A 51,880-nucleotide genomic window follows, 5' to 3' on the forward strand; every position below is an offset into this window, starting at 1 on the left:
CACCGGCTGGGTGAATACCGCCAGCGCCCGCCGCGCCCACACCATCCCCACCGCAACCCTGGCACTACACGGCATCCCATAACCAACCGGACATTCAAGGACTACTCCGGGGCCCTGCCGTCGAGTCACGCCGCGACTACGCTGCCACGATGAGCATCGCCTACGTTCTGCTGCACAGCCCGCCGGTGGGGCCGTCGACCTGGCATCCGGTGGCCCGGCGGCTGCCGGGCGCGGTGGGGCCGTCGTTCCTGCATCTCGCCGCCGCGCAGCCGCCGTTCTGGCCGGTTGTCGCCGAGACCGTCGCGACCGCCGTCGGGCACCTGTCACCCCGACGCGGAAGCCATGCGGGCGGTCTGCGACGAGCAGCCACGGCTACCGCTCTCCTACTTTGAACAGCACATTCCCGTCCCCGGCGGCTGGGACGCCGGCATCGGATGCGGCTATCTCATGTTCGCGCCACCGGGCCAGGACCGCGACGACGACAAGGCCCGGGAGCGCGGCTGGCGAGTCGAACGCCTGCCATGCCGGCACCTGCACCAACTCGTCGATCCGGACGCGGTCGCGACAGCCATGGAGAGACTGGCGGGCTCGGCTTGGAGTACGGCGCGTTGAGCCGGGTATCCGCAGCATATGGCGCGGTACACGAAGCCCGAGCTACGGGAGAGGCTCAAGGAAGAGATCAAGGCGTCCGACCGGGGCGGCCGGCCGGGACAGTGGTCGGCCCGCAAGTCACAGCTACTCACCCAGGAGTACCAGAAGCACGGCGGCGGCTTCCAGGGCCCGAAGGACGAACGCCAGAAGTCCCTTCAGCGCTGGGGCGACCAGAAATGGCGGAACAGGCAGGGCACCACCCGGGCACGGCACGACGGCGAGACCGACCGTTACCTCCCCGAGCAGGCATGGAACCAACTTTCCGCCAAGCAGCAACGCGCGACCGACACCAAGAAGCGCAAGGAGTCGAAGTCCGGCAAGCAACACGTGGCCAACACCGGGCCGGCCAGGCGCGCGCGTAGGAGCGCCGCGGCAGTGCCGCTCACGGAGCTGCCGGTAGCCGAGGCGACCCGACACGTCCGTGACCTCGACACCAACCAACTCAGGGCGGCGTTGCGCGCAGAACGCGCCGGGAAAGGCCGCAAGACGCTCATCCGACGACTGCAGTCGGCGCTGGACCGCCGCTGACCGGGCCGGCGGCAGGTGAGGTGCCGTCCCGGCGTACCCGGAAAGGCTCACCCGCCGTTCGTCGGCTGCCTGACGAGGTGGACGGCGGTGGCGTTGATGGCGGCGGTGACGTGGCGTCCCCGCCGTAGGTCGAGGTGCTCGCCGGTGGGTCGGGTGACATAGGCGGTCAGGTTGATACCGGCGTCGAGGCTGACCCGCAGGACGGGACCGTCGGGGTTCACGGCGGTGACGACGGCGGCCAGTTGGTTGTGCGAGCTGGCGGGGCGGGTCGCTTCGGACAGTTCGAGGGCGATGTCGTCGCCTCGGATGCAGACCAGGGTGCGGTCGCCGGGATGCAGGTCACGGTGGGAAGTGGCGTGCAGGGTGTGGCCGGCGACGTCGACGTGGGTGAGGTCGCCGAGTTGGCCGGTGACGTGGCCGGTGAGGATGGTGTCGATGCCGACGACGGCGGCTACGGAGGCGCTGACGGGCCGGTTGAACACCTCTTCGACGGGCCCGTGCTGGTGCAGGCGGCCGTCGATGACGACAGCGATGTGGTCGCCGAGGGTCAATGCTTCGGTGCGGTCGTGGGTGACCACGATGGTGGGGATGCCGGCGGCGAGCAGGAGCCGTCGCAGGTCGCCGCGAAGCCGGGTGCGGGTGGGGGTGTCCAGGGCGGACAGCGGCTCGTCGAGTAGCAGCAGTTGTGGTCGGGTCGCCAGGGCGCGGGCCAGGGCCACGCGTTGGGCTTCGCCGCCGGACAGGCCACGGGTGGGCCGGTCGTGCAGGTGGGCGGCGTCGGCGTCGGCGAGGGCCTGACGGACACGGGCGGAGCGCTGCCGGCGGGGCAGGTGGTGCAGGCCGTAGCCGACGTTGCCGGTGACCGACAGGTGCGGGAACAGGGCGTGGTCCTGGAACAGGTAGCCGATCCGGCGGCGGCGGGTGGGCAGGTGGATCCGTTCGGCGTCCCAGAGTTGGTCGCCGAACTGGATGTGGCTGCCCGACTCGGGGCGGTCGAGGCCGGCCAGGCAGCGCAGCAGGGTGGTCTTGCCGGCGCCGGACGGACCGAACAGCACGGTGACCGGTGCGCGGCCGGCGTCGAGGCTCAGGTACAGGTCGCACACGTGCCGGCGGATGCGGGCGGTCAGGGTCGCGGCCATCGGGCACCTCGTCCGCGGCGCAGGCTGTAGAGGATGGTCAGGACGAGCAGGGCGAAGCCGAGCATCGCTGCGCTGGTCCGCGCCGCAGTCGCGTAGTCGAACGCCTGCACGCTGTCATAGATGGAGATCGACACGGTACGGGTGGCACCGGGAATGTTGCCGCCAACCATGAGTACGACACCGAACTCGCCGACGGTGTGGGCGAAGGTGAGCACGGTGGCGGTGGCCAGCCCGGCCCTGGACAGCGGCAGCGTCACCCGCAGCAAGGTGCCGGCGCGACCGCGGCCGAGCACGGCGGATGCCTCCAGCAGCCGCCGGTCCAGCCCGGCGAACGCGGCGACCAGGGGTTGCACGGCGAATGGCAGGCTGGACAGCACGGAGGCGACCAGCAGGCCGGTGAAGGTGAACGCCAGCGTCGCCCCGGTGGTTTGCTGCCACCAGCGGCCGAACGGTGACGCCGTACCAAGCGCGGTGAGCACGTAGAAACCGAGCACGGTCGGCGGCAGCACCAGCGGCAGCGCGATCACGGCCTCCACCACCACGGCGATCCGGCGGCGTGACGACGCCAGCCAGGCCGCGACCGGCACGGCCAGTGGCAGCAGGATCAGGGTGGTCAGGCCGGCCAACCGTGCGCTGACCCAGATCGCCTGCCAGTCCACGGGGTCAGGACCCGGGCAGGTGGAAGCCGTGCCGCCTCAGGATGGCCGTTCCGTCGTCGCCGGTGAGGAACTCGCGTACCCGGACGGCTGCGGCCCGGTCGACCGCGCCGGCCAGGACCACTCCGCCCTGGTTCAGGCGGGGGAAGGACTCCAGCGGCACCTCGACGTGCTGGCCGCGGTCGGCCAGTTGCGGCGCCAGCGCCAGCGACAGTGCGATCACCGACGCACCGGCGTTGCCGGAGGCAGCGAACTCCGCGGCCTGCGCCACGTTCTCCCCCAGCACCAGCCGCGACTCGATCCGCTCGTTGACGCCGGCGCGGCGCAGCGCGGCGACCGCCGCCTTGCCGTACGGGGCGTGCTCGGGGTTGGCGATCGCGACCTTGCCCACCGCCGGGTCGGCCAACGCCGTCAGCCCTTTCGAGAGGTCGGCCGGGGAGTCGTGCGGAACCCACAACACCAGCCGGCCGACCGCGTAGTCGAACACGTCCTGCTGGGCGGCAAGCCCCGCCTCGGCCAGCCGGACGGGGTAGGACAGGTCGGCTGACAGGTACACGTCAAACGGGGCACCGTTGCTGATCTGCTGGTAGAACGTGCCCGACGAGCCGTAGGTGGTCTGCAACCGCACCGGCGTTTCGGCCTTCGCCAACACCGCCGAGACCTCCTCCAACGCGAACTTGAGATCGGCCGCCGCGGCCACCCGTACCATCTGTTGGCCGGCCGGGACCGCCGGCCTCCCGCCGGCACACCCTGTCACCAACGCCATCACCGCGACCAGGGCGACGGTCGCCCGCAGCCGGCTCATCCGTGGGCCTGCCCGGTCGTGATGACCACCGTGGTGGCCTTGACGACGGCCGTGGCCAGCACCCCGGGCCGTAGGCCCAGTTCCTCGGCGGCTTCGCGGGTCATCAGCGACACCAGCCGGAATCGGCCCGCGGCCATGTCGACCCGCGCCATCAATCCGTCCATGGACACCTCAGTGACAATTCCGGCCAGGCGGTTGCGGGCCGACGTGCGACCCGCGTCTTCCACGGCGGTCTGTCTCCGCGCGAACCCGGCGAGGATCTCGCCGTCGACGACCTGTCGGCCGGCGGTGTCGCGGGTGGCCGGCAACCGGCCGGAGGTCACCCAACGGCGCACCGTGTCGTCGCTGACGCCGAGCAGCTCGGCCACCTCACTGATCCGATATTGCGGCACAAGGACAACGTTACTACCGCATCTGCGGGCCCCGACAGCCATGTCGTCCGCGAATCGCTCGGGTGCCACCAGCGCCCGCTCTGATCGGCACGGCACCGACCTGCTGGCCGCGAAGGCCACCGACGACCGGCGCAGACCGCCGTGATCGGGCCTCTCAAGGCCACCGACCACGTCGACCCGAGCCGGGGTGTCGACTTCACCGGGTACGCGATGCCGACCATCATCGGCGGGATCAAGCGCTACTTACGCCTGGCGATCACCGCGGCGAACAGCAAGATGCACGTCTCCCGTCTCGTCGCCCGCGCCCTGACCACCCTGCGTCCCACCTCTGCGACGTTCCCAGCTGAACCTGAGCCCCGACCATCGGTTCACGCTCAAGGGGACGGCGCGACCGCGAAATCGGCCGGGTCTAGACGCAGGGTGGCGAGCAGACCGGCGTGCTCCCTGGTGTCCACACAATCCGGTAGTTCGCGCGCGACCCAGTCGGCCCTGGCCTGCTGGCCCCGCCCGCGGAGAACATCGACGATCTCCTGTTTGGCGATCCTCATCGGGTACTCCCTGTCGAGTCGTCCGGGGCGGGCGTCGTCGCGGCCGGGGTGGAGACGCCGGAGACCACCAGGTTGTCCGGGTGCGGGGCGCTGCGGCCCACGGTGTGCAGGTGGTGCACCGCCTGTCGGTAGGAGTCGAGGAGGGTGGTTTCGAGGTAGGGCACGCCGCGTTCGGCACAGTAGGCACGGACGATCGGTCGGGCGTGGCGCAGAGCCGCGCGGGGCATGCTGGGGAACAGGTGGTGTTCGATCTGGTGGTTCAGGCCGCCGAGCAGGAAGTCGGTCAGCCGGTTGCCCCGGACGTTGCGGGAGGTGAGGACCTGGCGGCGGAAGAAGTCCGTGTCGTCGTCCGCGGCGAGGATCGGCATGCCCTTGTGGTTGGGCGCGAAGGCAAGGCCCAGGTAGACCCCGAAGAGGCCCTGCTGGACGACGACGAAGACCAACGCCTGCAACGGCGACAGCACTGCGATGACCACGGCGAGGTACCCGACGGTGTGCAGCCCGAGCAGCACCGCCTCGCGGCCACGCTCCCGATAGCCGGATCGGAACAGCGCCCGGACGCTGGCCACGTGCAGGTTGAGACCTTCGAGCAGCAGCATCGGGAAGAACAACAGGCCCTGGTGACGGGCGACGAAGCGGCCGAAACCGCGCCGCAGACGGGCCTGCGCCGGCGTGAACACGATGGCTTCGCCCGATATGTCGGGGTCGAGGCCCTCCTGGTTGGGGTTGGCGTGGTGGCGGTGGTGCTTGTCGACCCACCATCCGAATGCCAACCCGATCGCCAGGTTGCCGTGCAACAGCCCGACCAGGTCGTTGGCCCGCCGGGACCGGAAGATCTGCCGGTGGCCCGCGTCGTGGCCGATGAACCCGGTCTGGGTGAACATCACGGCCAGGAACACCGCGGTGACCAGTTGCCACCAGGAGTCTCCCAGCAGCACGAATATCGTCCAGCCGGCCACGACGAGCGCGGCGTTGATGGCGATCCTGATCCCGTAGTAGGTCGGGCGGCGGTCGAGCAGGCCGGCCTGCCGTACCCGGCTCAACAGCTCGGCGTAGTCGCTACGGCGACGCGGCGACCCGGGTCGCCGCTGTGGGGTGGTCGAGTCGATGGTGCTCACGAGATCCTTCCGGCAAATCGACGTTCAGTGACGGCTGCACAGGTCCCCGCCGATACGCATCACCGGTGCCGGATCGCCGGGCGCATCGGCCTCCGGACCGGTGCCGGGGTGTACCGGGCGGGTGATAGTGGCCGTGCGGGATTGCGACGGCAGCGGGTCAGCGGCCTCAGCTGGACGATTCGGTCGTTGATCTCGGGACCAGACCGCACGTTGCTGGTGCGTGCGGTCTGGTCATTGCGGACCTTCATTCGACGGCGTTGCGCGAAGTACGCGAGTCGAAGCCGTCGGGGTCCGGGACGACACCGCCAGCCTACTCCCCGGCCGGCCCTCAGGCTCTGTCGAGATGTCGGATCCACCCCGATCAGGCGGAGAGGTTCGCGGCCGAACCGGAAGCCAGCTGCTCGGTGCCGTTGACGACCGCTCGGGCCAGGTCGGACAGCCGCCGGTTACGGCTGCGGGCGCCGTTGCGTAGCAGCGTGAACGCCTCGCCCACGTCCACCCGGAGGCGTTCGGCGAGGACACCCTTGGCCTGCTCGATCAGCACCCGGCTGTCCAGCGCGGCCTGCAACTGCTCGGCGAGCATGTCACGCTGGTGGACGGCCCGCTGGTGGAGCAGCCCGATGGTGGCCACGTCCGCCATGGCCTGCCCGACCCGGATCTTGGCCTCGTCGAGCGCACCCGGCCGGGTGTCGCAGAGGTTCAGGGCACCGATGATCTCGGACCGGAGGCGCATGGGCAGGACGTGAACCGCGGCGAAGCCAAGTTCGGTCGCGGCGGGGGCGAATCGGGGCCACCGGTGACCGGCGGCCCGCAGGTCGGTGACCGACACCGGCCGACCGGCGCGAAAGCAGTCGACCGATGGCCCCTCGTCAGTCTGCAGCTGGAACAGCCCCAGCAGCCGGGCGCGTTCGGAGGAGGCTGCCACCACCCGGAGGATGTTCTCCTGGTCGGTTACCAGCAATCCGGCCGCTGAGACACCCAGCAGGTGCACACACCGGTCTGCGAGCACATGCAGGAAGTCGATCATGTCAAATTCGTCGACGAGCGTGTCGGCCAGTTCCACCAACACGTCGAAGAGCTGGATCTCGGTCATATTTCCACCCTCGGCATACGATAGTTCTCACCCGGGGCCCACCGGCGCCGATCGTGTCGACGACCCGGCAGGGGATCCTCCCGGGCGACCCGCCGCCCGCTGGGCAACCGCGGTGCGCCGTGGCACCATCACCGTGGTGACCGGCCGACCCGCTCCAGAGCAACGACTGCGCGACCTGGCGCTGCTGCGGCGCGTCCGGGACCGGATCGACCGGGAGTACGCGAAGCCGCTGGACGTCGAGGCACTCGCCCGGGGGGTGAACATGTCGGCCGGGCACCTCAGCCGTCAGTTCCGGCTCGCCTACGGCGAACCGCCGTACGCATACCTGATGACGCGGCGAATCGAGCGGGCGATGGCGCTGCTGCGCCGTGGCGACCTCGGCGTCACGGAAGTCTGCTTCGCGGTCGGTTGCTCGTCGCTGGGCACCTTCAGCACCCGCTTCACGGAGCTGGTCGGCGTGCCGCCCAGCGCCTACCGCGTCCAGGCCACCCGCGCGATCATCGGGATACCGCCCTGCCTGGCGAAACAGGTGACCAGACCGATCAGGAATCGAGAAGCGCGGGGCGCGGCGCCGCACCTAGCGTGATCGCCATGGACATCACCATTCACTACACCTTCCTCCCGCAGAACGATCCCGAGGCCGCCCTCGCCTTCTACCGCGACACCCTCGGCTTCGAGGTGCGCAACGACGTCGGGTACGAGGGGATGCGCTGGATCACGGTCGGTCCCGAGAAGCAGCCGGGCACCTCGATCGTGCTGCACCCGCCCGCCGCCGACCCCGGCGTCACCGAGGACGAGCGCCGTACCATCGCCGAGATGATGGCCAAGGGCACGTACGGTGCCGTCACCCTGGCCACCCCCGACCTCGACGGCGCCTTCGCGCGGCTGGAGTCCAGCGGCGCCGAGGTCGTCCAGGAGCCGACCGAGCAGCCGTACGGCGTCCGTGACTGCGCGTTCCGTGATCCGGCGGGAAACCTGGTTCGGATCAACGAGGTCGGCTGACCGCGGGCGTCACGTGCAGCTGGGTGTGGCCGCGGTGACGCCAGCCGAAGCCACGTTTTCGTCGCATTGGGCTGGTTGGATCGAGTCAAGCGACGCCGACGGGGGACCGCGAGGGTGGCCCCCCGTGGCAGATTGGGACAGGATGAGCATGCCAACGAGGGGCACATCGCAGTCGGCCATGCCGCACAGCGCCGACAGCCACGACCTGATCCGGGTGCAGGGTGCGCGGGAGAACAACCTCCGCGACATCAGCGTCGAGCTACCGAAGCGTCGGCTGACGGTGTTCACCGGCGTTTCCGGCTCGGGCAAGAGTTCCCTGGTGTTCGGGACGATCGCCGCGGAGTCGCAGCGGCTGATCAACGAGACCTACAGCACCTTCGTGCAGGGCTTCATGCCGACGCTGGCCCGGCCGGAGGTCGATGTCCTCGACGGGCTGACCACCGCGATCATCGTCGACCAGGAGCGGATGGGTGCCAACGCCCGGTCCACCGTCGGCACCGTGACCGACGCCAACGCGATGCTGCGCATCCTCTTCAGCCGGCTCGGCCGGCCGCACATCGGCTCCCCCAAGGCGTTCTCCTTCAATGTCGCCTCGATCAGCGGCGGCGGCGCGGTCACCATCGAGCGCGGGGGCACCACGACGAAGGAGCGGCGCAGTTTCAGCATCACCGGTGGCATGTGTCCACGCTGCGAGGGCATGGGCCGGGTCACCGACTTCGACCTGTCGGCGCTCTACGACGACAGCAAGTCGCTCAACGAGGGCGCGATCACCATCCCCGGCTACAGCATGGACGGCTGGCAGGGCCGCATCTTCCGTGGCTGTGGTTTCCTCGACCCGGACAAGCCGATCCGCAGGTACACCAAGCGGGAGGTCGCCGACCTGCTCCACAAGGAGCCCACCAAGATCAAGGTTGAGGGGATCAACCTGACGTACGTGGGACTGATCCCGCAGATCCAGAAGTCGTTCCTGGCCAAGGACGTCGAGGCGATGCAACCACACATCCGTGCCTTCGTGGAGCGGGCGGTGACGTTCACCGCCTGCCCGGAGTGCGGTGGCAGCCGGCTCAGCGCGGCGGCCCGGTCGTCGAAGATCAAGGGCATCAACATCGCCGACGCCTGCGCGATGCAGATCAGCGACCTCGCCCAGTGGCTACGCACCCTGGCCGAGCCCTCCGTCGCGCCGCTGTTGGCGGCGCTGCGGCACACCCTCGACTCGTTCGTGGAGATCGGGCTGGGCTACCTCTCGCTAGACCGACCGTCGGGCACCCTGTCCGGCGGCGAGGCGCAGCGCACCAAGATGATCCGCCACCTCGGGTCGGCGCTCACCGACGTCACGTACGTCTTCGACGAGCCCACCATCGGTCTGCACCCGCACGACATCCAGCGGATGAACGGCCTGCTGCTGCGGTTGCGGGACAAGGGCAACACGGTTCTCGTCGTGGAGCACAAGCCGGAGACGATCGCGATCGCCGACCACGTGGTCGACCTCGGGCCGGGCGCCGGCACCGCGGGCGGCACCATCTGCTTCGAGGGCACCGTCGAGGGGCTACGGGGCAGCGGCACCGTCACCGGTCGCCATCTCGACGACCGGGCCACCCTGAAGGAGGTTGTCCGCACGGCCACCGGGCGGCTGCCGATCCGAGGCGCGTCGAGACACAACCTGCGCGACGTCGACGTCGACATCCCGCTGGGCGTGCTGGTCGCCGTCACCGGCGTCGCCGGCTCCGGCAAGAGTTCACTCATCCACGGGTCGATCCCCGCCGGTGCGGATGTGGTGTCCGTCGGCCAGGATCCGATCCGCGGTTCGCGTCGGAGCAACCCGGCGACGTACACCGGGCTGCTCGACCCGATTCGCAAGGCGTTCGCGAAGGCCAACGGCGTGAAGCCGGCGCTGTTCAGCGCCAACTCCGAAGGCGCGTGCCCCAACTGCAACGGCGCCGGCGTGATCTACACCGACCTGGCGATGATGGCCGGGGTCGCCACCACCTGCGAGGAGTGCGGGGGTAAGCGGTTCCAGGCATCGGTGCTGGAATACCACCTCGGCGACCGCGACATCAGCGAGGTGCTCGCGATGCCGGTGAACGAGGCCGAAAAGTTCTTCGGTGCGGGTGACGCGCGCACCCCGGCCGCGCACGCCATCCTCGACCGGCTCGCCGACGTCGGGCTCGGCTACCTCAGCCTCGGCCAGCCGCTCACCACACTCTCCGGTGGCGAACGGCAGCGGCTCAAGCTGGCCACCCACATGGCCGACAAGGGCGGCGTCTACGTCCTCGACGAGCCGACCACCGGTCTGCACCTGGCCGACGTCCAGCAGCTGCTCGGCCTGCTCGATCGGCTCGTCGACTCGGGCAAGTCGGTCATCGTCATCGAGCACCACCAGGCGGTCATGGCGCACGCCGACTGGATCATCGACCTGGGTCCCGGTGCCGGCCACGACGGCGGCCGGCTCGTCTTCGAGGGTACGCCGGCAGAGCTGGTCGCCGCCCGGTCCACGCTCACCGGCGAGCACCTCGCCGCCTATGTCGGCGCCTGACGGAGGGCCGGTGAGATCGCGTTCGTTGAGGTCGTGTGCCGAGAAGTAGCCGTCCAGGACGCGTCGGAGTGGCCGAAGACGGGTATCGTCGGTGTCGACGGGCAGTCGCCCGCGACCGGGGTACCGCAATCGGGCCCAGCACGAGCGCCGGACTTCACGGCATCACGCGGCAGGGATCTCCCGCGTACCGATGCGCCCCGCTCCCCCTCAAGAAGGATTTTGCATGACTTCGAACGACGAATACGCCTCAGCGTTGTTTCTCGCCGCGCCCAGCCTCGACGAGCCCGAGGACTCGGGCACCAGCGTCGACGGCAGCGAAGAGGCGATGCGACGGCTGCGCCACCCGTTCGCGGTGTCGCCGGCCGCCCCCGCACGCGGGGGGCCGGCGATGACCGGCGAGCGCCCGGAACGACGTAACTGACCTGGCGACGGCCGCCCGACCAGCTACCGCTGCCGCTGCTCCGCGGGTAGGCAGTTCGCGGCCGGCCGGCCGTGGATCACGATTCCACCCGGTCTGGTGTAGCACTGGTCGAGCTGGTCCTCGGGCTGGAACAGCGGGCGTCGGTCGAACTCCGCGCCCCGGTCGTCGTAGCTGACCAACTCGGGGCCGCTCTCAGTGGTCAGCCGCTGTACCGGTCCAGGTAGCCAGTCGCGGTGCGGCCACCGGCTGGTCGCGCCCCACCGGTCGGTGCCTGGGCGATGTCCTCGGCCGCCGACCACGATCCGGTCAGCCGGAACGCGTGGTTGTAGACCGCGCGGGAGTACCGGTCGAAGAGCGACCCGAAGGCCATCTCCTCACCAGCGGCTATCGAGGACCAGAGGGCCTCGTCCGGCGGCCGGAGCTGATGCGTCACACCACACTATGGCCGACACAGCCGTTCCTGTTGCGGCCCTGCGGTGCACCTCAGCCGCCGAGCGCCACTCGATCATGTACTGCGATGTGCGCGCGCCTGGCGTCGCCGCCTGGCCATCTGCGGCAGCCTTCCGCGCCGTCGACCTGACCAGGAAGCGCATCCAATACCCCCTCCGGGTATAAGGTCGGTGGTGAGGAGGCGATTCGGTGGTAAGGAGGCGATGACGTGTCCCATGCCGACGCCCAGCAGTACGCAGCGCAGCACGGCGGGCACGGTCGGCACGACAAGCACGCCGGGCACGACCCGAAGGTGTTCCGCCGCAAGTTCTGGCTGAGCCTGGCGCTGACCGTGCCGATCGTGCTCACCAGTCACATGGTGATGGACTGGTTCGACTACCAGCTGGACTTCCCCGGGATCGACCTGGTGGGGCCGGTGCTCGGCACCGTGATCCTCGGCTACGGCGGTGCGCCTTTCCTCCAGGGCGCGGTACGCGAGATCCGGGACCGCGCACCGGGGATGATGCTGCTCATCGCCATGGCGATCACGGTGGCCTACGTGGCGTCCCTGGCCACCTCGTTCGGCGCGTTCGACCTCGACTTCTGGTGGGAACTGGCTGCGCTGGTCACCGTCATGCTGCTCGGGCACTGGCAGGAGATGAAGGCGATCGGCCAGGCACGGGGGGCACTGTCGGCGCTGGCCGCGCTGCTGCCGGACGACGCCGAGCGGCTCGACCCGGACGGGCAGCCACAGCGGGTGCCCGCGACCGACCTTCGCGTCGGCGATGTGGTGCTGGTCCGGCCGGGTGCGCGAGTTCCGGCGGACGGGCAGGTCGTCGAAGGCCGGGCCGAGATGGACGAGTCGATGATCACGGGTGAGTCCAGGCCGGTCTCCCGACCGACCGGTGACCAGGTGGTGGCCGGCACGGTGGCCACCGACGCGGCACTGCGCGTCCGGATCAAGGCGGTCGGCGACGACACCGCGCTCGCCGGCATCCAGCGGCTCGTGGCGCAGGCGCAGCAGTCCAGCGGCCGGGCGCAGGTGCTCGCCGACCGCTTCGCCGCCGGGCTGTTCTACATCGCCACCGCGACCGCCGTGGTCACCCTCGCGGTCTGGTCCGTGCTGGGCAACCTGGACGAAGCAGTCGTACGCACCGTGACGGTGCTGGTCATCGCCTGCCCGCACGCACTCGGCCTGGCCATCCCGCTGGTGATCGCACTGTCCACGGCGGTAGCGGCGAAGAGCGGCATCCTGATCAAGGACCGGCTGGCCCTGGAACGGATGCGCGGTGTGGACACCGTGCTCTTCGACAAGACCGGCACGCTGACCCGGGGCCAGCACACCGTCACCGACGTCGCCGTAGCCGGACCAGACGCAGCCGGACCGGGCACGGCCGGCCTCACCGGAAGGGAGGTGCTCGGCATCGCGGCGGCGGTGGAGGCCGACAGCGAACACCCGCTCGCCCGGGCGATCGTCGCGGCGGCCGGGCAGCAGCGGGATCGGCGAACGGCGAACGGATTCCACGCGCTGACCGGCCGCGGGGTACGCGCCGAGGTCGACGGGTCGAGCTACGCCGTCGGCGGCCCGGCGCTGCTGCGGGAGTTCGACGCCACTGTCCCCGAGGACCTCGCCGACCGCGAACGGGAGTGGTCCCGGCGCGGGGCCTCGGTGCTGTACCTGCTGCGGCTCTCCGGTGACCAGGCCAACCTGCTCGGCGCCCTCGCGCTCGAGGACGAGGTGCGCCCGGAGGCCCGGCAGGCCATCGCCGACCTGAGGCAGCAGGGCATCCGGAAAATCGTCATGATCACCGGAGACGCCCGCCCGGTCGCCGAGGCGGTCGCCGCCGACCTGGGGTTCCGCTCCGGCGAGGACGAGGTCCTGGCCGAGGTGCTCCCGGCGGACAAGGACGACGCGGTGACCGAGCTGCAACGGCGTGGGCTGCGGGTGGCGATGGTGGGCGACGGAGTCAACGACGCTCCGGCACTGGCCCGCGCCAACGTGGGCATCGCGATCGGCGCCGGCACCGACGTGGCCATCGAGTCTGCCGGGGTGGTACTCGCCTCGTCCGACCCGCGCGGCGTGACCGGGGTGATCCGGCTGTCCCAGGCCACGTACCGGAAGATGGTCCAGAACCTGGCCTGGGCCGCCGGGTACAACGTGGTCGCGCTGCCGCTCGCCGCCGGTGTCCTGGCCTGGGCCGGTGTGACGTTGAGCCCGGCAGTCGCGGCGGTGCTGATGTCGGCCTCCACCATCGTGGTGGCGCTCAACGCCCAGCTGCTACGCCGGGTCGAGCTACGTCCGCCCGACTGAGCACCGTGCCGTTGGCCCAGGGTGATGGGGGTTACGGGTCGGGGTGGAACTTAGTGGGGGGCGTCGGCGACCAACCTGGTAACGCCGATCTTCGAGGGGAACTTCCATGCCCACCTTCCTGTCCCACCGGCTGGTGCGTCCGGCCGTCCTGTTCACCGGTGTCGTCCTGGCCGTGTCGGTGACCGGCTGCGGATCGTCCGACGACGCGTCGACGGCCGGGCCCAGCCCGTCGGCCTCCGCCTCCGCCGTCCCCAGCGCCGAGGCCGGCGTGCTGGGCATCCAGGACCCGTGGGTGAAGGCGGCCGACGAGGGGATGACGGCGGCCTTCGGCACACTTGTCAACAACACCGACGCCGACGTCACCATCACCGGAGCCAGCACCACCGTGTCCCCGACGGAACTGCACGAGATGGCGATGCAGGACGGCAAGATGGTCATGCAGGCCAAGGAGGCTGGTGTGGTCATCAAGGCCGGCGGCGAGCACAAGTTCGAACCCGGCGGCGACCACCTGATGCTGATGAACCTCAACCAGCCGGTGAAGGCCGGCGACGAGCTGACCTTCACCCTCACCTTCGCCGACGGCCGGACCCAGACGTTCACCGCGGTGGCGAAGCCGTTCACCGGGGCACAGGAGAGTTACGCCCCCGGGCACGGCGAGCCGATGCCGCACACGTCCGCCAGCCACAGCCCGGCGCCGTGACCCCGAGCAGCCGGCCGGTGAGCCGTCGCGGCCTGCTCACCGGCGGGGCCCTGGCGGCCGGCGGCACCCTGGCCGGTGCCGCCGCGGTCGCCGCCGCCCGCGGCGAGGCACCGGCACCCGCGTCCACACCGGAACAGGTGGCGGCGCCCGGCGAGGCGGTCGAACCGTTCCACGGCGACCGACAGGCCGGGGTCGCCACCGAACCACAGGCGCACGCCGCATTCGTCGCGTTCACCTTGCACCCCGGCACCGACCGGGCCGCCCTCGGCCGGCTGCTGCGCCTGCTCTGCGACGACGCCGCCCGGCTCACCCAGGGACGGCCGGCGCTCGCCGACACCGAGCCGGAGCTGGGGTTGCTGCCCGCCCGGCTGACCGTCACCTTCGGCTTCGGCCCGGGACTGTACGCCGCCGCGGGACTCCATGAGCGCCGCCCTTCCTCGGTGGCCGAGCTGCCACCGTTCTCGATCGACCGGCTACGACCGGCCTGGTCCGGCGGGGACCTGCTGGTCCAGATCTGCGCCGACGACCCGATCACCGTCGCGCACGCCCAACGGGTCCTGATCAAGGACAGCCGCCCGTTCGTGACGGTCCGCTGGGTGCAGCAGGGCTTCCGGCGGGCCGCCGGAACCGAGCCCGGTCGCACCCAACGCAACCTCTTCGGGCAGCTCGACGGCACCGCCAACCCGAAGCCGGGCGCGCCGCTGGACACCGCAGTCTGGGTGCCGGACGGGCCGGACTGGCTGCGTCACGGCAGCACCCTGGTGGTGCGGCGGATCAGCATGAACCTGGAGTCCTGGGACCTGCTCGGCCGCAACGACCGGGAGCTGGCCGTCGGCCGGCGAGTGGGCACCGGAGCCCCGCTGACCGGCGTCGCCGAGCACGACGAGCCCGACTTCTCCGCGCTCGGCCCCGACGGACTGACAGTCATTCCGGACTTCTCCCATCTGACCAGGGCACACGTCACCGACGACCGGTTCCGGATCCTGCGCCGCCCCTACAACTACGATGGAGTACCCACCGCCGACGGCACCGCCGACAGCGGCCTGATCTTCGCGTCGTACCAGGCCGACATCGCGACCCAGTTCCTGCCGATCCAGCGGCGGCTCGCCGAACGGGACCTGCTCAACGAGTGGGTCACCCCGATCGGCTCCGCCGTGTTCGCAATACCCCCCGGTTGCCCGGAGGGCGGGTGGATCGGCCAGCAGCTGCTCGACTGACGAGGAGAACGACCGCCATGCTCATCCGTCTCCGCCGGCCGCTCACCGCCGGCTGCCTTGCCGCCACGTTGACCGCCGCAGCCATGCTGATCGGGCCGGTGGCTCCCGCGTACGCGCACAACGTGCTGCGTAAGGCGACGCCCGCCCAGGACGCCGAACTCACCAAGTCACCAACCGAGATCACCCTGGAGTTCATGCAGAAACTGAACCCGTCGTTCACCACCATCACGCTCAGCGACGCGAACAAGCAGACGGTGGCGACCGCTGATCCGGAGGTGACCGGGGTGAAGGGCACGATCGCCATCGACGCACCGCTGGCCAACGGCGTCTACACCGTCGCCTACCGGGTCGTCTCGACCGACGGGCACCCGGTGCAGGGGTCCTACAAGTTCACTGTCGCCGACCCGGCGGCCACCGCCGAACCCGCCCCCAGCGCCAGCCCCGAGCCGAGCGCGTCGGCCACCCCGGCCGCCCCGCCGACCTCCGCCGCCGCTGCCAGCCCCGCCGCGAACGACTCGTCCGGCGGATCGGGCACCACGGCGCTGCTGGCCGGCGCCGGGGTGCTGATCGCCCTGATCGCCGGCGCGGCGGTGTTGCTGCTGCGTCGTCGGCCAGGGCATCGGTGACGGCACTGAGGGAGGCTGCGACCCGCGCATCGAAACAGCAGTCCGGACCGTTACGCCGGCTCAAGCGGTGCCAGGGGAAGGCGGGTGTCCCCGGCGCCGGACCTCAGGCACCGCGGGGGGCGTACATGATGACGGTGACGCCGAGCAGGCAGATCGCCGCGCCGGTGATGTCCCACCGATCCGGGCGGAAGCCGTCGAAGACCATCCCCCAGGCGAGCGAACCCACGACGAAGATCCCGCCGTACGCGGCCAGGACGCGGCCGAAGTTCGGGTCGGGCTGGAAGGTGGCGACGAAGCCGTACGCGCCCAGGGCCAGGACTCCGGCGGCGACGAACCAGAGCCCCCGGTGCTCACGCCAGCCCTGCCACACCAGCCAGGCCCCGCCGATCTCGGCAACCGCGGCCAGGACGAACAGCAGCACGGAACGCAGCACGGTCACCCGCCGCACCCTACCCCCCGCCCGACGCTATCCTCGGCCTCTGGGCCTGCAGGGCACACGTGCTGGTAGGGGGTGACCCGTGCGGCCGGAGCGACCGCCCACCGATCCGGATGTCGACCTCAGCGTCCCGCGTCAGCGTGCGGAACTGCGGAGCGGCACCGGAAGTCTGCTCGCCGCGATCGCCGTCGGCGGCATGGTCGGTGCGGTGGCGCGGCACGGGCTGAGCATCGCGCTTCCGCACCCGCCCCAGGGCTTCCCGTGGGCCACCTTCACCGTCAACGTCTCGGGCTGCCTGCTCATCGGAGTGCTGATCGTGCTGATCACCGAGGCGTGGACGGCGCCACGGCTGGTCCGGCCCTTTCTCGGCGTCGGCGTCCTCGGCGGCTACACCACCTTCTCCACGTACGTCGTCGAGGTGCAGCAGGCGGTGGCAGCCGGCGCGGCGCGGACCGCGCTGCTGTACCTCGCCGGCACCCTCGTCGCCGCTCTCGCGGCGGTGCGGGTCGGCGTGACCCTGACCCGGCTGGCGACCGGCCCGCGCGGGCAGCGGAGCCCCGGATGACGGTGCTCCTCGTCGCGCTGGGTGCCGCCCTCGGCGCGCCGCTGCGCTTTTTGGTGGACCGGGCGGTGCAGACCCGCCACGGCTCTTCCTTCCCCTGGGGCACCTTCACCGTCAACGTGCTGGGCTCGTCCGTCCTCGGCGTCCTGATCGGTGGCGCGGCGGCGGGCGCAGTGCCCGGCTCGCTGGTCGCCCTGCTCGGCGTCGGTCTGTGCGGGGCGCTTACGACCTACTCGACCTTCGGCTACGAAACCGTCCGGCTCTTCGAGGACGGAAACCGCGGCTCCGCACTGATCAACGCCGGGGTCAGCGTCGTGGCCGGCCTCGGTGCCGCATTCGTCGGGGTCACCATCGCCGAGGCGATCTGGACCTGATCCGCCGGCGGCTCGACGGGTCAGCCGAGGTTCCTGCGCAGCCGCTTGTCGACGGCCACCACGAGGGCGGCCACCACTCCGACCCCCAGAATGCGCAGCCACACCGCCACACCGATGGGCGCGGTACCGAAGATGTCGTTCATCGGCGGCAGGTACGTGATGGCGAGCTGGCACAGGGCCTGCGCCGCTACTCCGAGCAGCAGCCAGCGGTTGGTGAAGAACCCGACCCGCCACGCGGAGCGGGTGAGCGACCGGCAGCTGAACAGGTAGAACATTTCGACCACCACGAAAAGGTTGAGCGCGGCGGTACGCGCCTGCGCGACATCCGCGCCGTTCGACCGCTCCCACTGGAAGATCCACCACGCGCCGGCCACCAGCAGCGTGGCCACCAGCACGACGCGGAGCGTCAGTGCGGCGGTGAGCAGCGGCCGGCCCGGGTCGCGGGGCGGCCGTCGCATGATGCCGGCCTCCTTCGGCTCGAAGGCGAGCATCAGACCGAGCAGGACCGCAGTGGTCATGTTGATCCACAGGATCTGGGTGGGCAGCAGCGGGAGGGTGGCACCCAGCACGATGGCGACCAGGACCACCAGCCCTTCGCCCAGGTTCGTCGGCAACGTCCAGACGATGAACTTGGTGATGTTGTCGAAGACGCCCCGGCCCTCCTCGACGGCGGCTTCGATGGTCGCGAAGTCGTCGTCGGTGAGGACCATGTCGGCGGCCTCCTTGGCGACCTCGGTGCCGGAGCGGGCCATCGCGATGCCGATGTTCGCCTGCCGGAGGGCCGGGGCGTCGTTGACCCCGTCACCGGTCACCGCGACGACGTGGCCACGCCGCTGGAGCGTCTCGACCAAGCGGAGTTTCTGCTCCGGGGAGACCCGGGCGAAGACCGCGGCGTCTTCCACCACGTCGGAGAACCCTTCGGCGGGCAACCCGTCGAGATCCGTGCCGGTGACCACCCGCTCCCGGCGGCCCTCGTCGAGCAGGCCGAGTTGACCGGCGATGGCGCCGGCCGTCGCCGCGTGATCGCCGGTGATCATCTTGACGCCGATGCCCGCGGTGTGACAGGCCCTGATCGCCGGGGCAGCGGCGCTCCTGGGCGGATCGAGCATCGCCTGCAACCCGGTGAGGACCAGGGCACCGGGCAGGGACGACTCGTCGAAGCCGTGGTCCGCGTCGTCCGGCGGGCGCACTGCGGTGGCGAGCACCCGGAGCCCTCGGCCAGCCAGTTCCTCGGCCGCGCGGAGGGCGGCTTCGGCGCGTACCGGCCGGAGTGCCCCGTCGGCACCCATCTCGGCCCGGCACATCGGCACGATCCGCTCGACGCTGCCCTTGGCCAACACCACCGCGCGGCCCGTGGCCCGCTCGTCGTGCAGGGTCGCCATGTACTGCCGGGTCGAGTCGAAGGGGATGGTGTCCCGGCGTGGGTAGTCGGCGGCCAGCTCGTCCTGGTCGATCCCGGCCTTGACCGCGACCGCCAGCATCGCGCCCTCGGTCGGGTCGCCGGCCAGCGTCCACCCGCCGTCCTGCTCGCGGATCCGGGCGTCGTTGCACCCCGCGCCGGCCAGCAGGGTCCAGCGCAGCGCCTCGCTGTTGCGGCCATCGTCGTTGATTTCGCCCTCCGGCTGGTAGCCCGAGCCGGTCACCTCGTACCCGCCGTCCGGGGTCCACAGCGCCCGGACCGTCATCTGGTTCTCGGTCAGGGTGCCCGTCTTGTCGGAGCAGACGACCGTGGTGCTGCCCAGCGTCTCGATCGCCGGGAGGCGGCGGATCACCGCCCGCTGCCGGGCCATCCGGGTGACCCCGATGGCCAATGTGATCGTGACCGCCGCCGGCAGCCCTTCGGGTATCGCCCCCACGGCGAGCGCGACGGCGGCGGTGAACGTCTCGACCGCGTCCTGGCCTCGGAGCAGGCCGACCGCGAAGGTCACCGCCGCCAGCACCAGGATGACCACGGTCAGCACCTTGCTGAACCGTGCCAGCTTGCGGGTCAGTGGGGTGGCCAGCACCTCGGCCGCCCCGACGAGGCGGTGGATCTGTCCCAGCTCGGTATCGGCGCCGGTGGCCACCGTGATCCCGGCGCCGCTGCCGGCCGCGACCAGGGTGCCCGACCAGACCATGTTGCGCCGGTCGACCACCGGCGTCCCGACCGGCAGCTCCGCCTCCAGCTTGTCCACCGGCACCGACTCACCCGTCAGCGCCGACTCGTCGATCCGCAGCTCGGCCAGCCGGACCAGCCGCAGGTCCACCGGCACCTTGTCGCCCGCCTCCAGCCGCACCAGATCGCCGGGGACCAGCTCGTCGGAGGAGATCGCCCGCACCTCGCCGTCACGGACCACCCGTGCCTCGGTACGCACCAACGAACGGAGGCTGTCCAACGCCGCCTCGGCCCTGGACTCCTGGGCGTACCCGATCGCGGCGTTGATCAACACCACCGCGAAGATCACCGCGGAGTCGACGTACTCCGCAAGAAGCGCGGTGACCACGCTGGCGGCGATCAGCACGTAGATCAGCGGATTGTGGAACTGCCGCAGAATCCGGCGCAGCACACCGCCGCCCTCCGCGGCGGGCAGCACGTTGCGGCCGTAACGCTCCAGGCGTCGGCTGGCCTCCGCGCTGCCCAGACCGCGCTGCGGGTCCGTGGCCAGCAGCAGCACCACCTCGTGGGCGGACATGCCGTGGTGTTCGTCCGCACGCGACGTCCCAGCCGACTGTTCGAGCGTCACAGTCACCCCGCCGAGGATCAGAGAACGAACCACGTCCCGCCGGCCCGGGCCGCCGTCTCCGTTCGGCGGCCGGCAGGACGCGGCACCTCCAATGTTCCGGGACGAACTGCTCCTGACAGGCCGGAACGCCTGATCGCGTAGCCGCTCACCCGGTCTGGCGCTCGTCCGCGTCGAGGCGCTGCCGTAGCGCGACGATCTCGGACCGCAACGCCGCCACGTCCTCGCTGGTCGCCGCCGAAGGCTTGTCTACGCCAGCCGATACACGCTCGACGATCCAGGTCGCCAGCGACCCGGTGACGAAACCGATCAGGCCGATCCCACCGATCATCAGACCGAGAGCGACGAAACGTCCCGTCATGGTCACCGGATAGAAGTCGCCGTAGCCGACGGTGGTGATGGTGACCGTGGACCACCACAGCGCGTCGTCGAAGGCGACGATGTTGGAATCCGGCGCAGGTCGCTCGGCGTCCAACACAGCCAGCGCCGAGACCAGCACCAGCAACGCCGTGGTGGCGGCGACGTAGACCGCCAGCCGACCGCGCGCCCACACCTCGGTCCGGCGGTTGATGGTCAGCACGATCATGATCAGGCGCACCGCGCGCAGCGGTCGTAGCATCGGCAGCGCCAACACCACGAAATCGAACAGGTGCTCCCGCACGAACCGTCGCCGATCCGTGGCCAGCCACAGCCGTACGACGATGTCGGCCCAGAACAGCAACCAGACGGCGACCGTCGTCGCGGCGCAGGCGGCCCGCCCGGCCGGACTCAGGTCGGGATACAGGATCGGTACGGCGTACACCACCAGAAACACCACCGACAGCACGGTGAGCGGGGCAGCGGACAGCCGCTCCCAGGCACCCAGCCGGTCCGTCCCCTGTGCCGTCACACCGCTCATCAGCCAACTCCCGCTGTCTCGTAGTCCGCGTGGCCCGGGGAGCCATCGTCGCGCGGTGGGTACCGGGTCCTGTCGGCGGGCGGCGGTTCGGCGCCCGCACCGGTGTGAGTGCTCACGCTGCGCGTTCGGTGGCTGCCCGACCGGTAACGTGAAGGGGGGCACACCGTGGCACGGGCTCACCGTCGGCCGACCGGCCGGCCGGTGGTGCCTGCGCGACCCGTGGGGGCGGGTGATCGGCGTTCTCCCGAGATCCGGCGCGACGGTTGAGGGAGCGGAATCATGGGTCGACGATGCGTGGAACGAGTACGGCGATGACCCTGGAGCAGGTCTACCTGCTGATGATCGCCGCCGCGGCGACAGTGTTGGTCAGCGTCGCCGCGGCGCGGGTCGCCAGCCGGGTCGGCGTACCGGTGCTGCTGGCGTACCTCGGAGTCGGGCTGCTGCTCGGCGAGGATGGGCTCGGCCTGCGCTTCGACGACGCCGCCCTGGCCCAGGCCCTAGGCACGGCCGCCCTCGCGATGATCCTGGTCGAAGGCGGCTTGACCACCCGGTTCTCCGACATCCGGCCGGTACTGGCCCCGGCGACGGTGCTCGCCACCGCCGGGGTGCTGATCAGCGTCGGCGTCACCGCACTCGGCGCGTATCTGTTGCTCGACGTCTCCTGGCAGCTGGCCCTGCTGCTGGGCGCGGTGGTGTCGTCCACCGACGCGGCCGCGGTCTTCTCCGTGCTGCGGACCCTGCCGCTACCGCGGCGGCTGGCCGGGCTGGTGGAGGCCGAATCCGGCCTCAACGACGCGCCCACCGTCATCCTGGTGCTCGCGTTCAGCGCCACCAGCCTGACCGCGACCAGCCCGCTGGCTTTGCTCGTGCAGATCATCTACCAGCTCGGCGTCGGTGGCGCCGTCGGCATCGCGATCGGCGCTGCCGGCGTGTGGTTCCTGCGCCGGCTCACCCTGCCCGCCTCCGGCCTGTACCCGATCGCCACCTTCGCCTGCGGCATTCTCGCCTTCGCCGCCGCCGGAACGGCCCAGGCCAGTGGCTTCCTCGCCGCCTACCTCGCCGCGCTGATCCTCGGCAACGCCCAGCTGGCCCACCGCCGGGCCACCGTGTCGGTCGCCGAAGGACTCGGCTGGATCGCCCAGATCGGCTTGTTCGTGATGCTCGGTCTGCTGGTCAACCCCGGCGAGTTGCCCGCCGCGATCCTGCCCGCCCTGACCATCGGCTCCGTGCTGCTGCTACTCGCCCGGCCACTGTCGGTGCTGCTCACTCTGCTGCCCTTCAGGATTCCGCTGCGGGAGCAGTTGCTGCTGTCCTGGGCCGGGCTGCGCGGTGCCGTGCCGATCGTGCTGGCCACCATCCCCGTCGTGGCCGGGGTTCCCGGCAGCGAGCAGTTGTTCAACATCGTCTTCGTGCTGGTGGTGGTCTTCACCCTGGTCCAGGCTCCGACGCTGCCGTGGCTGGCAAAGCGGCTACGGCTCAGCACGGCCGGGCTCGGCCCGGACCTCCAGGTCGAATCCGCACCGCTGGACGCGATCGACGCGGACCTGCTGCATCTCACCGTCGAACCGGATTCCCGGATGCATGGGGTGCACATCCGCGAGCTGCGGCTGCCTCCGCCAGCCGCGACCACCCTCGTGGTACGCGACGGCACCGCCTTCGTGCCCGGCCCGGGTACCCGGCTGCGCCACGGCGACCAACTACTCGTGGTGACCACGCCGCACGTCCGGGATCGCACCGAGCGCCGCCTGCGGGCGGTCGCCCGGGCCGGCCGGCTCGCCCACTGGCGCGGCGAGCCCGGCGACCCCGACGGGCCGGCCGAGCCCCGGGCCCGCCCAGCCACCGTCCCGGTCGACCCGCGCCCGGCAACGCCGGTCGTCGCCGGCGAGGAGCCGTCGGTGGCCCTCGTCCGATCGGCCGGCTGAGCAGCGGCGCGGGCGGGCGGCATGCCGGACCTGCTGACGGCTTCGTGGCCGCTGAGCTGGAGCATCGGTGTCTTCCTGGTCGCCGGGGTGTTCACCGTTCTCGGCAGCATCCGGCTGGTCGCGCTGGGCGACACCCTCGCCGACCGTACGGGCTGGGGTGAGGCGCTGTTCGGGGCGGTCTTCTTCGGCCTGGCCACCTCGCTGTCCGGGATCGTGATGACGGTGGTCACCGCGGCCGGCGACCAGCCGCAGCTCGGCTACGGCAACGCGGTCGGCGGCATCGCCGCGCAGACCACCGCGGTGGCGGTGGCCGACGCCTTCTACCGCCGGGCCAATCTGGAACACGCGGCGGCGTCGCTGTCGAACATCCTCTTCGGTACCCTGCTCATCGCCATGCTGTCGCTGGCCCTGCTGGGCAGCTTCGCGCCCGAGGCCACCGTCGCCGGGCTGCATCCCGCCTCGTACGCGATGGTCGGCTGCTATCTCGGCGGCCTGCACCTGGTCCGGCAGGCCGGTGCCAGGCCGCCCTGGCAGGCCGTCGCCACCGCCGAGACCCTCCCGGACATCCCCCATGAGCACGGCGACCTGGACCGCCGGAGCTCGGCGTGGCTGTGGCGGAGGTTCGTCGCCGTCGGCCTGATCGTCGCCGTCGGCGGGTGGGGCATCGCGCTGGCGGCCGAGAATCTGCTCCAGGCCACCGGCCTCAGCGTGGGCTTCGTCGGCGCGGGCCTGATGGGCGCGATCAACGCTCTGCCCGAGACGGTCACCGCCGTGGCCGCCGTCCGGCGCGGCGCCCCCACCCTGGCCATCGCCGCCGTCCTCGGCGGCAACAGTCTGGACGCGCTCAACCTCGTGATCGGAGATGTCGCCTACCGTGGCGGATCGATCTACCACGCCGCCGGCAGGGAGGAACTCTTCGTCACCGCCACCGCCCTGTTCATGACCGCCATCCTGCTCGGCGGGCTGCTGGTCCGGCAGGCAGGCGGGTGGGGTCGGCTCGGCTTCGAGGGGGTCGTGCTCCTCGGCACGTACGCCGTGATGACCGTCGTGCTCGTGGCCTGAGAGGCCAGCCCGGCCCACGGCCCGGAAACTGTCCACCGAGATCCGCGTGGCGCGGGGTACCCGGTGCGCCGGCCGTCAATCTGAGCGTCGGCCGGGTGGGCCGTCGTGCCGGTGAGCGTCACCGCGCTCCAGCCCGCGGTGGCCCGCCGCCATCCGGTCGTTCACCAACGGACGCGCCACCCGCAGAACCCTGTCCCGGCGAACCGAGGGCCTACCCTCGGGCTGCCTGGGTAGTCGTGCCGGTATGACCCTGTCGACCGACCGGCCGGTGGCGTGATGCGCCGTGTCTGAGTGGTGGTTCGTGGTCCTGGTGGTGGTGCTCTGGCTGGCCGTCGGCCTGGGAACCGCGGCGGTCTTCGTGACCCGGGGCGGGCACCGAAGCCTGCTCTGGTACCTGGTGGGCGGGCTGCTCGGCCCGCTGTTCGTACCGATCGCCGCCGAGCGGGGCCGGGCCCGGCCCCAACTGGTCGACGTCCGCCACCAGCCGTCCGGGCCGACCGGTACCGGACTTCGGGTGCTGGTCGGCGTGGACGGCTCGACGCACGCCGACCGGGCCCTGCGCGCCGTCGCACACACCCTCACCGGGAGCACCAGCGAACTGGTGCTGGTCACCGTTACCAGCCCCGATCTGACCGACGACGAGGCCCGACGGGAGCACGAGCGGGCCCGACGCATGATCGAAGATCGGGTTGCCGCCCTCCCGGACGGGTTGCCCCGGCCCACCACCACGATCGTCAGCGGCCACCCGGTCGACGCGCTGCTGACCGTTGCCGACGACCGGGACGTGGACCTGATGGTGGTCGGCCGGCACGGCCACGGGCTAGGCGACCGGCTGCTGGGTAGCGTCGCGGAGGGCCTGATCCAACGGTCGACGCGCGCCGTCCTGCTTGGCAGCCTGCCCGGCCGCTGACCGCCTGCCGGTTGGTGCCCTCGGCCACTCCGACCGGGCGGTGCCTGATCCGCCGGGAACCAGTCCGGGCCGGGGAGCGACTACCGGTACATGGGGTGTGAGCAGTGGCGGGAGATCCTGTCGGCGCAGTTGGACGGTGAGGCGACCGCGGTCGAGCAACGTACGGCCGGGGTGCACCTGGAGACCTGTGTCGGCTGCCGGGCCTGGCTGGACTCGGCGGCGAGGGTGACCCGGCGGGCGCGTACCCAGGTGGTGACCTCACTGCCGGACCTGACCGGGGCGATCCTTGCCGCCGCACCGCCGCCGCCGAAGCGGCGGCGGCGGTGGCGCGAGCTGGTCGCCGGTACGGGTCGCCGGTCGGCCTCGCGTTTCGGCCGCGCCACGGTGGTCACCGGACTGCGGGGCGCGCTGGGGCTGCTCGGCGCGGTGCAGCTGGTCCTCGGGCTGGCCCAGATCGGCCAGGCCGAGTTGGGCGAGCACCTGCACGCCACCGGTCAGCACCTGTGGCACGAGTCGGCCGCCTGGAATGTGGCGGTCGGTGCGGGTTTCCTCTTCGTCGCGCTGCGCCGGACCTCGCCGTCAGGGCTGTTGCCGATGCTCAGCGCCTTCGTGATCACCCTCGTACTGCTGTCGATCAACGACCTCGTCGCGGCGCAGGTCGCCGTGGAACGGCTGGTCAGCCACGGGTTCCTGGTGGTCGGGTACCTGATCACCGTGCTGCTGTCGCGAAGCTCGCGGCAGCCCGCCGACCCGAGCGACCGGCAGCGGCCGGAGCAGTCCCGTTGGCGGTTGCGGCTCGACGAGGCCGAAGAGCTGGCTCCGCTACGCCTGCTGCCGCCCTACCCGGCGCAGGTGCGGCACGGCAACGACCAGCGCCGCGCCGCCTGATCGCACCGTTGGCAGGGCGCCACCGGTCGGCGGCGGGCGGGGATCCGCGACGGCGTCAGCCGGCGGCGCCGGAGCGCCCGCACCGACGGTCGACGACGGACGGCCTGATCATCGCGATCAGGTCCTCGCGGGCGCGGGCCACGCGGGACCGGATTGTGCCGACCGGTACGTCACAGACGTGCGCCGCCTCGGCGTACGACAGGCCGAGTAGCTGCGTGGCCACGAAGGCCTCCCGTCGCTCGGCGGCGAGACCGTCGAGCAGCCCGTGGAGCACCACCTGCTCGTCCACCCCGGTGCGCACCCCTGCCGGCATCGCTTCCGCGGCGGCCTGCCAGTCGGCGAGGTTGGCGGTGCGGGGCCGGCAGGTAGCGGCTCGGACCTGGTCGACGGCGACCCGCCGGGCGATGGCGAGCAGCCAGGTCCGTGCCGTGGACCGACCGGCGAAGGACGGCAGCGATCGCCAGGCCCGCAGGTACGTCTCCTGGACCAGGTCGTCGACCTCCCGGACCCCGGGCAGATTGGCCAGGAATCGACGTACGTCGTGCTGCGTCGCCCGCACGAACGCCGCCGCCGCGACCTGGTCTCCCCGGCCCGCGGCGAACGCGTACCCGCTGATGTCGTCGTTCACGGCTGTCATCGCCGTATTGGTCGGACGGCGTCACCGATTGGTTCCCGGCGGGCGGACAATCGAGGACCTGCCTGTCCAGCCGACCGAGGGTGACGCCAGCCGGCCGCCGGTCAACCCGGCCGGGTTCGGGAGACCGGACGGAACCGGCGCAACCGGAGGCTGTTGGCCACCACGAAGACCGAGGAGAAGGCCATCGCCGCGCCGGCGATCATCGGATTGAGCAGACCACCCGCGGCCAGCGGCAGCGCCGCGACGTTGTAGGCGAAGGCCCAGAACAGGTTCCCCTTGATGGTGCCCAGGGTGCTGCGGGCGAGCCGGATGGCGTCAACGGCGGCCGTCAGGTCGTCCCGCACCAGGGTCAGATCGGACGCCTCGATCGCCACATCGGTGCCGGTACCCATGGCCAGGCCGAGGTCGGCCCGGGTGAGCGCGGCGGCGTCGTTGACCCCGTCGCCGACCATCGCCACCGCCCGTCCCTCCGCCTGCAACCGGTCGATCACCTCGACCTTCTCCGCGGGTAGCACCTCCGCGATCACCTCGTCGATGCCGACCTCGGCGGCCACCGCCCGGGCGACGGTGACGTTGTCCCCGGTGAGCAGCACCGGGGACAGGCCGAGTGCCCGCAGTTGGCGTACCGCCTCCCGGCTGGTGGGCTTGACCTGGTCGGCCACCGCGAGCAGGCCGCGGGCCCGGCCGTCCCAGCCGACCAGCACGGCCGTGCGGCCCGCCGCCTGCGCGTCGGTCGCCGCCCGCACGATGTCGTCGGGTACGACCAGGCCCCGCTCACGCAGCAGCCGCAGCCGGCCGAGCAACACCTGCCGGTCCTCGACGGTGCCGGTGACGCCCAGCCCCTCGACGTTGGCAAAACCGGTCACCGGCGGCAGGGCGTCCCATTCGGCGGCACCGGCCACCACCGCCCGGGCCACCGGGTGCTCCGAGCCGGTTTCCACCGCAGCGGCGAGCCGCAGCACCTCGTCGCGTTGCTCGCCCTTGCCGGGTATCACGTCGAGCAGGGTCATCCGTCCGGTGGTCACGGTGCCGGTCTTGTCCAGCACGACGACGTCCAGCCGTCTGGTGGACTCCAGCGCCTCCGGTCCCCTGATCAGGATGCCGAGTTGGGCACCACGGCCCGTGCCGACCAGCAGTGCGGTCGGCGTTGCCAGGCCGAGGGCGCACGGGCAGGCGATGATCAACACCGCCACGGCGGCGGTGAAGGCGGCGGCCGGCCCGGCACCGGAGCCGAGCCACCAGCCGAGCGTGCCGACGGCCAGGGCGATCACGATCGGCACGAAGACCCCGGAGATGCGGTCGGCGAGTCGCTGCGCGGCGGACTTGCCGGTCTGCGCCTGCTCGACCAGTCGGGCCATCTGCGCCAGCTGGGTGTCGGCGCCGACCCGGTTGGCGGTGACCACGAGCCGGCCACCGGCGTTGACGCAGCCGCCCACGACGCTGTCACCCACCCCCACCTCGACCGGCACCGACTCGCCGGTCACCAGGCTGGCGTCGACCGCCGACGAACCCTCGTCCACCGTCCCGTCGGTGGCGATCTTTTCGCCGGGCCGCACCACGAAGCGGTCTCCCACCGCGAGCCGGTCGACCGGTATTCGGGTCTCCGCTCCGTCGCGCAGCACCGAGACGTCCCTGGCACCCAACTCCAGCAACGCCCGCAGCGCCGCCCCCGCGGTCCGCTTCGAGCGCGCCTCGAAGTAGCGGCCGGCCAGGATGAACGTGGTCACCCCGGCCGCCGCCTCCAGGTAGATGTTGCCGGTGCCGTCGGTGCGGCCGATGTCGAAGCTGAACGGGTGGGTCATGCCCGGCGTGCCGGCGGTCCCGAGGAAGAGCGCCCAGACCGACCAGCCCAGAGCGGCCAGCGTGCCCAGTGACACCAGGGTGTCCATGGTCGCGGCGCCGTGCCGCAGGTTGACCAGCGCGGCCCGGTGGAACGGCAGTCCGCCGTAGACCACGACCGGGGCGGCCAGGGTCAGCGACAGCCACTGCCAGTAGGTGAACTGCCAGGCGGGCACCATGGCCAGGACGACCACCGGCAGGCTCAGCGCCACCGAGATCCACAGCCGGGTACGCAGGACAGACAGCCCGTCCGCCGGTCCGGCGGCTGCTGGTGCGTCGGGGGTGGGTGGTGGTGGCAGCGTGGCGCGGTAGCCGGTCTGCTTGACCGTGGCGACCAGGTCGTCGGGGGTCACCGGTGCGTCGTAGGTGACGCTCGCCTTCTCGGTGGCGTAGTTGACGCTGGCCCGCACGCCGTCCATCCGGTTCAGCTTCTTCTCGATCCGGGCGGCGCAAGCGGCGCAGGTCATGCCGCCGATGACCAGCTCGATCAGGTGCGGTGTGGCCGTCTCAGGTCGGCTCGTGGTCATGGCTGGTCCCGTCAGTCGTGCTCGTGGCCGGGTGTGCCGTGCTCAGGTCCCGGCGCGCCGGGACCGGGCGCGGGCACGCTGCCCGGCTCGCCGACGTGCACCGTGAACTCGGCGGTACGCACCACCCCGCCGTGGCGGAAGTCGAGGTAGAGCCGGTACGCGCCGGCCGAGGGGAATTCGGTGGCGAAGCTCACCTGCGGGCCGGAGGCGATCCGCCCGTCAGCCGGGCTGCCCTCGGGGTGCACGTGCAGGTACGCGAGGTCACCGCGACGCAGCGCCACCAAATGCCCGTACGCGCCGAGATACGGCTCCAGGTCGGTGACCGGCGTGCCGTCGCGGCTGACCGTGAGGGTCAGCGTCGCGCGGCGGCCGGACTGTGGCTCACCAGCGAGGCTCACGGTGTAGCCGTCGACCGTCGTCTGCCTCGCCGGGGCGGGCAGGGGCTGCTCGGTCAGCTCGCCCGGGACGGTCACGTCGACGCCGAGCGTGATGGGCGCACCGCCGGTCGGGGTGAAGTCGGCGAACGCCCGCCAGACCCCGGGGAAGCCCAGTGGTGAGGCGATCCGCCAGGTGCCGTCCGGGGCCATCTCGGGGTGTACGTGCCGGAAGCCGGAGAGGTCGCGCCGGGCGACGATCAGGTGCATCCGCTCGTCGTGGCTGACGTCGTACCCGGTCACCGGGTGCCCGTCGGGCCCGGTGATGCGGAACGCGAACTCGCCGTCCGGCGCCGCGACCGGCATCAGCGTGTAGCCCCGGTCGGCGACGAGCAGCCCACCGGGCAGGTGCCCGGCCGCACCGTCGGCGTGCCCCTCGTCGCCCGCGTCGTGGCCGGTGCCGCCCGGGTCGCCGGTGGCGTCCGCGTCGTGGCCGGTGACGACCGGGGCGATCGGCCCGGTCGCCTGGCCCGCGCCGTACGCCGCGCCGAACACCGCCGCGAGGCCGAACGCGAAGCCACTCAGCTTGATCGCCGTGTTCATCGTGACACCTCGATTTCGCCCGTCGGCCGCCTCAGGCGCCGGCCAGCTCGTATCCGGCCTCGTCGACGGCCGCGCGCACCGCGTCGTCGCTCAGCGGCTCGTCGCTGGCGACGGTGACCCGGCCGGCGGTCAGCTCGACTTCGACGTCCCGCACGCCGGGGATCGCGCCGATCTCCGCGCTGACCGCGCTGACGCAGTGCCCGCAGGTCATGCCCTGCACCTGGTACGTGGCGGTGACCATCCGAATCTCCTTCCGCACCCGCCGACGACGGGTGGCGCAATGTGGTCGCGGATACCCGGCAGGGGTATCCGCGAGAGCACCGTACCATACCCCCCAGGGGTAGGTTATCCTTGTCGCCATGACCACACCCGCGCCGATCCGTGGCTACACCGCCAGCAAGGACCAGTTGCTCGCCCGGCTGCGGCGCGTCGAGGGCCAGGTGCGTGGCGTCGAGAAGATGGTCGACGAGAATCGCTACTGCATTGACGTGCTCACCCAGATCTCCGCTGTCCAGGCCGCCCTGGACAAGGTCGCCCTCGGCCTGCTCGACGGACACGCCCGACACTGCCTGCACGAAGGTGCCGCGGAGGGTCGAGCCGACGAGATGGCCACCGAGATGATGGCCGCCGTGGGCCGGCTGTTGAAGCGAGGCTGACCGAGCTCTCGCCGCGGGAGCCGCGAACCGCCGACGAACCCACGCGAGCCGACGTTCCGATCTCGGGCTTGGCTACCATTCGCATACGATGGCCAGCCGAAATCCGCGCGCCTTCGCGGCCCGTGTCCGCCGCCGAGCGCACGCCCACCGATCCGGGGTGGCCAGCCGGAGCCGGCCCACCGCTCACGGTACGCAGCGTCCGCGCCACGCTCAGGACGATCGCGCCGCGCGGCGCCCCCGCTGGCCGTCCGCACTGAACCCTCGCGCCCTACGGCACGTACTCAGCTCTGGAATTGTTGGGAGACATTGAATGGGCGCCGATCACACCCGTTCCGCTCCGCCCACCCCGCCGAGGGTGCGGCGGATCCTCGTCGTGACGGTGGTCCCCCTCTTCCTCGCCACCCTGGTCGCCGCCATCGTGCTCTGGCCCCGGGACGCGCCACGCCCCGACTCGGCCGACGACACGCCCCGGTACCACGGCACGGTCACCCGGGTGGTGACCGAACCCTGCCCGCCCACCCCCGCCCCCGAAGGAAGCCCGACGGCGTCGGCAGGGCCGTGCGGCACGGTCACTGTCCGGGTGGACAGCGGCCCGGACGCCGGCCAGGAGGTACAGACGCCCATTCCGGCCGGCCCCGGGGCGCCCCGGGTAGGGGTCGACGACGAGATCATCCTGGTTTCGCTGATCGACCCGGAGGATCCGTCGATCAGCGCCTACAACATCGCCGAGCACCAACGCGGCAAGCCGTTGATCTGGCTGGCGGTGCTCTTCGCCGCGGCCATCGTCGCCTTCGGGCGGTGGCGAGGTCTGGCAGCCCTGGGCGGTCTGGCGGCAAGCTTCGCCATCCTGCTGACCTTCGTGCTGCCGGGCATCAGCGCCGGCCAGCCGCCGCTGGTCGTCGCCATCGTCGGCGCGTCACTGATCATGTTCGTGGTGCTCTACCTGACGCACGGCGTGTCCGCGCAGACCTCGGTGGCCGTACTCGGCACGCTCGGCAGTCTGGTCATCACCGGATTGCTCGGGTTGGCAGCCACCGGAGCCACCCAGCTGACCGGATTCGGCAGCGAGGACGCCACCACGCTGTCCATGTTCCGCGCCGACGTCGATCTGCACGGCCTGCTGCTGGCCGGCATCATCATCGGGTCGCTGGGGGTGCTCGACGACGTCACGGTCACCCAGGCCGCCACGGTCACCGAGCTGCACCAGGCCAACCCCGACGCCTCCCGCCGTGAGCTGTACCGCTCAGCGACCCGGGTCGGACGAGCGCACATCGCCTCGGTGGTCAACACCATCGTGCTGGCGTACGCCGGCGCCTCGCTGCCGCTGCTGCTCCTGCTCACCGCGGACTCCCGCGCACTGGGCCAGATCCTGACCACCGAGTTCCTCACCACCGAGATCGTCCGCAGCGTGGTCGCCACTCTTGGGCTGATCGCCGCGGTACCGCTGACCACCGCGCTGGCCACGGTGGTGACCACCGCCGGTCGCCCCGGCGCCGCCGACCTCAGTCGGGCCGGCGCGGCCACCGGCGGCCCCTCCCCCACAGTCCTCCGGCCGGCGACGGACCGGGCTGAGGCGCTCCAGGCGCTCAGCACCCCACCCACCCGCAACACGTCCCCCGCCACCCGCTCGGGGTGGCCCGACCCGGACAGGAGCACGGACACCACATGGTGACACTCCTCTACGTGACTGCTCCCGCCGATACGGCTCAGTTCCGTGTCGCTGGTCACCCAAAGCGATTACGAAATAACGCATCTAGCCGGGTTCGAGGCGTAGAAGCCCAGATGGACTCTCGGGTAACCTCACTGCCGGTCACCGCCGAAGGCGCGCAGCGGCGCCTGCGGTGCCACCGCCCAATCGCCGCGAGGCGAGCCGGGGACCCAGGCACGTGGGGTGAATCCGCGAGAGCGGTAGGGGCCACTTCCGTCCCGAACCCGTCAGCTAACCCGGTCGGCGGTCGATGGAAGGGAAAACAGTGACGGCACCCCTACGCCGCTGGTTGACACCCGTGGTGGCCGTGTTCGCCGTGTTCGCCGTGTTCGCCGGCCCGGTGCCGGCGGTGGCCGCGCCGGACGACCCCAAGCCGGCGGAGCACGACGACGACCCGCCGATGCTCAACGATCTGATTGAGGCGACCAACCGGGACTACTCCAAGGCCAAGTCCAAGTTGGAGAAGTCCAAGAAGCGGCAGCTGCAGTTCGCGGTCGAGGTTCGCCGCGCCCAGGCGGACCTGGACACCCTCTCCCCGCAGGTCGCCCAGATCGCCACCCAGTCGTACCGCACGGGCCGGGTCGGCGCGATCGCCATGCTGCTACAGAGCACCGCCCCCGACTCGTTCATCGGCCGCGCCTCCGCACTCGACGAGCTGAACCTGGTCAACGACAAGAAGCTCAGCGAGGTCAACGCGATCAAGGTCCGCGCCGAGCAGGCCAAGATCGCGCTCGACACCGAGGTTCGCGAGCAGCAGAAGCTGACCAACGACATGGCCCGCAAGAAGACCGAGGCGGAGAAGTCGCTCCGCCTGGTCGGCGGCGTGGGCCTCACCGGCGGCCTGGTCGACGCCACCTCCCCGGTGGCGCGGGTGGGGCCGAACCGGGCGTCGGACGGCGGCTGGAAGTCCGAGTCGTGCAGCCAGAACGACCCGACCACGTCGGGTTGCGTCACGCCCCGGACGCTGCACATGTACAAGGAGGTCAAGCGGGCCGGTTTCAACCGGTTCGTTGGCTGCTTCCGGCCGGGCGACAAGTTCGAGCACCCCAAGGGCCGGGCCTGTGACTGGTCGCTGCAGAACAGCGGCTTCAGGCCGTGGTACAACAACGACACCCGGATCTACGGCAACAACCTGGCGGCCTTCCTGGTCCGTAATGCCGACCGGTTGGGTGTCTACTACGTGATCTGGAACCGGCAGATCTGGTTCCCGGCGACGGGGTGGAGTTCCTACAGCGGCCCGTCGAACCACACCGACCACGTACACGTGTCGCTGCTCTGAGCGCTCCGCGACGAATGGAGGGCCGTCCGGTCATTGGGCGGGACGGCCCTCCATTCGTCGGCTCAGGCGGCGGCCACCACTTCGGCCAGGTCGGCGGGCTCGGCGGCCACCGCGCGGACCTCACCGGCGGCCAGCCTGTACGACATGCCCACCACCGCGCACCGCCCGGAGGCCACCTCGGCGGCGAGTGCCGTGGAGGACTCCAGCATCACCTCGATGGTCTGCGCGATGTGGATCTCGACGATGGCGTCCAGGTCCGTCACCGCCGCCTGCTGCGCCCGGCGCAGGCTGGGCACCACGGCGTCGACGACGGCCCGCAGGTGACCCGGCGGCGAGGTGCCGGTGGCCACCGCCTCGCGCGCCGCCTGCACGGCACCGCACGAGTCGTGCCCGAGCACCACCACGAGCGGCGTACGCAGCACGGTCACCGCGTACTCGACGCTGCCGAGCACCTCCGGACCGGCGGTGTGGCCGGCGGTACGGACCACGAAGAGGTCACCAAGCCCGCGATCAAAGATGATCTCCGCAGCGAGCCGGGAGTCGGAGCAGCCGACGATCACCGCGAAGGGGTGCTGTTCGCCCGCGACGGCGGCGCGACGCCCAGCGTTCTGGTTGGGGTGCCGGAGCGCGTCGGTGACGAACCGCTGGTTGCCGGCGATCAGTTCGGCGAGCGCCCGTTGCGGAGCGCCGGGAACATCCGTGGTCAGGAGTTCACGATCGGGCCCTGGTTGCGGACCGAGCGATCCGGGTCGACTCATCCGGCTTCACCTCGCCTCTCGGTGGCTGCCTGGTCATCCCGGCCGGCACTGGTCTCGGGCTGCCACCACCGTCACACGCAGCGCAAGGCACGTCAAGCTATGCGTGATATGCATTTCATGTATCCGTCGGTCCCCGTCGGGAGTGGAAGTCATACGATGGCGGACATGGCGAACACCGGCGAGCGGGAGAACACTCGTAACTGGACTTTCCTCACAAATCACGCACACGTGCTACTCGCCATCGCCCGCAACCCCACCGCCCGGTTGCGCGACGTCGCGGACGAGGTCGGCGTCACCGAACGCGCCGCCCAGGCGATCGTCGCCGACCTGGAAGCCGGTGGCTATCTGCATCGCACCCGGGTCGGCCGGCGCAACGAATACACCCTCAATCCGGCCGGACGGTTCCGCCACCCGGCGGAGGCCGACCGTCACATCGGCGACCTGCTGGCCCTCTTCGCCGAGGAACCGGTGGCAGGCATCGCTGACCGCTGACCCCGCTCGGTCCGGCATGGCTGACACCGCCCTGCTGTCCAACCCGGACAAGGTGTCGTGCTTCACGGCTGGCAGGCGTCAGCGGCAGTGCACTATCCCGGACAGCGGGATAGGTTGGACGGGTGCCGTCTCTCGCGTTCGCCCGTCCGATGTGGCCGGCGACGCTGCGCGCGATGCGGGAACTGACCCGGCTGGCGCTGGCCGCGCTGGTGCTCGCCGTCGGTGTCGGTGGGATCGCAGCCGAGCTGCCGACCCGGCCCACTGCGGCGGACCTGCCGACCGTGGCCACCCGAGTCGCCGAGCCCGGCTGGATGGGTGACCAGTTTCCGGCCTGGCACGAGCAGGCGACGATCACAGTGGCACCCCCGGCCGGCATCGGGCGCGTCGACGCCGCACCCGCCACGGGCGTCGCCACACCACGCACCGCGATCGCCATCGCTGCCGCCGTCGTCACCGGCCCGGCCCGGCCCGTCGCCGCACCACACTCCACCACCGGAGAGGGCGAGCCGACCCGGCGCGGGCCGCCCGACGCCTGACCGGCGGCTCACCGGACACCCCCGACGCACGATCGAGGCGTACCCGCCGACGCGGTCCGCTGGCCGACCAGCCGTCACACCCGGCTCCACCGACACTCGGCGACCCTCCATCCGACCACGAGGTGTTGATCATGCAAGACGCCCTCTCCGCCGTCCTGCTCGACGTGCCCCGGGCTGCGGCGATCTGGCTGAGCCTGCTCGGCGTGGTGATGCTCGCCGTCACCGGCCTGCTGCTGCGTCCCCGGCTCCTCCGCTTCGATGCCGGCACCCGGATCCGGGATGCCGCGCTGCCGAGCCGCTCGGAGCACACCGACGAACGACGCGATCAGGATCGCTGGGCCGAGGAGGTCGTGGTGGCCGCCGACCGGGCCGACGCGACGGCGCGACGACGCCGCGACGGGTGGCTCGCCGCACAGGCCGATGCCGAGCAGGCTTGGCAGGCGTACGAAGCGGCGGAGGCCGGCGTCCGCCGGCTCTCCACCGCCGCCGCCATGCCGCTGCCCCGAACCCCACGCACCCCCGCCGAGTACGCCGACCGCGAGCGCTGGCTGCACCGGGCCGCCCTGGACGCGTACTGGCGGCGGGAGTTGCCGGTGGAGCAACTCAGTGACGTCTTCGCCCACCGGGGCTGGGATCCCCGGCTGCACCCGGTCGAGCAGGAGTTGCTGCTGCACCGGGCGGTACGCGACCACCTCCTGGCCCGCCAGCGGGCGGCCCGGGAACGGGAACAGGACGCCTGGCGAGCCGCGGAGGTCGCCGCCGCGGCAGCGCGCAGCCTGCGGGAGGAGACGGTTTCGGCGCTCCTGCCGGCGGTGCGGGAACAGGAGTCGGTGCTACCGCTGACCGTGCTCGGCGTCGCCGAGCAGACCCGGGAGATCCCCGCCGTCGTCGCCGGTCGGGCACCGGTCGCCGCGTACTGATCCGCCGTACCGCGTGGACGCAGCCCCTGCTGAGCCGAACCGCCACCGCCCCGCTCAGTGGGAATTAGCGTGGGATCGGTGTCGGAGGGGCGCCGTCCGGGTAACGCCCTCGCCGGACATCGAGGAGGACCGACGTGGTCGCAGGGAATGCCGGGCGTAGGACCGGCCGGCGAGCGGACCAAGGCGCCGGACCACGTCAGACGTGGGCCGCCCTACCCTGGCTGGTCCGCACCGCGGTGGTGTGGAGCGCCTGCCTGGTGGTGATCGCCGCCGGGCTCTACCTGTTGGCCCAGATCACGATGCTGGTCACCCCGCTGGCGATCGCCGTGGCCGCCACCCTCTTCCTCGCCGCGCTGCTCGACCCGGTGCAGTTGGCGTTGCGTCGGCTGCGGCTGCCGGCCGCGCTGGCCGCGCTGCTCACCGTCCTGTTGCTGCTCGGGGTCCTGGGCGGCGTCGGCGTGCTGGCGTGGAACATGACCGCCAGTCAGTTCAGCGAGCTCGGCGAGCAGCTGGGAGATGGACTGGGGCGCACCCGCGACTTCGTCACCTCCAGCCTGCCGGTGACCGACGACGAGCTCGACGGGTTGCTCACCCAGCTTCGCCAGGCGGTCAGCCAGCAGGAGGTGGACCCGGTCGCCAGCGCCCAACTGGTGACCGAGACCCTCGGGTCCGCGCTCCTCGCCTTGGTGCTGCTGTTCTTCCTACTGAAGGACGGCCGGGAGATGTGGCACTGGCTGCTGCGGCGGGTGACCGGGCGCAACCGGGGCATCGCCGCGGAGGCGGGCCGGGTCGGCTGGCGGACTCTCGGCTCGTACACCCGGGGCACCATGCTCATCGCGGGCATCGACGCCGTCGGCATCGGCCTGGCGCTGGTGCTGCTCGGTGTTCCGCTGGCACTGCCGCTGGCGTTGATCACGTTCATCGGTGCGTTCGTGCCGATCGTCGGCGCCACCGTGGCCGGCGCGGTCGCGGTGCTGGTGGCGCTGGCCGCAAACGGTCCCACCACCGCCCTGCTCACCCTGGCCGCCGTGATCGCCGTCCAGCAGATCGAGGGCAACCTGCTGGAACCACTGATCATGAAACGCCAGGTTCGGCTGCATCCGGTGGTGATCCTGCTCGCGGTGACCGCCGGCGCGCTCATCGCCGGCATCGCGGGCGCCTTCGTCGCGGTGCCGATCACCGCCGTCGCCTGGCGGGTGATCGACAGCGTGCAACGCCAACGTGAAACTGCCGCATCACCGCCACCCGAGCCCGAGCCCGAAGCAGAACCCGAGCCCGAGCCGGAGGCCGGATCCGGGCCTGCGTCCACGCCCGCCTGAAGCCGGCGTCGGCCACGCGGCGCGACCCCGGTGTTCACAGCCGAGCCGGCTGGGTGTGCAGGTGACCGCGGAACCAGTCTCCCGTCGCCTCGGCGACCTGTTCCAGGGTGCCGGGTTCGGAGAAGAGGTGGGTCGCGCCGGGGACGACCCGCAGCTCGGCCGGGGCCGCCAACCGGCTCAACGCCTGTTCGTTCAGCGTGATGACCTGCTCGTCGAGATCGCCGACCAGTAGCAGGGTGGCGGCGCGGACCTGGCCGAGGGCGGCGCCGGCCAGGTCCGGGCGGCCGCCCCGGGACACCACGGCCCGCACCGTCTCGGGCCGCCGTGCCGCCGCGACCAGCGCGGCTGCGGCACCGGTACTGGCGCCGAAGATGCCGATCGGGGCTCCGCCGAAGGGTCGCTCGACGGTCAGCCAGTCCACGATGGCGGCCAGCCGGTCGGCCAGCAGCCCGATGTCGAAGCGCAGCTCGGCGGTCTCCGCGTCCACCTCGTCCTCGACGGCGGTGAGCAGGTCGACCAGGACGGTACCGAGCCCGCCACGATCGAGTTGGTGGGCCACGGCCACGTTGCGCGGGCTGTGCCGGGAACTGCCACTGCCGTGCGCGAACAGCACCACCCCGACCGGTTCCGCCGGCACCAGCAGGTCGGCCGGCAGCTCGACCCGGCCCGCCGGGATCGTCACCTCGCTGCCCCGTTCACCCATCTCGTCCTCCCGGTGACCGCCTCCACCGCCCGGAAACCCCGGCCAGCTCCCGCCCGGATACCCCGGTCGGCCGGCGGCACGCCACCAGGTCCGGCCGGCGTTTGTACCCCGAGGCTCCGGGTAGCCGACGAGCGACCGCAGACGGACCGGCGTCACCGGCGCCGCCGACCAGATCGCGAGGACCGTCATGGCGCATCAACGTGAGCCCGCGCAGAAGGCCGCCGAGCGCAAGCAGCGGGAAGAGGACACACAGCGCGGCCGGGACTGGGCGGACGACGCGGCCCAGGCGCGTTCAGCCGACGATCCCCGGGCGAGGGCGCCCCACGACGCCACCGGCCGCCCTTCACAGGGAGAACCGATCTGACGGCTGGTTCGACCCGAGGGTGACGCCGCGTCGGCTCAGGTCGGGTTCTCCGGCAACCGGAGCAGCGGGGCGCGGCCGGGGGCCTGCTCCGGTTCCGGCAGATCCGGGCGCGGCGGTGGGATCGGTACGGTCACCGGCTCACCCCAGGCGACGCGGACCGGCTCGCCGTAGTGGCGTAGCTTCAGCACCGCGCCCGGCTCGGCGTGGTGGAGGGCGTACGTCGTCTCGTGCGGGCGGACGTCGACCCGTAGCCGCATCCCGCACCACTGCAACGAGAACGACAGGCCGCCCAACCGAGGTGACAGTCGGGGCGAGAAGGACGGCACCCCGTCGTGGTCGCGTAGCCCACCGAACCCGCCGACCAGCGCCAGCCACGCTCCCGCGAGGGAGGCCATGTGCACCCCGTCACGGGTGTTCTCGTTGAGGTCGTGCAGGTCCATCAGCGCGGCCTCGCGCAGGTAGCTGTGCGCCAACTCGGGGTAGCCGACCTCCGCCGCCAGCACCGCCTGGGTACACGCCGACAGCGAGGAGTCCCGTACGGTGCGCCGCTCGTAGTAGAGGAAGTTGCGCAGCTTCTCCTCGTTGGTGAACGCGTCCCCGCGCCAGTGCATTGCCAACACCAGGTCGGCCTGCTTGACCACCTGCTTGCGGTACAGGTCGAAGTACGGGTAGTGCAGCAGCAGCGGGTACTTGTCCGGCGGGGTCTGCCCGAAGTCCCACTCCTGCAACCGAGTGAAGCCCTCCACCTGCTGGTGCACGTCCAGGTCGGTGTCGTACGGGATGTGCATGGCCGCGGCGGCGTCCCGCCAGCTGGCCGCCTCCTCGTCGGTGACGCCGAGGTGGAACGCCTGTTCGCGGTAGCGCAGTGCCACGTCGGCGGCGGCCAGCAGGTTCCGTTGCGCCATCAGGTTGGTGTAGATGTTGTCGTTCTTGACTGCCGTGTACTCGTCCGGGCCGGTCACCCCGTCGATGTGGTAGCGACCCTCGCGGTCGTGGTGCCCGAGCGAGCGCCACAGTCGGGCGGTCTCCACCAGCAGGGTCAGCCCGATCTCCTGCTCCAGCTGCCGGTCCCCGCTGACCAGCACGTAGCGACGCAGCGCGTCGGCGATGCCGGCGGCGACGTGGAACGCGGCGGTGCCCGCCGGCCAGTAGCCCGACGACTCCGGCCCCTCGATGGTGCGCCACGGGAACGCCGCTCCCGCGAGGTTCAGGGTGCGGGCCCGCTCGTGCGCCTGCGACAGCGTCGAGTACCGCCAGTACAGCGCGTCCCGTACGGCAGCCGGATGGGTGTAGGTCAGCACCGGCAGGACGAACATCTCGGTGTCCCAGAAGGCGTGTCCGTCGTACCCGGGCCCGGTGAGCCCCTTGGCGGAGATTGGCCGGCGTTCCGCGCGGGCACCGGCCTGTAGGACGTGGAACAGACCGAACCGGACCGCCTGCTGTACCTCCGGGTCGCCCTCGACCTCCACGTCGGCGGCGTCCCAGAACTCGTCAAGGTACTCCCGCTGCTCGCGGGCGAGCCCGTCCCAGCCGTCGAGCTTGGCGGCGGCGAGCGCCGCGCCGACCTGGTCGCGCAGCGCCGGCAGCGAACGGCGACTGGACCAGCCGTACGTCAGGTACTTCACCACGCGCAGCTTCTGGCCCGGTTCGAGCACGCAGCCGATGGTGGTACGCACCCAGTCCTCGTACCCTTCGGACTCGGACGTGATCCGGGTCGGCGACTCCACCTCGTGGTCCATCGCGGCGGCCACCCGCAGCCCGGAGACCTTGGTCCGGTGGATCAGCAACCCGCCGTTGGTGGTGGTCAGCTCCTCTTCCGCCTGTAGGGGCGACTCCAGCACCGCGGCGACGCGCGGGTCTCGGCTCTGCGGCGGCAGTGTCTCGTTGGCCACCAGCTCCGACTGGACGATGAGTCGCAGCGGCCGGCCGTCGGCGACCTCCACCTCGTAGTGGATCGCGGCGACCGAGCGCTGCCGGAAGGACACCAGCCGGGTGCTGCTCATCCGGACCTCGCGGCCCGCCGGTGAGCGCCAGTGCAGCGACCGGTACAGCGTCCCGGCGCGCAGGTCGAGGATACGCTCGTGAGCGAGCACCTCGCCGTACCGCACGTCGAGCGGCTCGTCGTCGACCATCAGCCGGATCAGCTTGCCGTTGGTGACGTTGACGATGGTCTGGCCGGATTCGGGGAAGCCGTACCCGGCCTCGGCGTACGGCAGGGGACGCAGCTCGTAGAAGGAGTTCAGGTAGGTGCCGGGCAGCCCGTGCGGCTCGCCCTCGTCCAGGTTGCCGCGCAGCCCGACGTGCCCGTTGGACAGCGCGAAGACCGATTCGGACTGGGCGAGCACGTCCAGGTCGAGCCGGGTCTCCCGGACGTGCCACGGCTCGACCGGGTACGCCCGCTCCCGGATCACTCGGGTGCTCCGGCGTCAAGCAGGTCGGCGAGGTCGTCGACCACCACGTCGGCGCCGTGTGCGCGCAGCTCGTCGGCCTGACCGGCCCGGTCCACCCCGACCACGTACCCGAACCCCCCGGCCCGACCGGCTTCGACGCCGGCGAGTGCGTCCTCGAAGACGGCCGCCTGCTCGGGTGCCACGCCGAGCAGTTCCGCCCCGGCGCGGAAGGTGTCCGGATGCGGTTTGCCGCGCAGCCCTTCGGCACGGGCGGTCAGGCCGTCGACCCGAGCTTCGAGCAGCGGCTCCAGGTCGGCGGCGGCGATCACCTCCCGGCCGTTGGCGCTGGCCGTGACGACCGCCCGGCGTAGTCCCGCCGCGACCACCGCCTCCAGGTAGGCGACCGAGCCGGGGTAGACCTCCACGCCGCCACTGCGGATCCGCTCCAGCACCAGGGTGTTCTTCTGGTTGCCGAGGCCGTGCACGGTCTGCGCGCCCGGCGGGTCCTCCGCCGAGCCCTCCGGCAGGGTGATGTCGCGGGAGGCGAGGAAGGTACGCACCCCGTCGAGACGGGGGCGGCCGTCGACGTAGCGGTGATAGTCCGGGCCGGGGTCGAACGGCCGGTATGGTCCGCTGTTGGTGGCGGCGTGCCGCCGGAGGAAGTCGTCGAACGTTTCGGTCCAGGCGGCGTTGTGCAGCCGGGCGGTCCGCGTCAGCACACCGTCCAGGTCGAAGAGACATGCGGTCACGTGAGCAGGCAGGCCGAGCATCGCACCAATCTATCCATCACCTCTTGCGGTCAAACGCACTTCGGCGATGCTGGCGCGCCGGCTGGCCGGCCCCGGCCGTCGGTCAGTTGGGGCGCAGGGTCCAGATGACGGTCATTTCCCCGGTGGGCTTGCCGTTCTCGGTGGCGATTTCCACGGGTACCGGGAATTCCGGCCGCTCGCCGGCCTCCAGCTGCGCGACCACCTCGGCCGGCGGGCGGCCCAGCCGTGCCGTGGCCAGCACCGGGCCGATGGCGAGCTTGCGGTACGCGATCTCCGCCCGCACCGCCAGCGGCGTCGCCCGGTCCAGCAGGTGGCCGAACGCGGCGAGCACCACCGCACCGGAGGCGGTCTCGCCGAGGGTGAACATCGCCCCGGCGTGCGGGCCGCCGACATGGTTGTGGGTGGCCGGTTCGGATGGCGAGCGCCGGCCCCTGCCGGTCCTTGCTGTTCTCACCAGACCGCACGCAACGGATACCCCGGTTGCGGTAATCCGCCTGTTCTACGAGGCGACCCGCGACCTCTACCGCCTCAACCCCGACGACGGTCCGACCCCACGCGCCGTGTTCACCCGCTTCGTCGCCCGGTCCCCCTACCGCTACCCGATCACGGCTCCACCCGCCGGGCCGCGTGAACCCGCCGAGCCGGGTTGGTAGGAGGCCCCCGCTCCACCAGAGAGCGTTAACAGGGCGCCCCTCCTACCCCTCAGCGCCAGCCGACGTCGATGCGGTCGCCGCGTTCGTCGAAGAAGTGCAGGGCGTCCATGCGTACGTTGATCGCGAGCGGGTGGCCGGCGGAGACGGCAGGGTAGGGCGCGAGCCGGACCGCCAGTTCGGCGGGGCGACGGTGGTGCCGACCGGGGTCGTGCAGCACGCTGGTCCGGTTGCCGTTGACTGGCGGCGGCGCCGGCTCGTCGGCGGTCCGCCCGGTTATCCGCTGCATCACCTGACCGAACCGGCGCAGGCCGCGCTGACCGGGCTCGGCCTCCGCGTCCACCGGGGCACCGATGTCGTCCACCATGATCGCGGTGGCGCCGATGTCGAGGAAGGCAAGCGACTCGTGGCCGTGGTGCTCCAGGTAACGGATCCGGCCCTGGAGCACGTCGCCCCGGGTGTCGGGGGCGACCGGGGTGAGCGCTTCGGCCCGCATACCGACCACGATCCGCTCGCCGTGGTAGTGCGCCACCGCGCGGCTGCGGATGTCGTCCCAGGGCAGGTAGAGTGCCTGCTCACCGAGGGTGAGGGTGACGTACCGGTCGAGGTGGACGTAGACCGACGCCTCCAGCAGGTTCATCCGGGGACTGCCCAGGAACGCGGCGACGTAGAGGGTGGCCGGGCGGCCGTACACCTGGGTTGGCGTGCCCACGTCCTGCAGGACACCCTTACGCATGATGGCGACCCGGTCGGCCATGGTCAGGGCCTCGGCCTGGTCGTGCGTGACGTAGATCGTGGTGACGCCGAGTTCGCGGGTCAGACCGGAAATCTCCGCCCGCAGCTCCGCCCGCAGCCCGCTGTCCAGGTTCGACAGCGGTTCGTCCATCAGGAACAGCCCGGGGCGGCGGACGATCGCCCGGCCCATCGCCACCCGCTGACGCTGCCCACCGGAGAGCTGACTGGGCCGGCGGGCCAGCACGTCGCCGATACCGAGGGCGCTGGCCACGTCGGTGACCCGCTCGCCGCGCGGTATCGGCTCGACACCGGCCAGCTTGAGTGGAAAGGCGATGTTGTCGTTGACGCTCATGTGCGGGTACAGGGCGAAGTCCTGGAAGACCATGGCGATTTTCCGGTCCCGGGGCGGCAGCTCGTTGGCCAACTCGCCGTTGAGCATCACCGCCCCGGAGGTCGGGTCCTCCAGGCCGGCAACCATCCGCAGCACGGTTGACTTGCCGCAGCCCGACGGGCCGAGCAACACCATGAACTCACCGTCGTTGACGTCGAGATTGATGCGGTCAACCGCGACCGTGCCGTCCCGGAAGACCTTGGTGACATCCTTGAGCGCGACGGTGGTCACCGTCTCCTCCCCCAGCTCGTCGGCGGAACACCCGAATGACTGTGGCCAGCATCATGGCAATGGCACATCGGGTAAACGTGCCATGTTCGAATCGTGACAGACTGATTACGTTCCATCGAGTGGCGGCTATTTCCTGAAATTTGACGCTCAGCTGGCCATTTCGCCGAGAAAAATCCGCCGTGCCACCCGCTCGGCGGCGCGCCCGTCCTCCAGTGCGCAGAACCGCTCCCGGAACCGCTCCCGGGCCTGCTCGGCGGCGGTCGAACGCAGCTCACCGCTGCGGAACACGTCGAGCAGCTCGGCGAAGGTACGCGCCACCGGCCCGGGCGCCTCGGCGGTCACGTCGAAGTAGACACCCCGGGTCAACCGGTAGGCGTCCCAGTCCGGCGCGTAGATCACGATCGGCCGGTCCAGGACGGCGTAGTCGAACATCGCCGACGAGTAGTCCGTGACCAGCACGTCGGCCGCGAGGTACAGATCCTCGACCCGCGGATGCGCGCTCACGTCCAGCAGCCGCCTCCGGGCGGCCGGTGGCGGCACCCTCCTGCCCCGGTCGTGGAAGTAGTGGCTGCGCATCAACAGCAGCCCCGACGGTCCGATCCCGTCCAGGAACCGCTCCGGTTCGAACGGTGGCCGGTACCGGGGCAGGTGCTCCCGATGCGTCGGGGCGTACAGCACGACCAGCTCACCGAGACCGGCGCCGAACTCCCCCCGCAGCCGCAGCACCTCCTCGGCGGTCGCGGTGACCAACCGGTCGTTGCGCGGATAGCCCACCTCCAACGTGGTGTACCCGGCCGGATAGGCCCTTTCCCACATCTGGGTGGAGAAGCTGTTCGAGGTGACGCTGAAATCCCAGCGGTCCACCCGGCGCAGCAGCCCACCGAAGTCCATCCCGGCCGCGCCCAGCGGATAGCTCTGCTGGTCCAGCCCCATCACCTTGACCGGCGTGCCGTGGTGGGTCTGCACGTGCACCGTGCCCGGCCGCTTGCGCACCGAGTCCGGGAAATTGACGTTGTTGACGAACCATCGGGCCCGGGCCAGCACCCGGTGGTACGCGGCCGTGCCGGCGACGACGTACTCGACCCCCTCGGGCAGGGTGTGCACCCGGTCCCGCCGGACGATCCACACCCCCCGGACCTGCGGCGCCAGCCGCCGCGCCGTCTCGTAGACCGCGGCAGGGTTGCAGGCGTAGCCGCGGTACCAGTAGGCGGCGTAGACGGCGAGGTTCTCCTCGACCGGCCGGCGCCGCTGCGTCCGCTGGTACTGGCGCAGCACCACGTCGCGGGTCAGCCGGGCACCACGCCGGGCCGGCGGGATCAGCCGCCGACGGGCCCGACCAGCGACCCGACGGGCGGCCTCGCCGGCCCGTCCGGCGGCCCGCATCGCGCTGAACGTACGCCAACTGCCCGTCGCCACCAGCCGGTGCTTGAGCCCGTCCAGCCCGTCCGGCACCCGGTGCCCGGCGGGTGGCCGGAAGCGGGCGTGCTCGATCGCCACCCGGGCGAAGAAGGTCGGCCGCAACTCCGGGGCGATCCGGTCGCCGTTGCCGAGGACCGTCAGGTAGTGCCACACCATCCGGTCGAAGATCGCCGGCCGCAGCTCCCGCGCACCGAGCCGGTCCAGCTCCCGGAACACCCGGTGCCACTGCTCGAAGACCTCGAAGTGCCGCTCCCCCCGGGTCCTCGTGATCGCCCCCGCCCGCCGCTGCCGGTAGTTCACGCAGACCACGTCCAGCACGCTGACCCGGTCGGCGGCCAGCAGCACCGGGTAGCTGAACGAGACGTCTTCGTACCAGCCGGGAGCGAAGCGCAGCTCGGCGTCGGCCAGGAACTGCCGGCGGACCAGCCGGTTCCAGGCGGTGTGCAGCAACTCCAGCGTCTCCGGCCGCTCGGCCAGCCGGAACGTGACCGGGCCGGGCGGCTCCGGGAAGACCTCGACCATCGCGCTCCGGGTCACCGTGTCGTCCCAGTGCGCGCGTACGTGGTCGACGACCAGCACGTCCGGCCGGGTGGCGCGCAGGCGGGCGGCCACCTCGGCGAGGCAGCCCGGCACAAGCCAGTCGTCGCCGTCGACGAACCAGACGTACTCGCCGACGGCCCGGTCCAGCCCTACGTTACGAGCCGGGCCGAGGCCCACGTTGTGATCCAGCCGCACGGCCGTCACCCGTTCGTCGCGGTCGGCGTACTCGGCGAGGATGTCGCCGCTGCCGTCGGGCGAGCAGTCGTCGACCCCGATCACCTCGATGTCGGCAACCGGCTGCGCCAGGATCGAGTCGAGGCACTCCCGCAGGTAGCCCTGCACGCGGAAGGCCGGGACGACGAAGCTGACCAGCGTCATCGTCCCGGCCCCTCCTCAGCGCGTCGGCTGACCTCCCGTACCCGTCGGCACCGGCGCGGCGCGGGCCGGCCGGACCACCCAGGCCAGCACCACACTCGCTACGAAGAAGGCCAACAGGTATATACCCAGTGTAGCTAGACTAATACTCACAATTCCGGCGATCGCCGCCAGTGCCAGCAACACCGACCGTCCCTCCCAGCCGAGCGTTGCCGCGTGCAACGGCGGGGCCGGCTGCCGCTTCTCCAGCCGGGCGACCAGGTCGTAGTGGTGCAGGGTGAGCACGAAGACGTACCCGAAGATCAGCCAGGCCGGCGCGCCGCCGATCACCCCGACCGCGATGGCGAAGAGAAGCTCGGCGGCCCGTAGCGCGGCCGGCACCAGCCAGTCCAGCGGGCCGTTGTGCGCCGCGCCGGCACCGGCCGCCGCGACCAGCAGCCCCACCAGGCCGAGCGGCACAAACCACCGCGGCAACCCGCCCCCGGACGCCAGAGCCAGCGTGAGCAGGGTGGCCGCCACCACCATGGCCAGCGCCGCCAGCCCGAGCGGCCCCGGTCGGCGGGCCACCGGCAAGTGCGCGGCCAGCGGGCCGTCGTCACGGTGCAGGGTCGCGTCGACCGTGTCCAGCACCGGCACCCACATCCAGCGTGCCCGAAGGGTACGCAGCGCACCGGTGTACGCGAACGCCAGCACCCCCCAGGTCAGCACCGCGATCAGCGCGACCCGCTGGTCGAAGATCGCCACGGTCAGCGCGACCAGCGCCCACCGTTCCCCGATCGGGAAGACCACCGTGCGCTTCAACCAGTACGAGACCGAGCCGGTGTCGGCCTGCACCCGGGTCGAGGCCGCGTTGAGCCGATCGCCGATACCGCCTCCACCGGCGCCGACAGTCCTGGGCCGGCGCGCCGCCTCGTCGTGCAGCACGCCGTACCACGCGTCGGTCATGTGCCGCAAGGTCTGCATGGTGATCGCGGCGACGGCCAGCGCCCAGCCGTACCGGAACCCGGCCGCCGTGGCACCCCACCCGAGGCCGGCGTAGACCAGGTACTCCTTCGCCCGGTCGGCCATCGTGTCCAGCCAGCCGCCCCAGGCGCTGAAGTTGCGGGTGTAACGGGCCAGCTGCCCGTCCACGCAGTCGAGCACGAACCCGAGGTAGAGCAGCACCGCGCCGGCCACCAGCAATGGTCGGCCGCCGCCGGCGAACATCCCCGCCGCGCCCGCCGCGAAGACCACCGACACCATGGTCACCGCCGTCGGGCTCAGCCCCGACCGGGCACAGACCTTGGTGACGTACGGAGACCAGGTGCTGACGAAATAGGTGGTGAAGAAGTCGTCCTTCTCCTTCACCGACAGCCGCAGCTCGGCCCGGTCCTCGTCGACGGCGGCCACCGCCGCCTCCGCCCCGGCGAGCCCGGCGTCATCGTCGACCCGGTGCGCGACCAGCAGCCGTACCCGATGGGCGAGGACCAGCGTGCCCTGGCCGGTGAGTGCGGCGAAGAGCTGGTCCACGACCGGACCTGCCGCCGCGTCCGGGCGGGCGGCCGGCCCGCCAGACTCGACCGGTCCAGCCGATTCGACCAGCTCGACCGCGACGGCTCCGGCGGGTAGCCGACCGGCGGCGACCGACCGGGCGGCGGCAGCCAGCGCCGGCACGTCCTCCCCGCTGACCCGCACCGCGCCGCCGAAGATGCCGGTGGCCGCACCCGCCAACTGTTCTGCGCGGCCGGCCTCGACCACCTGGCCGCGCTCCTCGCGCAGCACCGCCCGCCCGTCGGTCGGTGGACCAGTGAGTACCAGCGCCACAGTCGGCCCGACCGGGCTGGTCAGCAGGTGCCGCAGTACGGCGGTGTGCGCCACCAGATCGGCGCCGCTGACCAGCACCGGGCCGTCGGCCAGGTCGGCCAGGTCGGCCAGCTCGTGCAGGTCGGCGGCGAACCGCACCTGCGCGATCCCGGCCTGGCGCCACTGGGCGGCCAGCCGGTCCGCCAGCGAGTCGCCGGTGACCGTCGGCAGGCCCGCGGCCGGCATACCGGCGGCGAGCACGATCGCAATGGTCACTGGGGGACCGCGTCGTGGTAAGCGGCCAACGCCTCGGCGATGGTGCCGTCGACGCTCAGCCGGCCCGCGTCGAGAAAGAGCCCTCGACGGCAGAACCGCGTGAGATCCATTTCGTTGTGTGACACCAGCACCAGAGTGCGCCCCTCCCCGAGCAGACGGTCGATTGTCGTGTAGCACTTCGCGCGGAACTCGGCGTCCCCCACCGCCGTCACCTCGTCCATCAGCAGAATCGGGTGCGGCAGGTGGGAAATGATCGCGAATCCGAGGCGAACCTTCATGCCCGACGAGTAGTGCCGGACCGAGGTGTCGATGGCCCGTTCCACCTGCTCGCCGGCGAACGAGACGATCTCGTCGAAGTGCCGCTTCAGGTACGTGGACGACAGCCCGTGCAGCCCGCCCACCAGGTACAGGTTCTCCCGGCCGGTCAGGTCGTTGGAGAAGCCGGCGGAGAGTTCCAGCAGCGGGGCGACGTCGCCGCACACCCGGATCCGTCCCTCGTCGGGGATCAGCACCCCAGCGATCAGCCGCAGCAGGGTGCTCTTGCCGGTGCCGTTACGACCGATCACCCCGACGGTCTCACCCGGCGCCACCGAGAAGGAGACGTCACGCAGCGGCCAGAACCGGCCGTCGGTGGCGGCCCGGGTCCCCCGGTGGATGAACAACTCCCGCAGCCGCAACTGCCGGCGGCGGTTGCGGACGAACCGGATGCCGAGGCCCTCCGCCTCGATGATCACCTCAGCCATCACAGTTCCTTCAGCACGGCGGGTTCGAGCCGGCGGAACGCCCACCAGCCGGCGACGAGCAGCAGCAGGCTGATGCCGACAGTGGTGGCGAGCATCCTGGCACCCGGAAACTGGTCCGGGTACCACACCGCGTGGTGCAGTTGGAAGATGCCGACCAACGGGTTGAGTTCGTAGCCCCGCTTGAGCCAACCGGGCAGGTCCGAGTCACGCACCAGACTCAGGGGGTAGATGATCGGCGTCGCGTAGAAGAGCACCCGGATGACCAGGCGCATGAACCGCTCCACGTCCCGCATCAGCACGTTGAACGCCGACAGTAGAAGCGCCAACCCGATCAGCAGGGTCGCCTGCACCAGCACCGCCAGCGGCAGGGCCAGCAGCGACCAGCCCGGTCCGATCCGGCCGTCAGCGGCGTACCAGATCGCGATGGCGGCCAGGATCGGCAGGCCGGCGGCGTACTCGGCGAAACGGCCGGCGACCCGCCCGATCGGAAAAACCTGCCGGGGCACGTTCATCGTGGTGATCAGCCGAGACTGGCCGGTGAGCGCGTGGGTGGCCTCGCTCAGCGCCGAACTGGTCCACATCCAGGCGAAGATCCCGGTGATCAGGAACAGCGGGTACGAGCCGGCGGCCTCACCGAGGTGCCGGTTGGTGTCGCGTGAGTAGAGGACACCGAAGACGAACCAGTAGATGGCCCCCATGCCCAGCGGCTCGATCAGCGACCAGAGGTAGCCGAGCACCGACTGCTGGTACTTGACCGCGAGATCGCGCCTGACCAGGATCCGCAGCGAATTGCGGTGCGACCACAACGCCCTGACGCCAGAGCTCACCGCCGTCTCCCGCCTGCTGAACGGACGACAGGTTAGCAGCCGGTGAACAACCGCCCGACGAGCCGTACGCTCAGCACTCGATCACGTTGACGGCCAGACCGCCGCGCGCCGTCTCCTTGTACTTGACCTTCATGTCGGCGCCGGTCTCCCGCATGGTCTTGATGACCTTGTCGAGCGAGACGGCGTGCACCCCGTCGCCGCGCAACGCGAGCCGGGCGGCGGTGATCGCCTTGATGCTAGCCACAGCGTTGCGTTCGATGCACGGGATCTGCACCAGGCCCCCGACCGGGTCGCAGGTCAGCCCCAGGTTGTGCTCCATCCCGATCTCCGCGGCGTTCTCCACCTGGGCGGCCGTGCCGCCCATCGCCTCGGCCAGCCCGGCGGCGGCCATCGAGCAGGCCGAGCCGACCTCGCCCTGGCAGCCCACCTCCGCGCCGGAGATCGACGCGTTCTCCTTGAACAGCACCCCGATCGCCCCGGCCGTCAGCAGGAACCGCACCACCCCCTCGTCGGAGGCGTCCGGCACGAACCGCGTGTAGTAGTGCAGCACCGCCGGAATGATCCCGGCCGCACCGTTCGTCGGGGCGGTCACCACCCGCCCGCCGGCCGCGTTCTCCTCGTTGACGGCCAGCGCGAAGAGCGTCACCCAGTCCACCACGTGCAGCGGATCCCCACCCGTGCCCGCATGGCCGTCGGCCGCCAGGCCGCGACGCAGTTCGGCGGCGCGGCGGCGTACCTTCAGCCCTCCCGGCAGGGTGCCGTCGCGGGAGCACCCGCGCTCGACGCACTCCCGCATCACCCGCCAGATGTCGAGCAGGCCGGTCCGCACGTCCGCCTCGGCGCGCCGGGACAGCTCGTTCGCGAGCATCACCTCGCTGATGGAGAGCCCGGTCGCGGCGGTGACGTCGAGCAGTTGCGCGCCGGTCAGGAAGGGGTACCGGACCGGCGTGCTGTCGGGCTTGATCCGGTCCGCCCCGGCGGCGGCCTCGTCCAGCACGAACCCGCCACCGACCGAGTAGTAGGAACGCGCCCTGATCTCTGTGCCGGCCACGTCGAACGCCGAGAAGATCATCCCGTTCGGGTGGTACGGCAACGACCGGCGACGATGCAACGTCAGATCCCGGTCCGGATCGAAGTCGATTTCGCGCGTGCCGAGCAGGGCCAACCGGCGCGCCTGACGAATCCGGCCAACCCGCGCCTCGACGCTGTCGGTGTCGACCGTCTCCGGCACCTCCCCGGCCAGGCCGAGCAGCACCGCACGGTCGCTGCCGTGGCCGTGGCCGGTGGCGCCGAGAGACCCGAACAACTCCACCCGTATCCGGGCGACGTCGCTGAGCTGGCCGTCGGCCTTCAGGCCGACGACGAACGTACGCGCCGCCCGCATCGGCCCCACCGTGTGCGAGCTGGACGGCCCGATGCCCACGCTGAACAGGTCGAACACGCTGATCATGGCTTTGCCTTCTCGCCGTCGCCGGTGTTGCCGGTCGGCGGCCGGGTAGTGGTCGACTCCGCTGTCCGAAGCCGGCCCGGTTCCTGGCCGGTCCCCGGTACGGTCCGGCCCTGCTGACGCCCGGGTGAGGGCGTCCGACCGGCGAGCCTACTACCAGAGCCAGCAACCGCAGAGACATCCGCCCACGGCATCGCGGGCACCTCCCTGGCCCGGGGTAGGCGTCGTCCGGCGACCACGCGGGTAAGCACCTACGGGTCAGCGGGGTGGCCTTCCTCCTCCGGGCCGAGGGCACGACGGTCGTCCATCCCTAGCGTTGGTTCCAGCAGCGGCGGATCGCCGCAGAGGGGAAGTACGACGATGAGTCGCAAACTGGTCCGCCCCCGTGAGGGGCGCATGTTCGCCGGCGTCTGCGCCGGCCTGGCGCGGCGGTTCGGGACCTCGGCCGGGCTCATCCGGCTGCTGTTCCTGCTGTCCCTGCTCCTGCCCGGCACTCAGGTGATCATCTACCTGGCGCTCTGGATCATCATGCCCAACGAGGACCGCCACCTGGTCGCCGGTCGCTGAGGCGGACGCCCGCCACCGGACGTCCGGTGGCGGGCGTCCGGTGGCGGGCGTCCGGTGGCGGGCGTCCGGTGGCGGGCGTCC

Annotated in this window: 53 protein-coding genes and 1 riboswitch; of the genes, 26 read left to right on the forward strand and 27 right to left on the reverse strand. The window is 71.5% G+C overall.

The window, feature by feature from the left end:
- Positions 1-149: 149 nt before the first annotated feature.
- From ACFHWY_RS22940 to ACFHWY_RS22950, 3 genes are read left to right on the forward strand one after another with little or no spacing between them, the layout of a single operon-like run.
- Positions 150-392 (forward strand): hypothetical protein, encoded by a 243-nt coding sequence (locus ACFHWY_RS22940; protein ID WP_416582310.1) that lies wholly within the window; start codon positions 150-152, stop codon positions 390-392.
- On the forward strand, positions 343-612 hold the full coding sequence (locus tag ACFHWY_RS22945) for a hypothetical protein (protein WP_416582311.1): 270 nt from the start codon (positions 343-345) through the stop codon (positions 610-612). Before ACFHWY_RS22940 ends, ACFHWY_RS22945 begins: the two co-directional genes overlap by 50 nt.
- Before the next feature lie 18 nt (positions 613-630).
- Positions 631-1,179 carry a hypothetical protein gene (locus ACFHWY_RS22950; RefSeq protein WP_416582312.1) on the forward strand — a complete coding sequence of 183 codons (549 nt, stop codon included), beginning with the start codon at positions 631-633 and terminating at the stop codon, positions 1,177-1,179.
- A gap of 47 nt (positions 1,180-1,226) precedes the next feature.
- Here the strand turns inward: ACFHWY_RS22950 and ACFHWY_RS22955 are convergent, their stop codons facing one another.
- From ACFHWY_RS22955 to ACFHWY_RS22985, 7 genes are all read right to left on the reverse strand, one after another.
- Positions 1,227-2,318 carry an ABC transporter ATP-binding protein gene (locus ACFHWY_RS22955; protein WP_416582313.1) on the reverse strand — a complete coding sequence of 364 codons (1,092 nt, stop codon included), beginning with the start codon at positions 2,316-2,318 and terminating at the stop codon, positions 1,227-1,229.
- Positions 2,303-2,977 (reverse strand): molybdate ABC transporter permease subunit, encoded by a 675-nt coding sequence (modB, locus tag ACFHWY_RS22960; RefSeq protein WP_416582314.1) that lies wholly within the window; start codon positions 2,975-2,977, stop codon positions 2,303-2,305. The genes ACFHWY_RS22955 and modB overlap by 16 nt, the downstream gene beginning before the upstream one ends.
- Positions 2,978-2,981: 4 nt before the next feature.
- The gene (gene modA, locus ACFHWY_RS22965; protein WP_416582315.1) at positions 2,982-3,779 is read right to left on the reverse strand and encodes a molybdate ABC transporter substrate-binding protein; all 798 of its coding nucleotides are present in this window, start codon (positions 3,777-3,779) and stop codon (positions 2,982-2,984) included.
- Positions 3,776-4,171, reverse strand: a complete 396-nt coding sequence (locus ACFHWY_RS22970; RefSeq protein WP_416582316.1) for a TOBE domain-containing protein — start codon at positions 4,169-4,171, stop codon at positions 3,776-3,778. Before ACFHWY_RS22970 ends, modA begins: the two co-directional genes overlap by 4 nt.
- Positions 4,172-4,545: 374 nt before the next feature.
- Entirely contained in the window at positions 4,546-4,719 is a 174-nt protein-coding gene (locus tag ACFHWY_RS22975) for a hypothetical protein (protein WP_416582317.1), read from the reverse strand.
- Positions 4,716-5,837, reverse strand: coding sequence for a fatty acid desaturase family protein (locus ACFHWY_RS22980; protein WP_416582318.1), 1,122 nt, complete (start codon positions 5,835-5,837; stop codon positions 4,716-4,718). The genes ACFHWY_RS22975 and ACFHWY_RS22980 overlap by 4 nt, the downstream gene beginning before the upstream one ends.
- A 361-nt stretch (positions 5,838-6,198) precedes the next feature.
- Complete coding sequence (locus ACFHWY_RS22985; protein WP_416582319.1) at positions 6,199-6,930, reverse strand: GAF and ANTAR domain-containing protein; 732 nt, start codon at positions 6,928-6,930, stop codon at positions 6,199-6,201.
- Positions 6,931-7,066: 136 nt separating this feature from the next.
- Between ACFHWY_RS22985 and ACFHWY_RS22990 the strand changes: the two genes are divergently transcribed.
- The 4 genes from ACFHWY_RS22990 (at position 7,067) to ACFHWY_RS23005 (ending at position 10,886) form a co-directional block, all read left to right on the forward strand.
- Complete coding sequence (locus ACFHWY_RS22990; RefSeq protein ID WP_416582320.1) at positions 7,067-7,516, forward strand: helix-turn-helix transcriptional regulator; 450 nt, start codon at positions 7,067-7,069, stop codon at positions 7,514-7,516.
- Between the two features lie 5 nt (positions 7,517-7,521).
- A complete protein-coding gene (locus ACFHWY_RS22995) occupies positions 7,522-7,932 on the forward strand; it encodes a VOC family protein (protein ID WP_416582321.1) in 411 nt (136 codons plus the stop codon).
- A gap of 178 nt (positions 7,933-8,110) precedes the next feature.
- Positions 8,111-10,465 (forward strand): ATP-binding cassette domain-containing protein, encoded by a 2,355-nt coding sequence (locus ACFHWY_RS23000; protein ID WP_416582322.1) that lies wholly within the window; start codon positions 8,111-8,113, stop codon positions 10,463-10,465.
- A 223-nt stretch (positions 10,466-10,688) separates the two neighbouring features.
- A complete protein-coding gene (locus ACFHWY_RS23005; protein WP_416582323.1) occupies positions 10,689-10,886 on the forward strand; it encodes a hypothetical protein in 198 nt (65 codons plus the stop codon).
- A 23-nt stretch (positions 10,887-10,909) separates the two neighbouring features.
- Here ACFHWY_RS23005 and ACFHWY_RS23010 read toward each other — a convergent pair whose 3' ends face one another.
- Together ACFHWY_RS23010 and ACFHWY_RS23015 are read right to left on the reverse strand one after the other, a co-directional pair.
- Entirely contained in the window at positions 10,910-11,065 is a 156-nt protein-coding gene (locus ACFHWY_RS23010) for a hypothetical protein (RefSeq protein ID WP_416582324.1), read from the reverse strand.
- A 20-nt stretch (positions 11,066-11,085) separates the two neighbouring features.
- On the reverse strand, positions 11,086-11,319 hold the full coding sequence (locus ACFHWY_RS23015; RefSeq protein WP_416582325.1) for an RNA polymerase sigma factor: 234 nt from the start codon (positions 11,317-11,319) through the stop codon (positions 11,086-11,088).
- A gap of 225 nt (positions 11,320-11,544) precedes the next feature.
- Between ACFHWY_RS23015 and ACFHWY_RS23020 the strand changes: the two genes are divergently transcribed.
- The 4 genes from ACFHWY_RS23020 (at position 11,545) to ACFHWY_RS23035 (ending at position 16,169) form a co-directional block, all read left to right on the forward strand.
- On the forward strand, positions 11,545-13,626 hold the full coding sequence (locus ACFHWY_RS23020) for a heavy metal translocating P-type ATPase (RefSeq protein WP_416582326.1): 2,082 nt from the start codon (positions 11,545-11,547) through the stop codon (positions 13,624-13,626).
- A gap of 106 nt (positions 13,627-13,732) precedes the next feature.
- On the forward strand, positions 13,733-14,326 hold the full coding sequence (locus ACFHWY_RS23025) for a copper chaperone PCu(A)C (protein ID WP_416582327.1): 594 nt from the start codon (positions 13,733-13,735) through the stop codon (positions 14,324-14,326).
- 17 nt (positions 14,327-14,343) lie between these two features.
- Complete coding sequence (locus ACFHWY_RS23030; RefSeq protein ID WP_416582328.1) at positions 14,344-15,543, forward strand: Dyp-type peroxidase; 1,200 nt, start codon at positions 14,344-14,346, stop codon at positions 15,541-15,543.
- Positions 15,544-15,560: 17 nt separating this feature from the next.
- Positions 15,561-16,169, forward strand: a complete 609-nt coding sequence (locus ACFHWY_RS23035; RefSeq protein WP_416582329.1) for a copper resistance CopC family protein — start codon at positions 15,561-15,563, stop codon at positions 16,167-16,169.
- Positions 16,170-16,272: 103 nt separating this feature from the next.
- Here ACFHWY_RS23035 and ACFHWY_RS23040 read toward each other — a convergent pair whose 3' ends face one another.
- The gene (locus ACFHWY_RS23040) at positions 16,273-16,608 is read right to left on the reverse strand and encodes a YnfA family protein (protein WP_416582330.1); all 336 of its coding nucleotides are present in this window, start codon (positions 16,606-16,608) and stop codon (positions 16,273-16,275) included.
- Positions 16,609-16,687: 79 nt separating this feature from the next.
- Between ACFHWY_RS23040 and crcB (ACFHWY_RS23045) the strand changes: the two genes are divergently transcribed.
- Together crcB (ACFHWY_RS23045) and crcB (ACFHWY_RS23050) are read left to right on the forward strand one after the other, a co-directional pair.
- On the forward strand, positions 16,688-17,170 hold the full coding sequence (gene crcB, locus ACFHWY_RS23045) for a fluoride efflux transporter CrcB (RefSeq protein WP_416582331.1): 483 nt from the start codon (positions 16,688-16,690) through the stop codon (positions 17,168-17,170).
- Complete coding sequence (gene crcB / locus ACFHWY_RS23050; protein WP_416582332.1) at positions 17,167-17,541, forward strand: fluoride efflux transporter CrcB; 375 nt, start codon at positions 17,167-17,169, stop codon at positions 17,539-17,541. Before crcB (ACFHWY_RS23045) ends, crcB (ACFHWY_RS23050) begins: the two co-directional genes overlap by 4 nt.
- 20 nt (positions 17,542-17,561) lie before the next feature.
- Here crcB (ACFHWY_RS23050) and ACFHWY_RS23055 read toward each other — a convergent pair whose 3' ends face one another.
- Together ACFHWY_RS23055 and ACFHWY_RS23060 are read right to left on the reverse strand one after the other, a co-directional pair.
- Positions 17,562-20,213 carry an HAD-IC family P-type ATPase gene (locus tag ACFHWY_RS23055; protein ID WP_416582361.1) on the reverse strand — a complete coding sequence of 884 codons (2,652 nt, stop codon included), beginning with the start codon at positions 20,211-20,213 and terminating at the stop codon, positions 17,562-17,564.
- 196 nt (positions 20,214-20,409) lie between these two features.
- The gene (locus tag ACFHWY_RS23060) at positions 20,410-21,159 is read right to left on the reverse strand and encodes a potassium channel family protein (RefSeq protein WP_416582333.1); all 750 of its coding nucleotides are present in this window, start codon (positions 21,157-21,159) and stop codon (positions 20,410-20,412) included.
- 311 nt (positions 21,160-21,470) lie between these two features.
- Between ACFHWY_RS23060 and ACFHWY_RS23065 the strand changes: the two genes are divergently transcribed.
- The 4 genes from ACFHWY_RS23065 (at position 21,471) to ACFHWY_RS23080 (ending at position 25,941) form a co-directional block, all read left to right on the forward strand.
- Positions 21,471-23,081: a potassium/proton antiporter gene (locus tag ACFHWY_RS23065; protein ID WP_416582334.1), complete on the forward strand. Its 1,611-nt coding sequence runs from the start codon at positions 21,471-21,473 to the stop codon at positions 23,079-23,081.
- Between the two features lie 21 nt (positions 23,082-23,102).
- A complete protein-coding gene (locus tag ACFHWY_RS23070) occupies positions 23,103-24,143 on the forward strand; it encodes a sodium:calcium antiporter (RefSeq protein ID WP_416582335.1) in 1,041 nt (346 codons plus the stop codon).
- A gap of 283 nt (positions 24,144-24,426) precedes the next feature.
- Positions 24,427-25,053: a universal stress protein gene (locus ACFHWY_RS23075; protein ID WP_416582336.1), complete on the forward strand. Its 627-nt coding sequence runs from the start codon at positions 24,427-24,429 to the stop codon at positions 25,051-25,053.
- A 90-nt stretch (positions 25,054-25,143) separates the two neighbouring features.
- On the forward strand, positions 25,144-25,941 hold the full coding sequence (locus ACFHWY_RS23080; RefSeq protein ID WP_416582337.1) for a zf-HC2 domain-containing protein: 798 nt from the start codon (positions 25,144-25,146) through the stop codon (positions 25,939-25,941).
- A gap of 55 nt (positions 25,942-25,996) precedes the next feature.
- On the opposite strand, the gene ACFHWY_RS23085 is transcribed toward ACFHWY_RS23080, so the two are convergent.
- The 4 genes from ACFHWY_RS23085 to ACFHWY_RS23100 form a co-directional block, all read right to left on the reverse strand.
- Positions 25,997-26,569 carry a sigma-70 family RNA polymerase sigma factor gene (locus tag ACFHWY_RS23085; RefSeq protein WP_416582362.1) on the reverse strand — a complete coding sequence of 191 codons (573 nt, stop codon included), beginning with the start codon at positions 26,567-26,569 and terminating at the stop codon, positions 25,997-25,999.
- 110 nt (positions 26,570-26,679) lie between these two features.
- Positions 26,680-28,944 carry a heavy metal translocating P-type ATPase gene (locus ACFHWY_RS23090; RefSeq protein WP_416582338.1) on the reverse strand — a complete coding sequence of 755 codons (2,265 nt, stop codon included), beginning with the start codon at positions 28,942-28,944 and terminating at the stop codon, positions 26,680-26,682.
- 11 nt (positions 28,945-28,955) lie between these two features.
- Positions 28,956-29,921, reverse strand: a complete 966-nt coding sequence (locus tag ACFHWY_RS23095) for a hypothetical protein (RefSeq protein ID WP_416582339.1) — start codon at positions 29,919-29,921, stop codon at positions 28,956-28,958.
- Between the two features lie 31 nt (positions 29,922-29,952).
- Positions 29,953-30,162 carry a heavy-metal-associated domain-containing protein gene (locus ACFHWY_RS23100; RefSeq protein WP_416582340.1) on the reverse strand — a complete coding sequence of 70 codons (210 nt, stop codon included), beginning with the start codon at positions 30,160-30,162 and terminating at the stop codon, positions 29,953-29,955.
- 118 nt (positions 30,163-30,280) lie between these two features.
- Here ACFHWY_RS23100 and ACFHWY_RS23105 point away from each other — a divergent pair, with 118 nt between their 5' ends.
- The 3 genes from ACFHWY_RS23105 to ACFHWY_RS23115 all read left to right on the forward strand — a co-directional run bounded on the left by ACFHWY_RS23105 (position 30,281) and on the right by ACFHWY_RS23115 (position 33,564).
- Entirely contained in the window at positions 30,281-30,577 is a 297-nt protein-coding gene (locus tag ACFHWY_RS23105; protein WP_416582341.1) for a metal-sensitive transcriptional regulator, read from the forward strand.
- A 310-nt stretch (positions 30,578-30,887) separates the two neighbouring features.
- Positions 30,888-32,249, forward strand: coding sequence for a YibE/F family protein (locus ACFHWY_RS23110; RefSeq protein ID WP_416582342.1), 1,362 nt, complete (start codon positions 30,888-30,890; stop codon positions 32,247-32,249).
- A 166-nt stretch (positions 32,250-32,415) separates the two neighbouring features.
- A riboswitch (cyclic di-AMP (ydaO/yuaA leader) is annotated at positions 32,416-32,547 on the forward strand.
- Between the two features lie 3 nt (positions 32,548-32,550).
- Positions 32,551-33,564, forward strand: a complete 1,014-nt coding sequence (locus ACFHWY_RS23115) for a coiled-coil domain-containing protein (protein ID WP_416582343.1) — start codon at positions 32,551-32,553, stop codon at positions 33,562-33,564.
- 62 nt (positions 33,565-33,626) lie between these two features.
- Here ACFHWY_RS23115 and ACFHWY_RS23120 read toward each other — a convergent pair whose 3' ends face one another.
- The gene (locus tag ACFHWY_RS23120) at positions 33,627-34,322 is read right to left on the reverse strand and encodes a carbonic anhydrase (protein WP_416582344.1); all 696 of its coding nucleotides are present in this window, start codon (positions 34,320-34,322) and stop codon (positions 33,627-33,629) included.
- Between the two features lie 156 nt (positions 34,323-34,478).
- Between ACFHWY_RS23120 and ACFHWY_RS23125 the strand changes: the two genes are divergently transcribed.
- The 4 genes from ACFHWY_RS23125 to ACFHWY_RS23140 all read left to right on the forward strand — a co-directional run bounded on the left by ACFHWY_RS23125 (position 34,479) and on the right by ACFHWY_RS23140 (position 37,589).
- The gene (locus tag ACFHWY_RS23125) at positions 34,479-34,814 is read left to right on the forward strand and encodes a helix-turn-helix transcriptional regulator (RefSeq protein WP_416582345.1); all 336 of its coding nucleotides are present in this window, start codon (positions 34,479-34,481) and stop codon (positions 34,812-34,814) included.
- A gap of 122 nt (positions 34,815-34,936) precedes the next feature.
- Complete coding sequence (locus ACFHWY_RS23130; protein WP_416582346.1) at positions 34,937-35,350, forward strand: hypothetical protein; 414 nt, start codon at positions 34,937-34,939, stop codon at positions 35,348-35,350.
- 131 nt (positions 35,351-35,481) lie between these two features.
- Positions 35,482-36,270: a hypothetical protein gene (locus ACFHWY_RS23135; protein WP_416582347.1), complete on the forward strand. Its 789-nt coding sequence runs from the start codon at positions 35,482-35,484 to the stop codon at positions 36,268-36,270.
- 134 nt (positions 36,271-36,404) lie between these two features.
- On the forward strand, positions 36,405-37,589 hold the full coding sequence (locus tag ACFHWY_RS23140) for an AI-2E family transporter (protein WP_416582348.1): 1,185 nt from the start codon (positions 36,405-36,407) through the stop codon (positions 37,587-37,589).
- 34 nt (positions 37,590-37,623) lie between these two features.
- Here ACFHWY_RS23140 and ACFHWY_RS23145 read toward each other — a convergent pair whose 3' ends face one another.
- Positions 37,624-38,292, reverse strand: a complete 669-nt coding sequence (locus tag ACFHWY_RS23145) for a dienelactone hydrolase family protein (protein WP_416582349.1) — start codon at positions 38,290-38,292, stop codon at positions 37,624-37,626.
- A gap of 187 nt (positions 38,293-38,479) precedes the next feature.
- Here ACFHWY_RS23145 and ACFHWY_RS23150 point away from each other — a divergent pair, with 187 nt between their 5' ends.
- On the forward strand, positions 38,480-38,656 hold the full coding sequence (locus ACFHWY_RS23150) for a hypothetical protein (RefSeq protein WP_416582350.1): 177 nt from the start codon (positions 38,480-38,482) through the stop codon (positions 38,654-38,656).
- Between the two features lie 35 nt (positions 38,657-38,691).
- On the opposite strand, the gene ACFHWY_RS23155 is transcribed toward ACFHWY_RS23150, so the two are convergent.
- The 9 genes from ACFHWY_RS23155 to ACFHWY_RS23195 form a co-directional block, all read right to left on the reverse strand.
- Positions 38,692-41,067, reverse strand: a complete 2,376-nt coding sequence (locus ACFHWY_RS23155) for a glycoside hydrolase family 65 protein (protein ID WP_416582351.1) — start codon at positions 41,065-41,067, stop codon at positions 38,692-38,694.
- Positions 41,064-41,816 carry an HAD family hydrolase gene (locus ACFHWY_RS23160; protein ID WP_416582352.1) on the reverse strand — a complete coding sequence of 251 codons (753 nt, stop codon included), beginning with the start codon at positions 41,814-41,816 and terminating at the stop codon, positions 41,064-41,066. The genes ACFHWY_RS23155 and ACFHWY_RS23160 overlap by 4 nt, the downstream gene beginning before the upstream one ends.
- Positions 41,817-41,898: 82 nt before the next feature.
- A complete protein-coding gene (locus ACFHWY_RS23165; protein WP_416582353.1) occupies positions 41,899-42,270 on the reverse strand; it encodes a DUF4442 domain-containing protein in 372 nt (123 codons plus the stop codon).
- A 248-nt stretch (positions 42,271-42,518) separates the two neighbouring features.
- On the reverse strand, positions 42,519-43,823 hold the full coding sequence (locus ACFHWY_RS23170) for an ABC transporter ATP-binding protein (RefSeq protein WP_416582354.1): 1,305 nt from the start codon (positions 43,821-43,823) through the stop codon (positions 42,519-42,521).
- A gap of 147 nt (positions 43,824-43,970) precedes the next feature.
- Entirely contained in the window at positions 43,971-46,160 is a 2,190-nt protein-coding gene (locus ACFHWY_RS23175; RefSeq protein ID WP_416582355.1) for a bifunctional glycosyltransferase/CDP-glycerol:glycerophosphate glycerophosphotransferase, read from the reverse strand.
- Positions 46,161-46,175: 15 nt separating this feature from the next.
- Positions 46,176-48,215, reverse strand: coding sequence for a DUF5941 domain-containing protein (locus ACFHWY_RS23180; RefSeq protein WP_416582356.1), 2,040 nt, complete (start codon positions 48,213-48,215; stop codon positions 46,176-46,178).
- Positions 48,212-48,958, reverse strand: a complete 747-nt coding sequence (locus ACFHWY_RS23185; RefSeq protein ID WP_416582357.1) for an ABC transporter ATP-binding protein — start codon at positions 48,956-48,958, stop codon at positions 48,212-48,214. Before ACFHWY_RS23185 ends, ACFHWY_RS23180 begins: the two co-directional genes overlap by 4 nt.
- Positions 48,958-49,785, reverse strand: a complete 828-nt coding sequence (locus ACFHWY_RS23190) for an ABC transporter permease (protein WP_416582358.1) — start codon at positions 49,783-49,785, stop codon at positions 48,958-48,960. Before ACFHWY_RS23190 ends, ACFHWY_RS23185 begins: the two co-directional genes overlap by 1 nt.
- Positions 49,786-49,855: 70 nt before the next feature.
- Entirely contained in the window at positions 49,856-51,235 is a 1,380-nt protein-coding gene (locus tag ACFHWY_RS23195; protein ID WP_416582359.1) for an L-serine ammonia-lyase, read from the reverse strand.
- 357 nt (positions 51,236-51,592) lie between these two features.
- Between ACFHWY_RS23195 and ACFHWY_RS23200 the strand changes: the two genes are divergently transcribed.
- On the forward strand, positions 51,593-51,799 hold the full coding sequence (locus ACFHWY_RS23200; RefSeq protein ID WP_416582360.1) for a PspC domain-containing protein: 207 nt from the start codon (positions 51,593-51,595) through the stop codon (positions 51,797-51,799).
- The last annotated feature ends 81 nt before the right edge of the window (positions 51,800-51,880 follow it).

The organism is Micromonospora sp. LOL_024, assembly GCF_048060415.1.
In the GTDB taxonomy this organism is placed as follows: Bacteria; Actinomycetota; Actinomycetes; order Mycobacteriales; family Micromonosporaceae; genus Micromonospora.

Bases quoted from the DNA above. Each gene is read 5' to 3' on its own strand.
- ACFHWY_RS23005 (WP_416582323.1), top strand. From the start codon at position 10,689: ATGACTTCGAACGACGAATACGCCTCAGCGTTGTTTCTCGCCGCGCCC.
- ACFHWY_RS23200 (WP_416582360.1), top strand. From the start codon at position 51,593: ATGAGTCGCAAACTGGTCCGCCCCCGTGAGGGGCGCATGTTCGCCGGC.
- ACFHWY_RS23145 (WP_416582349.1), bottom strand. From the start codon at position 38,292: ATGGGTGAACGGGGCAGCGAGGTGACGATCCCGGCGGGCCGGGTCGAG.
- ACFHWY_RS23160 (WP_416582352.1), bottom strand. From the start codon at position 41,816: ATGCTCGGCCTGCCTGCTCACGTGACCGCATGTCTCTTCGACCTGGAC.
- ACFHWY_RS23090 (WP_416582338.1), bottom strand. From the start codon at position 28,944: ATGACCACGAGCCGACCTGAGACGGCCACACCGCACCTGATCGAGCTG.
- ACFHWY_RS23135 (WP_416582347.1), top strand. From the start codon at position 35,482: ATGCAAGACGCCCTCTCCGCCGTCCTGCTCGACGTGCCCCGGGCTGCG.
- ACFHWY_RS23065 (WP_416582334.1), top strand. From the start codon at position 21,471: ATGACCCTGGAGCAGGTCTACCTGCTGATGATCGCCGCCGCGGCGACA.
- modA (WP_416582315.1), bottom strand. From the start codon at position 3,779: ATGAGCCGGCTGCGGGCGACCGTCGCCCTGGTCGCGGTGATGGCGTTG.
- ACFHWY_RS22950 (WP_416582312.1), top strand. From the start codon at position 631: ATGGCGCGGTACACGAAGCCCGAGCTACGGGAGAGGCTCAAGGAAGAG.
- ACFHWY_RS22955 (WP_416582313.1), bottom strand. From the start codon at position 2,318: ATGGCCGCGACCCTGACCGCCCGCATCCGCCGGCACGTGTGCGACCTG.
- ACFHWY_RS23000 (WP_416582322.1), top strand. From the start codon at position 8,111: ATGCCGCACAGCGCCGACAGCCACGACCTGATCCGGGTGCAGGGTGCG.
- ACFHWY_RS23055 (WP_416582361.1), bottom strand. From the start codon at position 20,213: ATGTCCGCCCACGAGGTGGTGCTGCTGCTGGCCACGGACCCGCAGCGC.
- ACFHWY_RS23175 (WP_416582355.1), bottom strand. From the start codon at position 46,160: ATGACGCTGGTCAGCTTCGTCGTCCCGGCCTTCCGCGTGCAGGGCTAC.
- ACFHWY_RS23110 (WP_416582342.1), top strand. From the start codon at position 30,888: ATGGGCGCCGATCACACCCGTTCCGCTCCGCCCACCCCGCCGAGGGTG.
- ACFHWY_RS23105 (WP_416582341.1), top strand. From the start codon at position 30,281: ATGACCACACCCGCGCCGATCCGTGGCTACACCGCCAGCAAGGACCAG.
- ACFHWY_RS23150 (WP_416582350.1), top strand. From the start codon at position 38,480: ATGGCGCATCAACGTGAGCCCGCGCAGAAGGCCGCCGAGCGCAAGCAG.
- ACFHWY_RS23120 (WP_416582344.1), bottom strand. From the start codon at position 34,322: ATGAGTCGACCCGGATCGCTCGGTCCGCAACCAGGGCCCGATCGTGAA.
- ACFHWY_RS23035 (WP_416582329.1), top strand. From the start codon at position 15,561: ATGCTCATCCGTCTCCGCCGGCCGCTCACCGCCGGCTGCCTTGCCGCC.
- ACFHWY_RS22975 (WP_416582317.1), bottom strand. From the start codon at position 4,719: ATGAGGATCGCCAAACAGGAGATCGTCGATGTTCTCCGCGGGCGGGGC.
- ACFHWY_RS23185 (WP_416582357.1), bottom strand. From the start codon at position 48,958: ATGGCTGAGGTGATCATCGAGGCGGAGGGCCTCGGCATCCGGTTCGTC.
- ACFHWY_RS23070 (WP_416582335.1), top strand. From the start codon at position 23,103: ATGCCGGACCTGCTGACGGCTTCGTGGCCGCTGAGCTGGAGCATCGGT.
- ACFHWY_RS22940 (WP_416582310.1), top strand. From the start codon at position 150: ATGAGCATCGCCTACGTTCTGCTGCACAGCCCGCCGGTGGGGCCGTCG.
- crcB (WP_416582332.1), top strand. From the start codon at position 17,167: ATGACGGTGCTCCTCGTCGCGCTGGGTGCCGCCCTCGGCGCGCCGCTG.
- ACFHWY_RS23025 (WP_416582327.1), top strand. From the start codon at position 13,733: ATGCCCACCTTCCTGTCCCACCGGCTGGTGCGTCCGGCCGTCCTGTTC.
- ACFHWY_RS22945 (WP_416582311.1), top strand. From the start codon at position 343: ATGCGGGCGGTCTGCGACGAGCAGCCACGGCTACCGCTCTCCTACTTT.
- ACFHWY_RS23125 (WP_416582345.1), top strand. From the start codon at position 34,479: ATGGCGGACATGGCGAACACCGGCGAGCGGGAGAACACTCGTAACTGG.
- ACFHWY_RS23060 (WP_416582333.1), bottom strand. From the start codon at position 21,159: ATGAGCGGTGTGACGGCACAGGGGACGGACCGGCTGGGTGCCTGGGAG.
- ACFHWY_RS23100 (WP_416582340.1), bottom strand. From the start codon at position 30,162: ATGGTCACCGCCACGTACCAGGTGCAGGGCATGACCTGCGGGCACTGC.
- ACFHWY_RS23095 (WP_416582339.1), bottom strand. From the start codon at position 29,921: ATGAACACGGCGATCAAGCTGAGTGGCTTCGCGTTCGGCCTCGCGGCG.
- ACFHWY_RS22995 (WP_416582321.1), top strand. From the start codon at position 7,522: ATGGACATCACCATTCACTACACCTTCCTCCCGCAGAACGATCCCGAG.
- ACFHWY_RS22985 (WP_416582319.1), bottom strand. From the start codon at position 6,930: ATGACCGAGATCCAGCTCTTCGACGTGTTGGTGGAACTGGCCGACACG.
- ACFHWY_RS23195 (WP_416582359.1), bottom strand. From the start codon at position 51,235: ATGATCAGCGTGTTCGACCTGTTCAGCGTGGGCATCGGGCCGTCCAGC.
- ACFHWY_RS23080 (WP_416582337.1), top strand. From the start codon at position 25,144: ATGGGGTGTGAGCAGTGGCGGGAGATCCTGTCGGCGCAGTTGGACGGT.